69 protein-coding genes and 1 riboswitch (1 of these 70 running past the window's edge) are annotated in these 57143 nt (G+C 34.6%); of the genes, 9 read left to right on the top strand and 60 right to left on the bottom strand.

All coding sequences use genetic code 11. The features are described from left to right. From BLT22_RS05255 to BLT22_RS05195, 13 genes are all read right to left on the bottom strand, one after another. Nucleotides 1-3028, bottom strand: partial view of a phage tail spike protein gene (locus tag BLT22_RS05255; protein WP_176935346.1) — the 5' portion only. It extends 215 nt beyond the left edge of the window; only the first 3028 of its 3243 coding nucleotides appear in the window; it begins with the start codon at nt 3026-3028; the stop codon falls past the left edge of the window. Beyond that, nucleotides 3025-3747, bottom strand: coding sequence for a distal tail protein Dit (locus BLT22_RS05250; RefSeq protein WP_256333879.1), 723 nt, complete (start codon nt 3745-3747; stop codon nt 3025-3027). Before BLT22_RS05250 ends, BLT22_RS05255 begins: the two co-directional genes overlap by 4 nt. Beyond that, nucleotides 3738-8132 (bottom strand): phage tail tape measure protein, encoded by a 4395-nt coding sequence (locus BLT22_RS05245; protein ID WP_091761375.1) that lies wholly within the window; start codon nt 8130-8132, stop codon nt 3738-3740. Before BLT22_RS05245 ends, BLT22_RS05250 begins: the two co-directional genes overlap by 10 nt. A 242-nt stretch (nt 8133-8374) precedes the next feature. Then, nucleotides 8375-8680: a phage tail assembly chaperone G gene (gpG, locus tag BLT22_RS05240; RefSeq protein ID WP_091761373.1), complete on the bottom strand. Its 306-nt coding sequence runs from the start codon at nt 8678-8680 to the stop codon at nt 8375-8377. Between the two features lie 45 nt (nt 8681-8725). After that, nucleotides 8726-9322 carry a major tail protein gene (locus BLT22_RS05235; RefSeq protein ID WP_091761370.1) on the bottom strand — a complete coding sequence of 199 codons (597 nt, stop codon included), beginning with the start codon at nt 9320-9322 and terminating at the stop codon, nt 8726-8728. Between the two features lie 13 nt (nt 9323-9335). After that, on the bottom strand, nt 9336-9728 hold the full coding sequence (locus BLT22_RS05230) for a hypothetical protein (protein ID WP_091761368.1): 393 nt from the start codon (nt 9726-9728) through the stop codon (nt 9336-9338). After that, nucleotides 9725-10129 (bottom strand): HK97 gp10 family phage protein, encoded by a 405-nt coding sequence (locus BLT22_RS05225; protein ID WP_091761366.1) that lies wholly within the window; start codon nt 10127-10129, stop codon nt 9725-9727. Before BLT22_RS05225 ends, BLT22_RS05230 begins: the two co-directional genes overlap by 4 nt. Continuing rightward, nucleotides 10126-10494, bottom strand: a complete 369-nt coding sequence (locus tag BLT22_RS05220) for a hypothetical protein (protein ID WP_091761364.1) — start codon at nt 10492-10494, stop codon at nt 10126-10128. The genes BLT22_RS05225 and BLT22_RS05220 overlap by 4 nt, the downstream gene beginning before the upstream one ends. Continuing rightward, nucleotides 10472-10786 (bottom strand): hypothetical protein, encoded by a 315-nt coding sequence (locus tag BLT22_RS05215; protein WP_091761362.1) that lies wholly within the window; start codon nt 10784-10786, stop codon nt 10472-10474. Before BLT22_RS05215 ends, BLT22_RS05220 begins: the two co-directional genes overlap by 23 nt. 10 nt (nt 10787-10796) lie before the next feature. Next, nucleotides 10797-10976: a hypothetical protein gene (locus tag BLT22_RS05210; protein ID WP_091761359.1), complete on the bottom strand. Its 180-nt coding sequence runs from the start codon at nt 10974-10976 to the stop codon at nt 10797-10799. Nucleotides 10977-10998: 22 nt separating this feature from the next. After that, entirely contained in the window at nt 10999-12150 is a 1152-nt protein-coding gene (locus tag BLT22_RS05205; RefSeq protein ID WP_091761357.1) for a phage major capsid protein, read from the bottom strand. A gap of 21 nt (nt 12151-12171) precedes the next feature. Further along, nucleotides 12172-12906, bottom strand: a complete 735-nt coding sequence (locus tag BLT22_RS05200; protein WP_091761506.1) for a head maturation protease, ClpP-related — start codon at nt 12904-12906, stop codon at nt 12172-12174. Then, the gene (locus BLT22_RS05195; protein WP_176935344.1) at nt 12890-14062 is read right to left on the bottom strand and encodes a phage portal protein; all 1173 of its coding nucleotides are present in this window, start codon (nt 14060-14062) and stop codon (nt 12890-12892) included. Before BLT22_RS05195 ends, BLT22_RS05200 begins: the two co-directional genes overlap by 17 nt. Before the next feature lie 391 nt (nt 14063-14453). Here BLT22_RS05195 and BLT22_RS05185 point away from each other — a divergent pair, with 391 nt between their 5' ends. Next, nucleotides 14454-14729, top strand: a complete 276-nt coding sequence (locus tag BLT22_RS05185; RefSeq protein ID WP_091761353.1) for a hypothetical protein — start codon at nt 14454-14456, stop codon at nt 14727-14729. 35 nt (nt 14730-14764) lie between these two features. On the opposite strand, the gene BLT22_RS05180 is transcribed toward BLT22_RS05185, so the two are convergent. The 6 genes from BLT22_RS05180 to BLT22_RS05155 form a co-directional block, all read right to left on the bottom strand. Then, nucleotides 14765-16444 carry a terminase TerL endonuclease subunit gene (locus BLT22_RS05180; RefSeq protein WP_091761351.1) on the bottom strand — a complete coding sequence of 560 codons (1680 nt, stop codon included), beginning with the start codon at nt 16442-16444 and terminating at the stop codon, nt 14765-14767. Next, the gene (locus tag BLT22_RS05175) at nt 16441-16755 is read right to left on the bottom strand and encodes a P27 family phage terminase small subunit (protein WP_091761349.1); all 315 of its coding nucleotides are present in this window, start codon (nt 16753-16755) and stop codon (nt 16441-16443) included. Before BLT22_RS05175 ends, BLT22_RS05180 begins: the two co-directional genes overlap by 4 nt. Before the next feature lie 280 nt (nt 16756-17035). Next, nucleotides 17036-17368 (bottom strand): HNH endonuclease, encoded by a 333-nt coding sequence (locus BLT22_RS05170; protein WP_091761347.1) that lies wholly within the window; start codon nt 17366-17368, stop codon nt 17036-17038. A 12-nt stretch (nt 17369-17380) separates the two neighbouring features. Continuing rightward, entirely contained in the window at nt 17381-17677 is a 297-nt protein-coding gene (locus tag BLT22_RS05165; RefSeq protein ID WP_091761345.1) for a hypothetical protein, read from the bottom strand. A 140-nt stretch (nt 17678-17817) separates the two neighbouring features. After that, entirely contained in the window at nt 17818-18120 is a 303-nt protein-coding gene (locus BLT22_RS05160; protein ID WP_244945726.1) for a hypothetical protein, read from the bottom strand. A 503-nt stretch (nt 18121-18623) separates the two neighbouring features. Beyond that, nucleotides 18624-20354 carry a DNA primase family protein gene (locus tag BLT22_RS05155; RefSeq protein ID WP_218127243.1) on the bottom strand — a complete coding sequence of 577 codons (1731 nt, stop codon included), beginning with the start codon at nt 20352-20354 and terminating at the stop codon, nt 18624-18626. Nucleotides 20355-20552: 198 nt separating this feature from the next. On the opposite strand from BLT22_RS05155, the gene BLT22_RS05150 reads away from it, so the two are divergent. Then, nucleotides 20553-21311, top strand: coding sequence for a DUF4145 domain-containing protein (locus BLT22_RS05150; RefSeq protein WP_091761337.1), 759 nt, complete (start codon nt 20553-20555; stop codon nt 21309-21311). Between the two features lie 66 nt (nt 21312-21377). Then, nucleotides 21378-21638, top strand: a complete 261-nt coding sequence (locus tag BLT22_RS05145; RefSeq protein ID WP_091761335.1) for a hypothetical protein — start codon at nt 21378-21380, stop codon at nt 21636-21638. 44 nt (nt 21639-21682) lie between these two features. Here BLT22_RS05145 and BLT22_RS05140 read toward each other — a convergent pair whose 3' ends face one another. From BLT22_RS05140 to BLT22_RS05125, 4 genes are read right to left on the bottom strand one after another with little or no spacing between them, the layout of a single operon-like run. After that, complete coding sequence (locus tag BLT22_RS05140) at nt 21683-22186, bottom strand: hypothetical protein (RefSeq protein WP_091761333.1); 504 nt, start codon at nt 22184-22186, stop codon at nt 21683-21685. Then, nucleotides 22179-23879 (bottom strand): hypothetical protein, encoded by a 1701-nt coding sequence (locus BLT22_RS05135; RefSeq protein ID WP_091761331.1) that lies wholly within the window; start codon nt 23877-23879, stop codon nt 22179-22181. The genes BLT22_RS05140 and BLT22_RS05135 overlap by 8 nt, the downstream gene beginning before the upstream one ends. After that, a complete protein-coding gene (locus BLT22_RS05130) occupies nt 23876-24694 on the bottom strand; it encodes an HNH endonuclease signature motif containing protein (protein ID WP_218127242.1) in 819 nt (272 codons plus the stop codon). Before BLT22_RS05130 ends, BLT22_RS05135 begins: the two co-directional genes overlap by 4 nt. Nucleotides 24695-24696: 2 nt before the next feature. After that, nucleotides 24697-24936, bottom strand: coding sequence for a hypothetical protein (locus BLT22_RS05125; protein ID WP_091761329.1), 240 nt, complete (start codon nt 24934-24936; stop codon nt 24697-24699). A gap of 53 nt (nt 24937-24989) precedes the next feature. On the opposite strand from BLT22_RS05125, the gene BLT22_RS05120 reads away from it, so the two are divergent. Then, entirely contained in the window at nt 24990-25406 is a 417-nt protein-coding gene (locus BLT22_RS05120) for a hypothetical protein (RefSeq protein WP_091761327.1), read from the top strand. Nucleotides 25407-25452: 46 nt separating this feature from the next. On the opposite strand, the gene BLT22_RS05115 is transcribed toward BLT22_RS05120, so the two are convergent. The 18 genes from BLT22_RS05115 to BLT22_RS05035 all read right to left on the bottom strand — a co-directional run bounded on the left by BLT22_RS05115 (nt 25453) and on the right by BLT22_RS05035 (nt 33330). Next, complete coding sequence (locus tag BLT22_RS05115; RefSeq protein WP_091761325.1) at nt 25453-25956, bottom strand: DUF669 domain-containing protein; 504 nt, start codon at nt 25954-25956, stop codon at nt 25453-25455. Then, complete coding sequence (locus BLT22_RS05110; protein WP_091761323.1) at nt 25956-26258, bottom strand: hypothetical protein; 303 nt, start codon at nt 26256-26258, stop codon at nt 25956-25958. Before BLT22_RS05110 ends, BLT22_RS05115 begins: the two co-directional genes overlap by 1 nt. Before the next feature lie 68 nt (nt 26259-26326). Further along, a complete protein-coding gene (locus tag BLT22_RS05105; protein WP_091761321.1) occupies nt 26327-28216 on the bottom strand; it encodes an AAA family ATPase in 1890 nt (629 codons plus the stop codon). After that, nucleotides 28203-28496, bottom strand: a complete 294-nt coding sequence (locus tag BLT22_RS05100) for a hypothetical protein (RefSeq protein ID WP_091761319.1) — start codon at nt 28494-28496, stop codon at nt 28203-28205. Before BLT22_RS05100 ends, BLT22_RS05105 begins: the two co-directional genes overlap by 14 nt. Next, nucleotides 28493-28777: a nuclease gene (locus tag BLT22_RS05095; RefSeq protein ID WP_091761318.1), complete on the bottom strand. Its 285-nt coding sequence runs from the start codon at nt 28775-28777 to the stop codon at nt 28493-28495. Before BLT22_RS05095 ends, BLT22_RS05100 begins: the two co-directional genes overlap by 4 nt. Further along, the gene (locus BLT22_RS05090) at nt 28770-29078 is read right to left on the bottom strand and encodes a hypothetical protein (protein WP_236048867.1); all 309 of its coding nucleotides are present in this window, start codon (nt 29076-29078) and stop codon (nt 28770-28772) included. Before BLT22_RS05090 ends, BLT22_RS05095 begins: the two co-directional genes overlap by 8 nt. Beyond that, nucleotides 29071-29397, bottom strand: a complete 327-nt coding sequence (locus BLT22_RS05085) for a hypothetical protein (RefSeq protein WP_091761316.1) — start codon at nt 29395-29397, stop codon at nt 29071-29073. Before BLT22_RS05085 ends, BLT22_RS05090 begins: the two co-directional genes overlap by 8 nt. Beyond that, the gene (locus BLT22_RS05080) at nt 29394-29579 is read right to left on the bottom strand and encodes a hypothetical protein (protein ID WP_091761314.1); all 186 of its coding nucleotides are present in this window, start codon (nt 29577-29579) and stop codon (nt 29394-29396) included. Before BLT22_RS05080 ends, BLT22_RS05085 begins: the two co-directional genes overlap by 4 nt. Beyond that, entirely contained in the window at nt 29572-29877 is a 306-nt protein-coding gene (locus BLT22_RS05075) for a hypothetical protein (RefSeq protein ID WP_091761312.1), read from the bottom strand. The genes BLT22_RS05080 and BLT22_RS05075 overlap by 8 nt, the downstream gene beginning before the upstream one ends. Further along, nucleotides 29878-31125 (bottom strand): SNF2-related protein, encoded by a 1248-nt coding sequence (locus BLT22_RS05070; RefSeq protein WP_176935341.1) that lies wholly within the window; start codon nt 31123-31125, stop codon nt 29878-29880. It lies immediately after the preceding gene. Between the two features lie 5 nt (nt 31126-31130). Beyond that, a complete protein-coding gene (locus tag BLT22_RS05065) occupies nt 31131-31517 on the bottom strand; it encodes a hypothetical protein (RefSeq protein ID WP_091761309.1) in 387 nt (128 codons plus the stop codon). Nucleotides 31518-31599: 82 nt separating this feature from the next. Then, entirely contained in the window at nt 31600-31761 is a 162-nt protein-coding gene (locus BLT22_RS12325; RefSeq protein WP_176935339.1) for a hypothetical protein, read from the bottom strand. 15 nt (nt 31762-31776) lie between these two features. Further along, nucleotides 31777-32085 carry a DUF771 domain-containing protein gene (locus BLT22_RS05060; RefSeq protein WP_091761308.1) on the bottom strand — a complete coding sequence of 103 codons (309 nt, stop codon included), beginning with the start codon at nt 32083-32085 and terminating at the stop codon, nt 31777-31779. Then, the gene (locus tag BLT22_RS05055; protein ID WP_091761306.1) at nt 32082-32303 is read right to left on the bottom strand and encodes a hypothetical protein; all 222 of its coding nucleotides are present in this window, start codon (nt 32301-32303) and stop codon (nt 32082-32084) included. Before BLT22_RS05055 ends, BLT22_RS05060 begins: the two co-directional genes overlap by 4 nt. Further along, nucleotides 32287-32502 carry a hypothetical protein gene (locus BLT22_RS05050; protein ID WP_091761304.1) on the bottom strand — a complete coding sequence of 72 codons (216 nt, stop codon included), beginning with the start codon at nt 32500-32502 and terminating at the stop codon, nt 32287-32289. The genes BLT22_RS05055 and BLT22_RS05050 overlap by 17 nt, the downstream gene beginning before the upstream one ends. Before the next feature lie 134 nt (nt 32503-32636). Further along, entirely contained in the window at nt 32637-32885 is a 249-nt protein-coding gene (locus tag BLT22_RS05045) for a hypothetical protein (protein ID WP_091761301.1), read from the bottom strand. Continuing rightward, nucleotides 32875-33078, bottom strand: coding sequence for a hypothetical protein (locus tag BLT22_RS05040; protein WP_091761299.1), 204 nt, complete (start codon nt 33076-33078; stop codon nt 32875-32877). The genes BLT22_RS05045 and BLT22_RS05040 overlap by 11 nt, the downstream gene beginning before the upstream one ends. A 6-nt stretch (nt 33079-33084) precedes the next feature. Then, nucleotides 33085-33330 (bottom strand): helix-turn-helix transcriptional regulator, encoded by a 246-nt coding sequence (locus BLT22_RS05035; protein ID WP_091761296.1) that lies wholly within the window; start codon nt 33328-33330, stop codon nt 33085-33087. A gap of 149 nt (nt 33331-33479) precedes the next feature. Between BLT22_RS05035 and BLT22_RS05030 the strand changes: the two genes are divergently transcribed. From BLT22_RS05030 to BLT22_RS05010, 5 genes are all read left to right on the top strand, one after another. After that, nucleotides 33480-34133, top strand: coding sequence for a LexA family protein (locus tag BLT22_RS05030; protein WP_218127241.1), 654 nt, complete (start codon nt 33480-33482; stop codon nt 34131-34133). Between the two features lie 77 nt (nt 34134-34210). Further along, complete coding sequence (locus tag BLT22_RS05025) at nt 34211-34639, top strand: hypothetical protein (protein WP_091761292.1); 429 nt, start codon at nt 34211-34213, stop codon at nt 34637-34639. Between the two features lie 13 nt (nt 34640-34652). Beyond that, nucleotides 34653-34853, top strand: a complete 201-nt coding sequence (locus tag BLT22_RS05020; protein ID WP_091761290.1) for a hypothetical protein — start codon at nt 34653-34655, stop codon at nt 34851-34853. 10 nt (nt 34854-34863) lie between these two features. Next, nucleotides 34864-35514 carry a hypothetical protein gene (locus BLT22_RS05015; protein ID WP_091761288.1) on the top strand — a complete coding sequence of 217 codons (651 nt, stop codon included), beginning with the start codon at nt 34864-34866 and terminating at the stop codon, nt 35512-35514. A gap of 115 nt (nt 35515-35629) precedes the next feature. Continuing rightward, nucleotides 35630-36748 (top strand): site-specific integrase, encoded by a 1119-nt coding sequence (locus tag BLT22_RS05010; RefSeq protein WP_091761286.1) that lies wholly within the window; start codon nt 35630-35632, stop codon nt 36746-36748. Between the two features lie 327 nt (nt 36749-37075). On the opposite strand, the gene glnA (BLT22_RS05005) is transcribed toward BLT22_RS05010, so the two are convergent. The 19 genes from glnA (BLT22_RS05005) to BLT22_RS12320 all read right to left on the bottom strand — a co-directional run. Continuing rightward, nucleotides 37076-38425, bottom strand: a complete 1350-nt coding sequence (glnA, locus tag BLT22_RS05005; RefSeq protein WP_236048872.1) for a type I glutamate--ammonia ligase — start codon at nt 38423-38425, stop codon at nt 37076-37078. Between the two features lie 292 nt (nt 38426-38717). Next, the gene (glnA, locus tag BLT22_RS05000) at nt 38718-40058 is read right to left on the bottom strand and encodes a type I glutamate--ammonia ligase (RefSeq protein ID WP_091761282.1); all 1341 of its coding nucleotides are present in this window, start codon (nt 40056-40058) and stop codon (nt 38718-38720) included. A 113-nt stretch (nt 40059-40171) separates the two neighbouring features. Next, nucleotides 40172-41323, bottom strand: coding sequence for an NAD(P)-dependent malic enzyme (locus BLT22_RS04995; protein ID WP_091761280.1), 1152 nt, complete (start codon nt 41321-41323; stop codon nt 40172-40174). Nucleotides 41324-41472: 149 nt separating this feature from the next. Further along, nucleotides 41473-41748 carry a non-specific DNA-binding protein Hbs gene (gene hbs, locus BLT22_RS04990; RefSeq protein WP_072694697.1) on the bottom strand — a complete coding sequence of 92 codons (276 nt, stop codon included), beginning with the start codon at nt 41746-41748 and terminating at the stop codon, nt 41473-41475. A gap of 321 nt (nt 41749-42069) precedes the next feature. Next, nucleotides 42070-43383, bottom strand: a complete 1314-nt coding sequence (gene der, locus BLT22_RS04985; RefSeq protein ID WP_087058488.1) for a ribosome biogenesis GTPase Der — start codon at nt 43381-43383, stop codon at nt 42070-42072. Nucleotides 43384-43520: 137 nt separating this feature from the next. Beyond that, a complete protein-coding gene (gene rpsA, locus BLT22_RS04980; protein WP_091761497.1) occupies nt 43521-44789 on the bottom strand; it encodes a 30S ribosomal protein S1 in 1269 nt (422 codons plus the stop codon). A gap of 211 nt (nt 44790-45000) precedes the next feature. Then, nucleotides 45001-45690, bottom strand: coding sequence for a (d)CMP kinase (gene cmk, locus BLT22_RS04975; protein ID WP_087058490.1), 690 nt, complete (start codon nt 45688-45690; stop codon nt 45001-45003). Between the two features lie 38 nt (nt 45691-45728). Next, nucleotides 45729-46397 carry a LysM peptidoglycan-binding domain-containing protein gene (locus BLT22_RS04970; RefSeq protein ID WP_091761278.1) on the bottom strand — a complete coding sequence of 223 codons (669 nt, stop codon included), beginning with the start codon at nt 46395-46397 and terminating at the stop codon, nt 45729-45731. 36 nt (nt 46398-46433) lie between these two features. Further along, nucleotides 46434-47900, bottom strand: a complete 1467-nt coding sequence (locus tag BLT22_RS04965; protein WP_091761276.1) for a RecQ family ATP-dependent DNA helicase — start codon at nt 47898-47900, stop codon at nt 46434-46436. Next, entirely contained in the window at nt 47881-48954 is a 1074-nt protein-coding gene (locus BLT22_RS04960) for a YpbB family protein (RefSeq protein WP_091761274.1), read from the bottom strand. The genes BLT22_RS04965 and BLT22_RS04960 overlap by 20 nt, the downstream gene beginning before the upstream one ends. Nucleotides 48955-49060: 106 nt before the next feature. Beyond that, nucleotides 49061-49678, bottom strand: coding sequence for an ECF transporter S component (locus tag BLT22_RS04955; protein WP_087058498.1), 618 nt, complete (start codon nt 49676-49678; stop codon nt 49061-49063). A 184-nt stretch (nt 49679-49862) separates the two neighbouring features. After that, nucleotides 49863-49985, bottom strand: a riboswitch (FMN riboswitch). An 81-nt stretch (nt 49986-50066) separates the two neighbouring features. Further along, on the bottom strand, nt 50067-51878 hold the full coding sequence (locus tag BLT22_RS04950; protein WP_091761272.1) for a sensor histidine kinase: 1812 nt from the start codon (nt 51876-51878) through the stop codon (nt 50067-50069). Between the two features lie 9 nt (nt 51879-51887). Further along, on the bottom strand, nt 51888-52646 hold the full coding sequence (locus tag BLT22_RS04945) for a response regulator transcription factor (protein ID WP_283957928.1): 759 nt from the start codon (nt 52644-52646) through the stop codon (nt 51888-51890). 160 nt (nt 52647-52806) lie between these two features. After that, a complete protein-coding gene (locus BLT22_RS04940; protein WP_087058501.1) occupies nt 52807-53529 on the bottom strand; it encodes a pseudouridine synthase in 723 nt (240 codons plus the stop codon). A gap of 66 nt (nt 53530-53595) precedes the next feature. Next, on the bottom strand, nt 53596-54159 hold the full coding sequence (gene scpB / locus BLT22_RS04935; RefSeq protein ID WP_091761270.1) for an SMC-Scp complex subunit ScpB: 564 nt from the start codon (nt 54157-54159) through the stop codon (nt 53596-53598). 18 nt (nt 54160-54177) lie between these two features. Then, the gene (locus tag BLT22_RS04930; protein ID WP_091761268.1) at nt 54178-54927 is read right to left on the bottom strand and encodes a segregation and condensation protein A; all 750 of its coding nucleotides are present in this window, start codon (nt 54925-54927) and stop codon (nt 54178-54180) included. A 31-nt stretch (nt 54928-54958) separates the two neighbouring features. Beyond that, nucleotides 54959-55315, bottom strand: coding sequence for a GNAT family N-acetyltransferase (locus BLT22_RS04925; RefSeq protein WP_087058507.1), 357 nt, complete (start codon nt 55313-55315; stop codon nt 54959-54961). A 22-nt stretch (nt 55316-55337) separates the two neighbouring features. Next, nucleotides 55338-56678, bottom strand: coding sequence for a diaminopimelate decarboxylase (gene lysA / locus BLT22_RS04920; RefSeq protein ID WP_091761266.1), 1341 nt, complete (start codon nt 56676-56678; stop codon nt 55338-55340). Nucleotides 56679-56948: 270 nt separating this feature from the next. Further along, the coding region (locus BLT22_RS12320) for a hypothetical protein (RefSeq protein WP_218127240.1) at nt 56949-57143 on the bottom strand (195 nt) is incomplete at its 5' end.

Genomic DNA, 57143 nt, shown 5'->3' with positions numbered 1-57143 from the left:
CAGCTTCAGCGACTTCTTCCGCAATTAACCCATAATATCTATTTAAGGGATTTACGGAAGATTTCATTTCTGCTTTGTCATACCATGACTTGATTTCTAATGACATAATCGATTTACCTAAATCGAGTTGGTTAGTGACAGTTTTAATGTCATCTTTATATTTACGTGCTGATACCGAAGTTCTTATGTCTCCTGAACTCGATATCGAAACATTCGCTCCTGATGAGGTTGTTGCTTCTCTTATTGCGGTAGAACGAACATAACGACCACCACTTGAATATTTTCCTAACAGAAAATCTCCTAAATCCGTTCGATAAGCATTCAACTCAAGAACATCATAAGCGTTATTGGCATCTACATTTCGTGCGGCGATAGTATTGCCTTCAGTAGAAAGTGTACGATAAAAAGAAACTGCATCTGAGTAAACTGAAAACGCACGACTTCCCCAAGCAGAAAAATGCATGAATCCAGGAACAGACCATTCCATCCCATCCGATACTGGACCTAAACGTTTAATAAAAGCACCGTTATTCAATTGGATACCATCAACGCCAAAAAATATGTCGCCATCCGGTGTAAACACACTCAACCCGGAAAAGTTAGCTTGTATGCCCATAGTTCCGCCGTTTTGTAAAATCAATCCGTTACGAGGGGATAAAGCTCCTTCGTAAAGCCCTTGAGATAACAACATACTTCCTTGTTCAAGAAATACTTGCGCAAGTTCTCCGTTTAACTGTCCTTCGTTATAAATCGAACCAGATTCAATGATGGTTTTAGTGTTTGTTCCGGTTGTAATCAATCCCGCAGAACTGATTTGAACCGAGCTCGTTATATCATTCCAGTATGATTGAATAAACTCAGAGCGATTACCTACAATATTATCAACGTTGATATTGATAATATTCGCTACATTACCATCAATCTTACTAATTTTCGCACTGTCTATTGAAGCATTTTCAATTACTGCCCCAGGGATGAACGTCTGAGTTGCATCAATTACAACTTTATTTGCGCTCAACATAATTCGGTCATTAGCATCAAATAAGATATTGCGTGAGTCGATTAATAATTGGCTGTATACGTCGCCTTTTTGCACACGAGCTAATACATTTTCGTTTGTTACTGATAATTGAGCTTCTAACCCATCTACATCATTGGACAAGACTTGAAATCCATTCGCAATAGTCGTCACTCGTGTTTCCAATCCATTCACAGGATCGCTGACGGTCGATTGCAGACCAGCTATGGTTTGTTCAGTCAAACTTAATTGTCCAGTAGAAGGATCAAATGCTGTATTTCTAAAGCCATCAAGGAATTGTTCAGCTAACGTTAAACGTCCGTCAGATCCAGTAACACTTGTTTCAAAATTTTCAAAGGTTTGAGTCCACTGTGTTTGAACAAAATCAAAATCTCCATCCAAATCATTTATTCGGCTAACTGTAGTCTGCAAAGTGCCTTCTATATCATCAATATCTAAGTTAACACTGATAATTGAACTTTCCATATTGTCGATCAAACTAGCGTTGCCTATTGCCTGTTGCATTGCGTTATAAGCGTTAGACTCTGCTTGTTCGCTCAAAGTCTTAACGTTACCAAATGCTGTATTTAAGTCAGTAAATCCGCTGTTAGCGATCGTTTGTTGTAGTTGGTCATATGAGTAATCAACATCCAATTTCATATCATCGATTTGATCTTTTTGTTCAGAGATTAATTGAGCGTTTTGATCACTTAATCTTGGGTCACTTACTACACGCCAAATAACACCATCCCAAACTTTAGAGATCGTGTACTGTCCGTCTTCCATAAACCATCTATCGCCGACTTTAGTTGCAGTTGGTTCATCTGGTCCAAAGAAAACCATATTCACACCATTAGCTGCAACCATTGAAACGTTACGAGCATCTTGTGCTTCTTTTCTTGCTTCAGATATTTGTTTACCAATTGTATTGATCCGATCAGAAAGACTTGCTCTAACTTTTCCGACTTCAATCTCGTCGTACCGTTCTAAGTTAACATTCCAAACAGTTCTTACTATTTTTGCTGTGGTATTGATATCAAAATCTGCGAAATAGATTTTCACTTCATCAAAAACATTTAGCTTTTCAACTTCTGCATATTCTTTATAGTCAAGAGTTTTAGATAGGTCTAAGTGAGTCAGTCTAATCGATACTTCTGGAACACCTATATCGTTATTTTCAATATAAGAAGTAGCCAACTGATTTAACATTGTTGCGGTTGGTTTTGTATCATCCTCTACCTCTAAAGTAAAATCTACTGGTAAAACCTTATGATGAGGATACTTATCAGCGTGTTCGCTATGAATCACGCTACCTTCGATAATATGCTCTGCGCCTTCCTTGTCTCTCCAGACAGCATAAGGATAAACTGAGGTAAATGTATTCATAATGTTTTCTTCTTGCTCCAGGTCGACTAAATTACGACCGTAGGCAATCATAGCGTTGGCTTGTCTGCCTCGCTTCTTAAACAACGATATATGGTAATTGTCAAACTTGTATTCGCCACCCCAAGTATCAAGAATAGATCCTTCTACACCACCTAATGCTTGTTTCAAGTTTTTAAACTCTTTAATTGATAAGGTAGTACTATTTGTGGTCGTGATATCACTGCTCATTGTAAATGGCTTGAATGTACCTAATCCATTGCTTTGAGCTTGTTGGAGAGCTGTCTGAGCGCTACCTGATAACGTCACATTTGCAGGTAATGCAATATCTAACGCTTGATTAGAAATATGTTCTGCATAAACAGATACATATCCTTGTTTCATAGACTTCACAACTCGTTTAATTTCGAATCGTTGATCTTTTAATTCATGACCAGCATCAGATTTTATCAAGTTACCATTCTTTAATTGGTTAAATAATCTACCAGTAGTTGGATAATCTAACTCAAGATAAAACTCACCATTCCCTACTTCGGTAACTTTCGGATCTTTAGCTTCTGTTAATGGACCAAGTCCTTGATTAAAGAAGTCAGTTGTTGTACTTTCATATAAAATGACATTGCTCAAGGTAGTAACGCCTCCCAGCGAGGAATCATTGAAACGGATTCTGCACCAGTCCATGACAATGTAAATTCTCCAACAGGCATTTTAGGAAGTGGATACGTATAGAGTTTAGTCCACTCTGGAATACGACCATTGATGTTGACCACTGTATCAGCCAAGACATCAATAATTATTCCAGTGTCAACTCCTTGCAGATTAATGATTTCTTCACCAACGGTTAAGGTCATATCCCCACTACCTAATAGCTTAAATAAAGGACGAGCTGGGCGTGATCCGATATTATTCAATGTCTGGCCATTTGTTAATTGTATTTCTGTTAATCCAGATTGATAAAATTTATAAGGCTTTAATCTAAAATTGATAATTGTTTTTGAATACTCTTGTAATGTTTTCTTTATATCATATTGTTCATAATGTAACGCTTGGTAAACGAAATTAGGATTATCAGAAAAGGTCAAGTCGTGCCATCCTACGTTCGTTTTCAACCAATTAGATACTTCATCTGCTGACTGATTTAAATTCGTCACAGAGTCAAAGAAAACGGGAATTTCACGAGCTAGCCCCTTATATCGTTTGTTGTCTGTTGCAATATCTCCATCCACACCTGATATTTCTTCTAATGTTACATCATACTCTGGACTAACTAACGAAAACTCTGGATCAATCATTAATCCAAAGTCTGTAGATTTCTTCCCTTTATATTCAAAATAAGCTAACCCGATGATAAACTCCCCCTTTCTTGGATTTGTGTTAGAAATGCAAGCTGTTGACTGATTTCTCTTGGATCCATGTCTCCGTAACTCTCAAAATTCATTTCTATTTTAGGTTGCTGACGACTAATTACATTCAACATTTGTCTTAGTAAAGTTTCTAAGCCGCTAAAATCATTATTTACATTAATTGATTGATTTTGTTGCGTAGCTTCTCTAACACGATTCAGATTCTGTATTACAGTAGAATCTTTAGGAATCCCCACACCATTTGCATATTGAGGAATACCAGGAAACATTTTCTCCGTTAATGAAGCTTTAAATACTTTTGAACCTGTTGGTAAATCTCCTAACAATACGTTACGTCCAGAAGGAATGAAGGCTTTACCATTAGGTAACGAAACCATTTCTCGGAATTTAGAACCAACTTGATCATTTACAATTGCCGGACCGCCAGGATGATAATTTGTACCTTTTTCATAGCCAAGAAAACCTTTGACTGCATTACCAACCGTTTTGAATACAGTGGTAAAAGTTTTCGTTCCTGACCTGATGCTGCCCCATGTGTTCTTAGTTCTCTGTAATGAATTCCTTGTATTTGGAGCATTCGTATTTACGTTTAAATTTTTAGCTGATCCAGGAGAAAAGTATTTATAATCCGTTAAAGAATTAATCGCGTTTTCTGTTGGAGTAACTGCCTTAGAATTATTAACTTTTAGTTCTTTCTCAAACTCTGGAAGTCTTTTCCAATCATTGTAGTCCTGTTCAGACCTTAATACTTTATTTAATAAGTCAGTGTTATTACCTAATATTTTCTTATCTTTTTCAGGTAACCCTAACCATCTGTTATACTCCGTTTCAGAGTTTAAAACAGTATTTAGTAAGTCAGAATTTTCTCCAAGAAACTTTTTATCTTTTTCAGGCAGACCTAGCCAACGATTATAATTAACTTCAGACTGAGTAACTGCAGATAACAGATCAGCGTTATCTCCAAGAATGGCTTTTTGTTCATCCGGCAACTCTTTAAACCGATTTAATGATTCTTCAGAAGCAAATATTTTAGACAATAGATCGTAGTTATTCCCTAAAATTTCTTTTGTATCAGGATTTACTTCTTTCCAAATGGCCATCTTTTCTTCTGATTCCATAATCGACTGAATGAATCCGTAATTGTCCGCATTTATATCTTTTATTTCCGGTTCGTATTCATCCCACAAACCAAGATAGCCAAGCGCTTCTGTCATTTTTTCTGGTGAGTTAGAGTACATTAAAGCTTTTTGTTCTTCTAACTCCATCTCATTCCATTTGCCGCTGTCTTCGAGGGAACGAATAATCGTTTCAGAAAATTCATCATTGATGATTGCAGATTTCTCTTCCCAAGACATCCCTTCCCACCATCCGTTTTGAATAGCGGCTTCTCCAATAATCTGTTTAGCGTTAGAATCAAGGTCGGCATTTTTCAATTGGAAACGAATGTGATTCCAGTTTTCTGATTCTTTTGAAGCTTCAATAACTTCTTCTCTAACGTTAGTTTTAACTTCCCCTGTTTTAGGATCTAGAACAATACTATTCCATGTTTCAGCTCCAGTTTCTGCTTCGTCAGCAGTCCAAGAAAGAATTTCAGCATTCTTTTCAGCACTTTCTGCTAATTGGTCAGATAGGGATTTTGCAGAATTGATAATTTCATTATTTTTCTTTAGCTGTGCATCTCCCATTTCTCCCATTGAGGCAATAGTCTGTCCATTTGTCAAAGAAATTTCCTTTGCAATTTCAGGGTACTTTTCAGCAATTATAGCTAGTTGTTGATCGATACCTTGAGTAGTTGCTTCATTCGCTTTTTCCCATACTTTTTCTTGTTCTGCAATAGCTTCATCGCTGTAACCCAACTCTTTAAGCGCGGCTAGATAGTCTTCTTTTTGTTCATTATAGTGTTTTTTCTGCTCTTGACGTTGTTCTCCTAAACTGACTGCCCAAGCCTTAGCTTGATCTTTAGTGGCGTTCTCGACGTCACCAGTCATTGCAGTTAGTATATTTTCTTTTTCTTTTTGAGAAATTTTCAAAGTGTTAATGTAAGCTTCTGATGATTCCCTATTTAAACTATTCAGAATTTTTCCTTCAGCAACCGTTAACTCTCTATTGTTGTTAGCTGCGTTTTTACGAATTTCTTCAATACGTTTATTATTTTCTTCTACAATTGCAAGGGATTCTTCTGCTTGCTTTTTGTCTTCTTCTAATAATTCATTTAGAGATTCCTTTACTGTTTCAGGAAGGTTCTTCATTAGTTCGTCTAATTTTGTAATCCGTTCTGTTAGACTAGATTGAATGGTTTCTCCAAGCTCAACAAAATTATTCGACATATCTTTTTTGTTAACATCGAATCCTTCAGCTAGCAAATTAAATTGACCTTGAGATTCGTTCGTTAGCCGTTGCATATTATCTAAGTTCTTATCGACTACCGAACCAACATCTGTGCCCCATTGTTTCGTACGTTCGGCAGAGTTGTAGGCTTCTTCGCCCCAAAGCTTCCAAGCACCATAACCAACAGCTAATAAACCACCAGCTCCTACGATTCCCCAACCGACTGGACCTAATAGTCCTAACGAAGTCGTCATTGCTCCAACGCCCTGAGGTCCTGAAGCAGTTGCTGCGGCTCCACCAAATTTCATGATATCGGTTGATCCAGTTAATAGTTGAGCACTAAACTCTTTGATCGTTTTCTTTTGAGCTAAGACTCCAAGTAATCCAATCGTTTTAGTCGTCAATCCACCAAATCCAGAAGCTACTCGACCCGTAATACTTAATAGCGGTCCAGCTGCTACCGTCATTCCGATCATTTTTAATATGGTTTTTTGCATTTCTGGATCAGCATCAGAAAAGGCTTCGGCTAATTCAGCAATTCTTTCTATAAATGGACGGGCTACTGTAATGCCATCTCTAAACGCTTCAACAAGCGGTCCACCAAATTCTATTCCAAGATCGATAACTTCATTCCGCAACATTTCAAGTTGTGCCTGGGTTGTTTCATAACGTTTTCTAGCTTCTTCAGACAATGCACTATTTTCTTCCCAAGCATTCCCTGATTGGTCTAACGCTTTCCCAAGTAATTCACTGTTACCAGCTAATCGTAGTAAAGTATCAGATTCACGAATTCCTTTGATTCCAAGATCACCTAAAACGCCATTTAAGTTTTCTCCGTCATCGCTAGCACGTTGAAGTCCTTCAACAAACGCTTGTAATGCGCGAGCTGGATCTTTTTCAAATGCTTCAGCAAATTCTCCAGCAGTCATTCCTGCAACGTCAGCAAATCCTTCTAAATCTTTACCGCCTTCAGAAACAGCATTCTGCATTTTCTTCATGGCCATCGTCATTGCAGTACCACCAGCTTCAGCTTCAATTCCTACTGAACTCATAGCAGCTGCTATTCCAACAATATCCGCTTCAGATAAGCCGACTTGTTTACCAATCCCACTCAATCTTAAAGCTAATTCAGTAATTTCAGATTCAGTCGTGGCAAAGTTATTTCCTAAATCTACAACCGTAGATCCTAACCTATCGAAATCTTTTTGCGACATACCCGTAACGTTGGCCAATCGTGCAAATGCAGTAGCGGCTTCATCAGCTGTCATGTTAGTTGATTCGCCCAAATCAATCATCGTTTTGGTAAAACCTTTAACGTTATCCGTTTGAATCCCTAACTGTCCAGCCGCTTCCGCAACGCCTGCAATTTCAGCATGTGTTGATGGTAATTCTTTGGCCAGTCCTCTGAGTCCTTCTTCTAAGTCAGCGTAGCTATAGACGACATTACCGTTAGAATCTACAACTTCATCATTTGTTTTCTTAACTCCAGTAAATGCAGACTCCCAATCCACAGCGGCTTTAACTGCTAATCCGACACCAGCAGCAATCGGCAAACTAACATGTGTGGTCATCTTATCTCCAAAATCAGACATCTGCTTACCACGTTTTGATAGAACACCGCCTAGCCTATTTAAACCACCAGTTAACCCTTCATTCTCAACTTTCCACCTAGCCATTGATCCAGCATTGTCGACTAATTGTTTGTTGTAGTTAATCAATTGTGATTCAGCATTTCTTAATTGAGCAGCAAGTTTTTCAGTTTGAGCAGTTGGTTTACCATCAACAAAAGAATTGTCATATGATTTTTTGATTCGATCAACCGACTTACGTTGTGCATTGATCACACTAGTTAACCCTCTGTGTTTAGCTTCAAACTTACCAAGCGTGTTACCAGCCAAATCAGCGGCTCTCATGCTTGCTTTCATGTCACTAGCCCAATACTTCACTTCACGCTTTGACGACTGCAGACTCTTCCCAAAATCGGTACTATCGAGTCCTAACTCAACAATCATCTTTCCTAATGGAGCAGTTGTTGCCATAATTCTCCTCCTTTCCTAAGTATTAAAAAATCACCCTAAAGACTCGACAAAGTCAAAGAGTGATACTACTTCTTGCTTATTCTGTTTTGTTTCGGTCTCATTGCATAATATCTCAATTAACAGATCATAGTCCGTTTGTAGTACATCATTTACGGAAAAACCACTTAAATTAGTAACAATTTGTCGAATCAACGAATAAATTTGTTTTTTAACTGAAGTAGCTGTAACGGTTTCTCCGTCTGCTATTTTTTTGTTTCTGGATCGATTCCCATAACAATATTGATGATACCGTCAATCTTTTCTTCAAATTGACGTACATCTAATCCTTTGAGTATAGATTCCGTAGTGACATCCTCGTCGTCAAAACATCCAGCTACAAATTCCACTTTCTTTTTAACACCATCGGTTTGACTTTTGATTTCTTCTTTTTCAAATTTTTCCTGTAAATCTAAGCCATCTAATAATTTCTGTAATGGAATAAGTGTTTGAGTATAAGTTTTCTTTTGCCCTTTATCATTTACCAGATCAATTCTGATTTCATCTGACATTACTTCATCCTCCTAATAAAAAAGAGGGAGATAGACTCCCTCACATTATCCAGCTGGCACTTCAGCTTGTACTGCCGGCGCTACTAGTTCACGTAGCGCTGTAATCGTAGTTTCATCAGCACCTACATATTTACCCATTACCTGTCCTAAAGATTCTCCATCGCGATCATCCTCAATAGGAGTAAATACATAATTCTCAGCTTCAGGAGTATAAGTTCCTTCACCGAGAGTATTAAGTGTTGTATTCTCTTTAGAAAACTTCCCTTTAAAGAATCCTAGCAAAGCTACATTCCCATTCAAATCACTTGATTCTAATAATAAAGAACAATAAGGTGGCTCTGTATCATTCCCAACAAAAGTAATTCCGCTATCAGCAAGTTTATATCCAAGCATGATGTCACTATCTTCATTTTCTAAATCTAACAATCCAAGATTAACTGATGGATTATTAGTACCACGTTGAGATACATAATAAGCTACATCTGATCCATATACTTTCACAGGCTCTGCAGATAATCCTGTAATTTCTGCAGATGTTGTAGCACCTTCATCTTGTTTTCCTTGAATAATGATTTGTTTAGTAACATTTCTATCTTTGTCAAAAATATCAATCGTTGCTTTTTTAAATCCAACTAATACCATAATTTATTTCCTCCTAATAGTCTGTATCATATAATTTTGTTAAACCTCTATAACGCCTTGCATCCACATATCTGTTAACATCTGGGAGCCATTCATCTAATCCTTCAGGTAATTGACCATATCCCAGGCTAAGCATGACTGCTTTGACTTGTTGTTGTATAACTTTCAATTCTTTTCGATCCGTACCTTGAACATCTATCTGAAAAGTGTGTTGTACGTTTAATTCCTTATCACTACCTACAACTCCTGGTAGTGGTGGTCCTAAAGGTTCAATAATCATAAACGTTTTTGTGTGGTCTTTATCTTCTACGTAAACATAATAGCCGATACGGTCAGCTGTAATCTTTTCGTTAATTAAAGAATTCTGAAGGAGTTCTTCATAAATAATCGTTAACATATCTTTCATTTAGTTAGATCCTCCAGTCTTCTTCTAACATCCAAAACATATTGTTTACCGGCCACATCAATATATTTACGAATCACACCACTTCCACGTGGAGAATATGTTTTCCCCCACCTTGTATATCCAAATTCATTTAAATGGACTAATCTGTAACGTTGTTTTGGTCCATTCCAACCAACTTTTACCGTTCGTCTACCACCTCGTTTAGAAGCACGTCCTATCACGACTTCATCAGCTGTGGCTCCAGTATCTTTGTAACTTGATACAGCTTGTGCTAATCCTTCTTTAAACTCTTCACCAGCTTCATTCAAAGCTTTGTTGGCCACTCTTGATACTTTACGTTCGCCTAACTCTGATTCCATTTTTCTAAGCAGTTCTTCAACGCCTTTGATTTCAAAACTCATGACGTCGCCCCCAATAAAATCGTGATGAATTTATTGTTCTGAAGATCTGGACGTACATCCGTGACTTCCCAATCATCATCTTGGAATCTTCGATCATGAATCGTTACTTTATGTTTATTTGTTGGCACATAGTCCATCAAAGGATCCCGAATAACAATGGTGACGCCTTTTCCAGTTCCGTTTGCCTTCATGACCTCTAAGTCTTTCATTGAAGGCTTATACACTTCTGCAGTACATTCAAATAGCTTTGCTCCACTCGACTGAGAAGGCTCTGGTCCATTGCTTTGCTTATCATAAAATGTGACAAACGTTCTCAGATCTCCCGATTCTGTTTTCGGTGGCTTATACTGTGGATTGATCGGCATCTACATCACCATCCAAATCTGTCGCATATTCCAAAGATAAATCAAAAATAATGGACTGAAAATGTTCATGAAAAAACTCCAAGCGGTCATTATAGACATACCTGGAGCGATTCAATATCAATTCAGTTGTTCGTTCATCTGTTTCTGCAGTGGATCCAACTAAAGAAAGGACATCCCGCTTTGAAGCTGCTAGGATATCCTTTAAGTCGTCATCTTCCGCAGTATGAAAGATCTTCATTCGTGCTTTAAATTTCTTGAGTAGCTCATCAGTTACTATTACTTCAACGTTCATAGGTTGTCACCTACTTTTCTTCTCCTGGTTTGTCCAAACGTTCGAAATTCAAGTCAATGTCATACTCTTTCTTTACATTTTCCTGAATTTCTTCAGCGCGTTTAATACTCATCTCAAACGGTTCATTAGCAGCAAATACCTTACCTTCTTTAATACCTTTAAATTTTATCGGACTTTTAAATTGAGCCATGTTTTATTCCTCCTATTTTATATTATCCTGCTGGTACAGTTTCAGTAGTTGTCATATCTAATGTCCAAATAGCAGACGCTTTGATATCTTTTGCTTTACCAAATGCAAATTGTTTAGCTACAAATAACTCTAAATCTTCAAGCGCTAAAGTTTGATCAAATTTATTGATTTTCACACCGCCACCGACATAGGCATCATAACGACCAGTTACAAAAGTTAATGTTTCGTTTTGAGTCATTGCTTCAGATTCGACAATATCCAAATTAAACGGCAATGCTGTAACATATACTCCGTTTTGATTTAAATGTGTATACTGTGCACGTACTTTCCAAGAATCCATTGGACTAACAACCATTACTACTTTTCCACCAACAGAAAGTGATTTCCCATTTTCTTTAGTAGAATGATACTCATAAACAGCAGTCAACTCATTAACAGTTGCTTTTGGATCAGCAAATGTCAAAGTTCCTTCTGCTGCTTTTTTAGGATAAGTTGTAACACCACCAGTGATTGTACCGTTATTGATGTCACGATCTAATCCGATTGGTTTATCTTGGCCATCACCAGTTAAAAAAGCTAATTCTAAAGCAACTGAGAAAGCTTCTTGGATTTGTAAACGTACAAATCTTTCAATCCAGGCAGGACCGAAATCACGTAAATCTTTAGGAATAACTACAAAAGCAGTTAGTTTGTTTGATATTTCTTCTTCGTCACTGAAGGCAGCATCTAATTGACCTTTGATTTCTCCAAATATTTTACCCCAAACAGCAATGCCAGTTGTCTCGGATTTCAAGAACTTCAGACGTAAACCGGCATTTTTCAAACCAATTTTTGAAAGTAGAGGGTGTTCAGTTGTCATATCTTCGAAAATCTCATCAATTGTTTCTTGAGGTAGTAACTTTTCTTCTTTATATCCTACTTCAGTAGTCACTTCGTTAAAGAATTTACGTTGTCCTGCGCTTAATTTACCATCTGCAGGTGTTCCAATTGCATACTGCTCTGCCTCTTGACGAGCTGCAATTTTTGCTTCTTCTAATACATCACTTGCTAATCCGTCGATCATAGAAGCATAGGCTTGTCCTTGTTCTTCTTCATTAGCTCCAGATTTAACAGCAGCAATAAATGCTGCCTTTGCTTCGTTGAATGTTTCCATTCCTTTTAATTTCATTGTCATTTAACTTTTTCCTCCTAATTTTTAGGTATTAAAAAAGAACCTTCCAAATGGAGATGTATTCTCCGCTTGTGGTTCTCTTTTTTCAGATTGATTAATTTTCTCAAGTACAAGATCTGCGATTTTCTCAGCATCTAAGTCTACATTGATTGCGGGCTTAGTATTCTGCATTTCTTTAACTTTTTCAATTACATTCTGTGGTATTAATCCAGCACCAGCATCAGCTACCATCAAAGGCCGTTCTTGGTTCTCGAACATGATCTCGTCCACAAATCCCAATTCTTTTGCTTCATTAGCAGTCAACCAAGTTTCTTCATCCATCTTCGCAAGAACTACTTCTTTTGAAAGACCCGTTTTAATCACGTAAGCATTAGACAAAGAGTTATTTGCCTTCTGCAAAATTTCACTAGCTTTATCCATGTCATGATAATCTCCAGCGCTCATCATAGATACATTGTGAATCATAATCTGACCAACCGGACTAATTCTAGTAGGTTTACCAGCCATTGCAATGATACTTGCTGCGCTTCCAGCCATAACAACATCAATATTCACCGGTCCGTTGTGTCCCATCAAAGCAGTATAGATTTCATTACCTGCATCAACCAGACCGCCATATGAATTAATTGAAATTTCAACTTCCTCACCGTCAACAAGTTTATCGACTACGTCGTTAGGTGAAGTAGCTTCGATTTCAAATAGATCATAGATCCATTTGTCATCATTCGAAATGATTGGACCATTAATCTTGATTTTCAGTTTCCTCACCTCCTTTCAATTCTTCTTCCCTGTAAGAATAATTCTTCGTAACGTAATGCTTATCCATCAAAGGATCGTCTACACGTTCTTTTCCAAAGTCTTCTAACACATCATTTGGACTTAACACACCTGATCCTATAATCTTGTCTATATTTGTTGCCATATCAAACATATCTGGAATCAATATACCTGTAACCTGAATCCGTACGCCATTCTTAAATTGAGTATTAGTCAATAATTTAGCGTTTAATTCATCCTGTAGCTTCTTCACTAAAGGAGCGATACATAATCTCTTGAAAGCTTTCATATTCGAATCTAAGTCTGCCATTTCTCCATGCACTAAAGCACTTGGCACTCCAACGGCACGAGAAACATCATCAATCAGTGATTTCTTCATTTTCGTAACATCTTCCAAAGATTGGTTCGATACACCCATTTTGTTTGTATATTCTTCGTACTCAAATCCGTTCATCCTAGGAACAATTGCTACTGAAGAACTTTTAAAAGACTTATAGATCTTATTAATAAAATTTTGCAGCCGTTGTGTGGTTTTTCCTTCGTCATTAGCTGAACCTTTACTCGGAACTGACACACCAGCACGGATTTGGTTATTTCTCATAGCGACTTCAAGCATACGTCCCATTAGTTCACCATAATCCTTGAATAACCCATCAGTAATTTTATTTAATTGATCATTGTTATATTGTAGATAGATTACTTCATCCATCGTAAAAGAACGTTTGAATTCATAATCATTTACGATGACTCCTTTAAATTTATCCTCGTATATGGCATATGTTTCCTTCACAAAATCATCAGCTATCAATAACTGATTATCGTCTGATAAAATAATAAGAATTTCATTATCCATCATTAATTTGTAAAAAAACTTATGCCAAAATTCTCCAGCTGAACGGCTTTTATTTGGTCGTACATTTAAAATATAATCCCAATCAGTTTTAAGCGTTTCTTTATCTTGTCTAAACTTAATCTTAGCCGTTGACATGGTTCTACCAACAAAGTCCAATACAGAATTGATAGCCATATTCTTTAGATAAGCTCGCTCTGACGTATCTTGAATTAAATCAAGATCAAACATCCAATCTATCTCAGAATTCTTAGTGAACGTGTTCTTCAGCATATCCGTTAAGCTCAATACTTATCACCTCCAATCAAGCATTAAAAATAGCCGTTAGCATGTGCTAGCGACTAAATATATTTATATACAATTGACCAGTTACTCACTGGTTGAGAGATTTGGATCACCTCCTTCCGATTTAATGTTACTCAGAGGTTCAAATATAAATTTAGGGATAACATAATACTTTAATGGACTTTCAACCTTTTTGTTTTTAATAGTAGGCTGAATCAGTATTTGATTAATTATGATTATAAAAATCCAAAATAATAATAAATCAAAAATGCTTAATTTATTATTATTTTCTATTATTGGTCTAAGGATTTTATATTGATTCACTTTATTTCCTCGCTTTCTATTGTAAACGTTTTTCACTTTGATATAATCGAAACGAAAGGAGGTGATTAAAATGTACAAACCATATTCGATTAGTTATGATTTAAACGATCCTGGACAAAAGTATGATGAAGTATTCGATATTATCAAAAACTTTGGAGCTTATATTAAACTGCAAAAGTCATTTTGGTTAGTTAGAAGTAATTTATCCCCACAAGAAATGTCAAATAAATTAAATAAAGTTCTAGATAACAATGATTCTTTGTTTATTTGCGAACTAACAAAAAATTATCAAGGGCGTGCTACCAAGAGTGAATGGGAATTTATAAGAGAATCAATTTTTAAATAGATATTTAAAAGGAAGGGACTTGTATCCTTTCCTTTTTAAAACTCAATTTCATCTAAGACATCGAAAGCATCCTCAATATTAATATTTTCAATTTCATCTATACAGTACATTCCAGCTACTAGAGCTTTAAACCCATCTGTTTTTCTTCTTACATGTTCCTTTTTAGAATATTCTTTATTTCCATCAGGTTTCGTTTTAACCAATACATTATTTGTATACCAACGCATCAAAGGGTTATCATCAAAGATCATATGATTATTTGCAAAAGCATTCTCAATCCTTGGAGCAAATAAACTATCAATTGCTCTTGGGTTTCGAATAATCACAACTTCAAAGCCTTCAGCTTCAAACATCGGTTTCAAAAGATCCATTCTAAAATTATCTGCTACGATCTTATTCACCCCATATAAATACCTCATTTCAACAAACCAATCAATAATATGTTTTGGATCCATGCTGGGTTCGTCCAATACGGTTAATAAACCTTTCTTTTCCCATTCTCTAATTGGAGCAAAGCGTTCTTTTCTTTCTTCAGTTGCTTTTCTTGAATATCCATAGTAAATATCAGCAAAATTTTTCCGAACAAAAGAATGAGTTTTAAAAATATAATCTTCCTTTTGTTTAAAGAGCAATCCACATGCTGCAAAATCTCTTAAACTGGCATAGTCCAAACATCCAATCGCTTCTCTCCCTTCAAGTTCAGGAAATGGACGATTAGTGGCCATAATTTCTTCTCGGCTTGCCACAGATCTTTCAAGATCTACTACTGGTAAGTTCATACGTTTAGTCATGAACTCTTCTCGGTTAGCAGGATCTTCTTCCAGGTCATCGTACTCTTCTAATATCGTCTCGAGCAAACCTTCCGCATAATCCGATAAAGGTTTGTGTAGCATCGGGTTTGCTAACTCCCAATTATCAGAATCATTGACCTGGTCTTCAGAATCTAAACTACACATGAATGGAAAAAGAGCATTGGGACGGCTCGTACCGTTCAATACTCTCTTAGCTTTTTCTTTTAAACTATCCAAAAATCCTTCACGAACATATCCGTCGGTTCCAGTATAGAATTCTCTTGGATTAGGCTTTTTACCTAAACCACTGATATGAACCTTAACATCTTTATTACTTTCATATCTATGAACCTCATCAAAGGCAACTGCTCCATCTCTAAGACCATCTTTTGTATCTCCATTTGAAGTTCTAAACTTGATCTTGCTATCCGTTTTTTTAGAAGTAATAACTGTTTTACCATATTCAAAGGCTTTTTGTAATGTCTTATTACGTTTTACCGTATTGTAGATTTCTTCAAAACTCGTTTTTGCCTGATCCTCAGAGTTGGCAACAATAGAGATATGGTATTCACGAATCCCATGCAATTCAGTCTGTAAAAAGTTGAGCACTACTGAAAGTAACCCATTTTTACCACCTCCACGACCAAAGAACCAAAAGTGTTTACGATAGAATGGTCGGTTGTTTTTTTTGAAAAATAAAAAGACAAATGCAATCAAAAATTTCTGAAACGGATTAAGCGGAAAAAACCACTTCTCACCATAAGAGATGCAATCATCAATCATCTTGTCATTAAAGTAAATATCATCCCGAATTAAAATATATTTTTCTAAGTATTCTACTAATTCGATTCGTTCTTTATTAAATTTAATTTCACCAGTTTTATATTGCTGAATATAGAAGTCAACGTATTTTTGATAAATCATGTTAAATCACTTTCACTATAATCATCTTCATTACTTGTAATTGTTTTGGATAGTTCATCCAGACTTAAATCTTTTCCAAGAGCGATTAATGCACGATTTATTTTAACTTTTTCAGCAATTGCAGGGTTCGGTTTAATAAATTTTTGCGATCCATTTTCAATCGGAACCATTGCACCATACTTTGTAATAGCAGAATTCATTTTCTTGTAAAGTCTTACTAGATCAAGATATCTTTCAACTTTTTCAACTTCCATCTGATCATTTATATCTATTTGTTTTAGCAGCTGTTTCTTCAATTCGGATTGCTTCATCTCACCTACACCCCCCCTAGTAAAAAAATTAACGCATATATCTGGACGATTAACCCTATCCACCGGTTTCCAAAATCAGTTTAAACATTGAAAGTTTTCGACGGGGGGTCTTATATAAATTTATTTTAGTAAACTGAAGGACATTCAATCTCGAATCTTTCAAAACTCTCATTAGCATACCGCTTGGCATCTTCATACTTACGAAAAACTTTAACTAGTCTCCTTGAATCTTGTAGAGACATATCTTCTGTTGTTAATATGAATTCATATAGTATATAAACTACCACCATTCATCATTCCATTTCTTTTGTCGTTTAGATTCTTTGAAATTGAATCGCTTATGTCGTTTGTTATGACAGTCTTTGCATAATGTTCTTAAGTTACTAGGCTCCAAAGATAACTCAGGATAATCTTTCAATTCTTTAATGTGATCAATTTCCAAGATGACTGGCTTACCTTCTTTAGTTATGTCACCTTTGATCTTTACATCTCCATCTTCTTTACACCACTGACATTCAAAGTTATCTCTTTCCAATATAATTGGTCGTAAATCTCTCCATTCTTGAGAGTTGTAAAAGATCCGACGTTCTAACTTACTTAACTGATGTTGCATTATAAATCAGCCTTACTTAATCTTCTCATGATACGTACTTAGTAATGCACGCTGCACTTGAAAGATTCCTTCAGGCCCTAACTGAGTCACATTGATGCTAAGTTTCTCTTTCATAAACTCTTTATTATGTTTCGCGTTCAATGTTTCTTTCATAATGTAGTAATTGATTGATGCAACTTCATCAACAGTTAATCCAGTCAATGAGATAATGTTTAAGATTAGTCCTGCTATCTCATCAATGTTTTTGTTCTCTCGAATCTTTTGTAATGGTGAAAGTATTTGTTCGTTATTGATAGAGTCATCAGACATTTGATCATCTCCTTTTAAGTAAACAAAAAAGAGAACAGATATATGATCTGCTCTCTCTTGCGATTTATTACGTTATCAATATAAAACATCTAAAGCAACAAAAACATACACTCAATGACATAACAATTTTCTAACATACATTATTTCATTTGATTCAATTTGAATTTGTAAGCTTCATACTCTTCTAGGAACTCAAGTCTTCTTCTTAACTCAGCATGTTTTTGTCTAATGTACCCTGGTGAATAACTGAGTTCTTCTGATATCGATTCTAAAGATTTTCCTTCAATGTACTTTAATTTCAATATCTTATGTTCTATTCCTTTAAAGGTATCAACTACTAATACTAATGATTCTTTTAATTGTTCTTGTTCAGTTAATTGTTCTTCAAGTTCTTCAATTACTTTTTCTAACTTTGATCCGTCAGAATCCTTTGTAAGCATCACGTCAGTAAGATCACCTTCGACCCACCTAAACAACTCTTTTTTTGATTTATTTATATTCCATTTTAAATAAACGATTTGTTCTTCGAGTTCAATATAGTTCTTGAGCCATTGAAATTTAATTTTTATCACCTCATCTTTGACAAATGGCGTTTATCTTTGACATCTTTGACACCTTTAAAACGTTATCGTATCAGTGATTAGAGTACTAGCTGTCAAAGATGACTGCTCTTTTTACCCTATATTTTCTTTTATATATTATTAGTTGAAAATTGTTGAGACTATAATATAAAAAGAAAGTGAAAACATCTTTGACATCTTTGACACTACGCTATAAACCTTGCTATGACGGTCTATATTGCTGTCAAAGATGTGTCAAAGATAGTCTGTTTTGTCAAAGATACATCTTTGACAGTAGCGTTTTATAGTACATTTCAGTCTGAAATCAGCAAAATTTATGAGCATTTTCTGCTCAAAACACATCACTTTTGAGCAGTTTTTGCTCACTATCCATTTTTAACAAAAAATTGTTTTCTTTTTCCTTCAACTCTTTTAGTTGTTGTTTCTAGTTTGCAACGATGACAGATTTCTCGACTGAATGCAATTTTACCAAGAGGACTGTAGCCATTCTCAGCACACCAGACATGATACTTTTGATAAACATCTGTTGTTACTTCATTCTCAAATTTAATATCTTCTTTGATGAATTCCAAAATAGGATTGTTTGTTTCTTCGTATTTTTGTATTTCTTTTTCGATTTTCTTGGACGTCGAGAAATTTTTATTTTTTAATAATCGTTGTAATCCATGAATAGCTAATTGAAGTATATACTCCATCGATTCTTCACTGATCAATTTATCTTGTATGAACGGATCATAATCTTTATCTCCAGGACTGAATGTTGCATTGAACGGAATCATCATTAATCGTCTTGTTAATCCTGATGATGTATCATTGATTCGCGGCATCTTGTTTGCTGAGAAAATCATCTTCGAATAATTTTGAAAGTCAAAAGGATCTTTTCCTTTTCGTTCCACATTGACGACTTCACCGGTCGTTAACTTTTTAAATTCTGAATTGTCTTTGATAAATTCTCCAGCGATATCATCACCTAAGTTAATCAACTTACCGAATAACTCAGCTGTTTTAAATCGTTGGCCAAGTTCTTTCAAATCAAGTGAGGCAGTATTACTTTGTCCAGCAAAGGCACGAATCATTTTCAAGAAACTAGATTTACCATTCTTACCATCACCAATTAAAACAAAAGCTTTACCAAATTCATTACGTCTTAATAAAATGTAACCAAACATTTCTTCCATTACTTTTCGTAAAGCTTTATCGTTCTGTGCCAATTTATCTAGTGTTTTATCAGTGACATCATAATAAGCCTTTTTAATATAAGGAACAGGAATCTTATTCTTAATGATAATCTTTGGATCAAAGTTCTGTAGTTCCCAGGTATCTAAGTTAAAGATTCCATTCTTCAATGCTACGTAATTGACCGGTGCTAGTTTCTTCTCTTCTGATTCTAGTTGCAGATAAGCAAGAACTTCTTGACGTCTTGATTTCGTCAATTGAGGAAGATGTTTGATCATGACACGTTCGATATCTGCAGGATTGTCAGAATATACCCCATCTTGGTAAACGTGCAATACATCTACTACCCTTATAATATGATGTTCAGATATCAAGAATTTCGCAAATTTATCATGTAAAAAGCCGTTGCTTTTAGTGAAAAAAGATTCTTTCATAAAAGCTTCATCACGTAAGATCGTATTGATCTCTGATTGATCCAATGGATCTTCTAATACAAATTCATTGATGATTTTAATTGTTTTACGGATTTCATCTTTTCTCATATCAACTGACTGCAGCTTAAGGATGTAGTTAAACAATTCCTGATTACGCGATCCACTTTCAATCTCAGTAATATGATTCTTTCTTTTGTCCATTGGATAGAGCCATTTAGGTAATGGTTCATGTTTCTCTGATTTACGCAGCCACTTTCTCGTTTTACCAGCAATGCGTAAAGGATCAGCTGTGTTTTTCGTTCCTAAACGCGTGGTTACTTGAATACCAATTGGAGAATACCATTCGATTTGATTCGCTTTTAAATCATAACCTTTAAAGTAGGCATGTATTCCTTTAGAAGTTTTTAATACGCTACATTGAAGATTCAAGTGATCTGCTATCTTTAGAAATAGTTTTGCTTCTTCCGGAGTATCGATATCAATCATGACAAAATCATCTGCTAATATCCCAACAAAAGAATCATAACGCCGCGCTGAATGATATGTGATTAGCTTATCCGGGTTGTTTTTGAATGATTCAGCAGCACGTTTCTCTGTGCCTTTTAAATATCCTTTATAAATTTTTATTCACCTGCCTTTCCAAGAGTGCTAGAATAATAAATAAAATGAATGGAGTTGATGATATTGAATTATAATAAATACCAAACCCGCTTTTTTCTAAAATCTGAACAAACAACTTTTGTTGAAGAAATTTTAATACAAAATCCTCTAATCTGTCAGCATTGTCGAAATACTGGCCCCCAAGTATTAGTTGAAGCAGTTGGTACTTTAGGTGACAATGACCGTTACAATGTAATTTCCATCACAGCATGTTCACTATGTGGAAGTAATTCTGTGCATTATTGTTATGCTTTACCAAAGGAAATTGATTATACAGGCGAAGGGGATAAGCCTAATAAATTCAACATAGCAGTATCTTATCCTAAAACACTTAGTACTCACGAGTTACCTAATAAACTTACTGAGAGATATCATCGGTTTGTTAAGGTCTATAAACAAGCTCAGTTAGCTGAAGAAGAAGATCTAGATGAACTTGCCGGAATGGGGTACAGAAAAGCAATTGAAATTCTACTAACTGACTACCTTCTTGAACACACCCCTGAAAACGTTGAAAGCGAATGGTTAACTAATCCTAAAACTACTTTGGGCAATAAAATAAATGTATTACCCAGTGAGAGAATAAAGGGTCTTGCCAAAACTATCTCTTTTATTGGCAATGATGAAACTCATTACACTCGAATTCATGACGATCAAGATATAAATTCTTTAAAAGTATTCGCAAAATCATTAATTAGCGAAATTGACCATGAGTTAGTTTTAAGTGAATCTCAAAGTTTTTTAGAAAATGTATTTTCAAAAAAGTCTAAGAACCAAGATAATTAGTAATCCTCTTCTTAGCCTTATTAAATATTAGTACCATTAAATAATAAAAATTGGAGTTGTTCCATTGTGAGTATCGAAAACCTAAAAAGAGCAGAGGCTTTTTTCAAAATATTTAAAGGGTTAATTAGCATTATTTTAGTTCTTTTTACTTGTGTGCAATACTTTTTTAATAATTCTTTTAAACCTGATCAAGTTATACTATTTATCGGTGACATAGAACGAGCAATATTCAATTTCACTATATTAATTGCTTCAGTAGCAGCATTGGAAGTTATCGCCTCAGGTCTAATTAAACTATATGAAAGTTCTAACTTAAATAATCAGTAACTCTTTTTTTGGCTATTTTTATATACCAGAGGTTTCTATTTCATTTAATAGGAACCTCTTTCAATATTCATTTTCTTTGAGTTTTCACTTACTGTAACCCATCTACAATTATTCGGTTCATAATTTCCATTATTGTCAATTCTATCTATTGATAAACCGGTTTTGTATCCGTTGTTTATAGCCCATTCAAAAAAAGTAATAGGATCCATCCATTCATCACAGACGGTTATTCCTCTTCCGCCCCATCTTGGATAGTGAATATCTTTTTTATTTAAACATCTTCTTTTCATTGAATACCAGATATTGAGTAGATTTCTGTTTTTATTTGTTAAATCATGAGTTGTCATACGTTCAGTTACATTTTGTATAGCATAACAACCACAACTTTTAATTTTTCCTTGTACTAAATGACGACTAGCAATAACCTTGTTATTACCACACTCACAATGACAATTCCAAGTTACTCTTCCTTGATTATCTCTACCTGCTTCACTGATAGCAGTAAGTCTTTCAAATTTCTTCCCCGTTAATTCTAATTTTCTAGACATTCGTATCACTTCCCATAAAATCATTCACTCTTTTTTTTGCTAGATTTATATAAAATGATCTGTCTAGCCAGTCAGGAGTTTTTTCTTTAGTAATATCCGTATTCACGATTCTACATACGTCGGGTGTATAGCTGATCTTACTTGGACGACCGTCTTTTACTTTCATAAGTTGCTTACCGTCTTTACTGGCAAATAGTCTAAAAACTTTTTCATGTCTGCGTTTCTTACCATAAATAGCATAAGAATATTTTCCGGAGATACTGATCACTTTTTGAAAATCAATCAAGTCAGTTGCGTCATTGATTGTTTTTTCAACGGGTACTTTATTGATGAAATACTCAACAACTGCATTATTAACAATGGGTAAATCATTATCCAAGGAATTTAATTCTTTGACGTATGCCCCTTTAGATTTATACTCTCCTTTTGAATCCACAACAATATAATTGTTAACGTCTTTCTGAAAAATCTTTCTATAGTAATCAAAGCTCATACTTAATCTTGTGCGCTGCTCCCATTCATATACCAGATCATCAAATGCTTCAAAATCTCGTTTATTAATGATGACTAGAATACCATCTGTATTGGACTGAACTAATTTCATAGATGGAATGTTTTCTGCTTTTTCGATCATATCTAGGAGAAATAATTGACCAAAGATACAAACTAATAATCGATTTCTTGGATCATACATGGCATTGAATTTATCGCCTTCAGCTCCATAAGTGATATTACAGATTCGTTTATACGGCTCACGTTCTTTTTTCTTACCTTCGCTTTTTAATCTTAAACTGGTATTTAAGATATTCTTGAATTTCTCCGGAGTAGATACGCCTCTTGAAAGTAAATCATACTCAATCATGATCGTTGGATATAGCTGATCAACGTCGGCCATGATCAGCAATTCATCTGGACTACATTCATACATAAAATTTTTCTTTGCTCCATGTACTCCACCTCCTGCAAATACATGATGGACACCTGCAATAGTGGTTTCTAATTGTTTGCTGGAGTGTCTATTTTCATTAAAGAACTCAATGACGTGTTTGTACTTTTCAATATCCATTGTTTCTGGGAAGAAAACTGTATCAGCATCTTCTAATTTCTTTTTATTCGCTCCAAGTATCGTTGCTGATAGTTGAGCCTGTGATTTAGATATATGCTTAAGTGGTAAATTGAACTCTTTGATCAGTGCTAGTTGTGCCTGGAACTCATCATATGTTCGACTGAAGACTTCCATTGTTTCATGTACATCATGTCGACAATAAAAGATGACTTCTTCAATCTCTTCATCTGTTAGTTTACGATCGATATCAAAAGGGACTGTAGTCTCTCTAATATCATGACCCATAAATGCTTCCAACTTCTTCAAACTATTGTAGCGACTGACCTGGGTATCAAAGCTGAACAATTGAATTTTATTGAATTCTCTAGAAAACTCCCAACCCTTTCTCTTTTTAACGATGATCCAATCATTGACTTCTTTGGGATTAAAATCACACAAGATGGCTTTTAAGATGTATCGATCATATCCATTACTGTTATATCCAACCCATATATCGTTCTTATGTTGAACATAGTAGGTATAGAGTTCTAACCGATTGTTAACGATAACTTGTTCTTCCTGATTATCAGTGTTGATCAAAACGACTAACCAGTCTTTTGTGAATACTTCAAAGTCATAAAAGATCATTGAACATCATCTCTATTATTTAATTCATACCTTTTAACTGATACCGCGGCTATCGCAGCACCCACTTTAGTTAACTCAGGATCATCAAATCTCAGATTCTGTCTTGTCATAGCCAAGTGTTCAGCTCGTGTGACTAATTTCAAATTATCTAAATCGATATTTAATTTATTCCCATCTAAGAAAGTCAATATTTTGCCATTTGGTACAGGTCCATTTTCTTTCTCCCAAAGTATTTTATGTTTTAATTTCCAACGGTCGTACCATTCACCTTCATCTTGAACTTTGACTCTCCAGTATCCATCACTTGCGATTACTTCAGTACCCACCGGTTTATAATTCTTTGGTTTTTGGCCAACTTTAAATCTAGTTGCTTTAGATTTTTCAATTGCTTCAGTAGTCATATATTCTGATTGTTTCTGTCCTTTATTTTCAGGTATACGCCCTTTATTAAAATGACCTGTTAAACCACTTTTTATATTATGATTTTTCTTCCAAGCACTTAATTGCTTAGGTGTAATTAATAAACCATATTTTTCGTTTATCCTTTTGGCCAATTCCTGATTTCCAATCCCGACAGCATTTTCTTTAATAAATTGAAATTGTTCATCAGTAAATAGTTTTTTATTAGGTGTCCTACGCTTCCTTTTAACGTTACTTTTAATTTTATATCTACTTTTTAGTGACTTCAGTTGACCTTCAGTTATATTCATATTAAATTTTTTATTAAACATTTGAGCCATATCATAGGTATGCCTTCCGGAAGATATTTTTCTAAGATATTCAATATGCGCATCAGTATATTTATTCTTTGGCATGATTAATCACTTCCCTCAAGCATTCTCGGCTTTTTGGCATTTGCATCTATTGAATTGTCGTAGACAGTTTGAGCTTTTAAGATTGTATTTGCATTATTAACTAGATTTGTGGCTATTTTACTCATTGCATCAGATCGTTTTAATTCCTGTTGTAATTCTTCCTCAGTTAAACTATCATCATTAAGTCTTTCCAGCTGCTCGAACAAATGATTATTTAAATCACCTAAAGTGTTTTTTGTCATGGTTTTCACTTCCTAACTGTGATATTGTAAAAAGAAAAAAGGTGGATTACTTAATGAATGGTATTAATTGGAATCTTCTTCTAACTGGAGTAATAGCACTGACAGGTATTCTGTCTCCACTAGCAACTACAAAAATTAATAATTCTCATCAGTTGAAGATGAAAAATCTTGAAATAAAAGAAGAAGAAGTTATTAAATTTAATAACAGAAAAAGTGAAAAAATCGAAGATTTCTTTGGCCCTCTCAGTAAATATGCTACTATGATTAAATACAATTCTACTATTAGATTGGATCAGATAGCTGAATTCGAAAAAACCTATTATTCAATCATTCCATACTTAACTGATAGCACTTATATAAAATGTAAGCTTGTTTATGAATACTTAACGAATGTAAAAACAACTGATAGTTCAACTAAAAAAGTTGCTATCGATGACCTTATAGATTCATTGAGAAAAGAAATGAAATAGTTAATAATAAAAAGGGAGTTTTTACACTCCCTTATTTACTTTTTAATTAGTCTAGTACTTCAACGATCTCATACTTGTCATAGCCTTTATTCGTTTTGCTTTTATCTAGTACATAGTTCCAATCGTCTTCAATTACTTCTTCTGCGATATCTAAAACCAGATCATTATAATCCCCAAATCCATCAAATACGACTTCATCATGATCAGCATCCCAAATTGATCTAAGCAGTTCATTATTGTTGTGTGTTTGGAAACCAAATGCTTTTTCGTTCCAAGGTTGCATTACACCGTTATAAAAAATCAGCTGTCCTTTGAATTCTCCAGCTAAGATCTCAAATTGAATCTTCAACATTGGATCTCCACCAGAACCATCATCTTTTACTTTTGATTGCCCTAGTTCCATATTTTTGATCTTCACTTCATACTTACCTTCTGGAATCTCGGGATAATCTCCACCACCATTTTCTTCAGCTGCTTTAACGTCATCTTTCAACGCATCTAAATCTACTTGTTTATCGAACTTGCTCCAGTCAAATGTTTGTTCACTCATTATTCATCATCCTCCGTAGTTTCTTCTGTATCATCGTCTTCTTCTGTTTCGTTCCAATCGTTTGCTTCTTCTAGTTCTTCCACTTCTTCATGATACAATTCGCTTTCCATGATCCCTGCCGGTGTATTATATTTAAAGTCCATTTTGACCATGTAATACTCTCCAGCTTTGTTGGACTTCAAGTTGATACTGTGTCCAATCAATTCTTCCGGATATTCTTCTCTTGCTTCAGCGACGATCTTGTTCGCTTCATCTTCAGTTGTTGCAAACCACTCTTCTTTGAATTTTAGTTCTCTACGCATTTGTCAGTTTCCTCTCTGTTTTTAAAATGGCAAATCATCATCAGTAATTTCTATCGGTAAGTCATAATTTATCTTCTCCGTCGACGTCGACGGGTTGTTGGTTCTTCTGCTGCTTCGTCTTTCTCTTCTGGCTTTTTTCTTTCCCGTCTCTTACGTTTTGGTTCATCTGAGACTTCTTCTTCAGTTGATCCTTCTTCTCCTGGAGGAGTTTCATCATCTTCTGGATCGGTGTCTACTTCTGCAGGTTCTTCAGTTTTACGAGAACGTCTTTTACGCTTAGGCTCTTCTACTTCTTCGGTTTCTGCCTTACGACTTCTACGTTTACGTTTTGATTTTTCAGCAATTTCTTCTTGTTGTTCTTCAGTATCTTCCGCTTCTTCTTTTGGTTCTTCTGTTGGTTTTGATTTAGCTGCAGGTTTTCTTTTTTTATTATTTGGAACACTAATATCATATAAATCAATAAACGCATCAGCATCCAATTCAATCTCGTCCACTTTAAGTCCTGGTAAACGTCCTCCACCAAAGACATAGTCTTTTGATTTAAATACGACCTTACGCGTGTCTTCTTCTACTACGATTCGACCAACTATATCAACCATACCTGCAACTTTTAACGCTGCCTTTTCTTGGAGGTTAGGTTTGATTGCAGTGATCTTATCTCCACTCTTCTTAGTTACATCTTTAGTTGTATCTTCATGGCTGATGAAAATAATATTCTCATAGTCTAGGTGCACAACTCGTTTGATCGTACTTAAGAACTCTGTACGTACCATATCCCAAGCTTTAAAGCTGTTATCAGCTTCGTGTTCGATTCCTAATTTGTCATACATATAAAGACGGCATGATTCATAGGTATCTTCTAGAAGATCGACTACTATCGTTTTAAAGTCATTATCTTTTTTCTCTAGCTCAGCAAGAGCATCTTTAAATTTGTCCCATGCAAGTGTTGTGTTCGTTACTCGTCCGGTGCTGCTTACTTCATTTGCAATACTGATGAAAGGAGCATCAACTAATCGTACATTTCCATCTGTATTCAGCATAAGTGGATCAGGAAAATCATTGGCAAATGTTGTTTTCCCACTCATAGGTGCACCATACAACCAAAACACTCTCTTCTGAACTTTTTCTACGTTACGTCTTTCATTAACCGGTAATTGCATTAATATCTCTCCATTCTTATCTTGTATAGTTTCTAAAAAATCAGGTGGTGTTAAGGTTGTCCAACGACCACTTTTCTTTGCATCGATGCCAGCACAACTAAAACAGTTGCCACTTACATTCTTTGAATATTCAGTTGTCCTTTCTATTTCTTTGATTGTGTTATGAAAGTAGACAACTTCCATCTCATCATATTCAATCGGTAAAAAGGTAACACTACTTTTTCCGACTTCTTCTACTATCCGTTTGCGAAAGTGATGTTGATCTTCGGTTTTTCCTTTTCGGATATTCGTCTTAGGAACAAAGAGAAAACCCATCTTTTTAACATCAAAACCATCTTGTTCCAGGTAATGTTTATAGATATGCAGTTGTCCACTCTTTTTGTAGTTCTGGATATTATTCGAATATTTAAAATCTATTACTACACACTCACCACTTGGAGATACTGCTATGAGATCCACATAACCAATATAATCAGGTTTATCTATCTGGTATTCATGGATCAATTCAAAATCATCACTAAATGTTTCCTTGAGAAACTGTTTCACTTTTGGGATAAGAATTTCTAGCTTCATGCTTTCTTCGATATGAGAATCATCAATGATCGAAAAAGAATTCGTATATTCTTCTACTGCAGTTTCATAATCTGTTTCAATTCCGGTGTGTAACGCATGTCCAAGAATTAATGGATTTGTTGCTGTGAAGTTTGGAATCTCTGTCAATTTATCAATATATCGCAGCTTGAAATGATAAGGACAATCTTTGAAAAGTGATACTCGACTATAGCTATATTGAGTCATATTGTCTTAACACTTCCCTTATCTGTGCATTAGATCGTTCTATCCCCTGCATGTAACTCATAAAATCAAATACCTGGTCAGGATCAAGTAACAACTCTGCAGCTTGGATTCTTCGCAGTGCTTGTATGACTGTTGTGAAGTATCCTTCCTTTGCCCATTTACCCTTTTCAGTCAGTTTCTCAATAACTACGTTTTTATCATCATAGTGAACAATTCGAACAGTCTTCAAATCAATTAGTATTGGCTTTTCTTTCTTTGGTTTCTTTTGTTCTTCACTCATTCTAAAAACCACTCTCCTTTCCATTCTTCAAAATCTCTAGGTCTTAAAATATAAGCTTCTCCACCTGATTCTTTGATTTTCTTGATATTGAATAGCTGCAGCTTACTTGGTTTACCAATATCTGTTTTCAATTCGATACCATGAAAAGTACCATCGATGCAGGCAAGAATATCTGGTACACCTTCTTTAGTGAATTGAGATCCAGCCCAATACTTTACATGCCAAACGTTTTTTGATTTCAGATAATCAATTACCTTTTTTTGAAACTGTGACTCACGCATTGTTTAACACCTCTAAATAATCTTTTTCACAAACTATCTCACTCATTAGATACTGATCTCCGACCAGCATTGTTTGTAATATGACTACTGATTCCTGTATTGGGTGTCTACTATATCCACTCTCTCCATACTTACCAGTCGAATAAGTTGGATTACGACCAGAAAGCTGTTTAGCCATTGGGCTTCCCAGTTGATAATATTGAAAAAAGCTTTTAGGATGTGATTTAATCAATGTTCCAGAAACAGCATTGATAGCCAAGCTATTCGACATAGAATTGTTATGGCTTGTATTGTTAAACATTATTTTTCACCGTGATTCTGATACTTGCTTTTCGTTTAGTCACTTTTGGATAGTCTTCTAATAGTTCAGCATATTCAACTGGTTCTGCTTTCTGCATCGCTTTTAAATCAACAGATGTGCTTTCAGAAGCTTCTACTCGTGTGATTTTTAGATAGTCGTTGTCAATGGACTTAATACCATACTCTTCCATTGCAGTTTCTAGTTTCCCTTTCATCTCATCATGCTTAGCTTTTGCCTGTTTTAATTGCTGGTCCAATAATGCATAGTTGGCCATCGTCGGCATATATTGATTTTCGAAATTTGTTAGTTCATTACTCATTCACTTTTCCCTCCTACTGGTTTACGACCATAATTTTTAATTATTGCTTTCAATTCTAAGATTTCTTCTTTTAATTTATCTGATAGTTTCTTATTCCCTTGTTCTCTTGCTACACGTTCCTTACGCCTTAATTCTGTAAGAAGTTTATTATTTTTTAGTCTTTGTTTAATAAATTCATTCATCTTTTTTTCCTCCTAATTCATCAATTAAATGTTTAATCTCACCTTCATGATGTGAGATAGCTTTTTTAGCAAATTCAATCATCATTTCTTTTGGAACATACATTGGAGAGCCCATGTATCTAGAGTTGTATACCCCACTTGAAGAATCATCATCGTTGATTGTAAACTCAATATGGGTTTTATCGTTGTAGTGATTAGACATGTCTCCTAGAACATTATTCAGATCTGTTTTAGTTTCAAAATGATCTTTTAATCGTCCTACTTTTTCTAGTTCAGTCAGATCGTCGTATTTGCTCACTTACTTCATCTCCTCTTTTTCAAATAACTCATCAGAATAATTTTTCTTTAATTTTAATTGCTGATAGATTCGGTGTTCAATGCTTCCATCTACTAGTAAGTAATAGTAGAAACACGGTTTATCTTGTCCGATTCTATGAATCCTTTTCTTACTTTGTTCAAACAATTCTGAACTTTGCGGTAAGGTAAAATAAATAATTTTGTTAGCTTTCTGTAGATTTAAACCAGTTGCTCCAGCTTGATATTGGATCAAGGAAATACTGTTATTTGATTCTTCATAAGCACCAAAGTCTCTACCATCACCATTGACAGTACTGATTGGACGTTCAAGTTTTTTACAAATCTCACGTAAAGCTTGGAATTCATTTTTGAAGTTATAAAATATGATCAGTCGATCGTTGGTACTTTCTATCAAGTCTTGAACCTTCTCCAATTTATACTGGTTTCTCCATCCCGCAAATTGTCTTAAATGAATCAATGCACTTGCCGGAGTATCTCCAATAATGACTTCATCAGGAAGCTCTATAATATGATGTGTATGAAATTCTCTGTAATGTTTGGTGTTACGTATCCTCACATTGATATGATTCATTTTTGGAAGATCAAATACTTCTTCCGTCTTCATAAAAACCGCACCATGTTTACTTAGTTTTCTCTTTAATCGTTCTACATTCTTATAGCCGATTACTTTATAACCGCTATTTCGCTCATCCCATTCGCGTTCAACATAAAGTTTCATAAAAGTATCTTTACTGATATTCCATCCCAATAAATTAACTTGAGAGATCAATTCTTCATACTTTCCACCAGTTGGTGTACCAGATAATAAAATAACGTTTTTAGGCTTTAAGTTTAAGATGAATTTTGAACGTTTTGAGCTAGGGTTTTTAATGTGCTGGCTTTCGTCCAACATCAGTGTGAAATTTGATAGAGCACTAAGGAAAGGACGTCTCCATGCTTTGTCGTAATTGATAATCAAAATACTTTCTTCTGGAATACGATCCCACGCTTGATTCTCATATATGATCACATGATAGTCTGGATAAAAATTTTCAAAATGTTCTTTCCAGTCATCGATTTTAGACTTTTGACAAACGACTAAATTGTAAGGAGTATTCAATTCCCAAAGTTTTTCACTACCAACAAACGTCTTTCCTAATCCCATATCAAGGTAGTATGCAACTCGATTATTTGAATACGTATCATTGAGTACAAGATCTTGATGAGGAAATAATTTTATTTCTGGCATTTATATCAAGCTTCCAAACTATCAAGTGTATCTAATAGCGTTTTTAATTCAGCATCATCTTTGGCAAGTTCATCTAATTTCTTACGTTGAAGTGCTTCTTTTGCTTTGCTATCAATTCTAAGTTTCAATTCTTCAATCTTAGACTTTCTAACTTTTAATTCGGTTACTCGTTCAACATCTAACTTTTGCACTATATATGATTTCGCATTTATTTTGATACTATCAGTGTATTTAACAAATTCAGCAACTGCATACCCATATTGAGTTTCTACGACAACTAAGTCTCCTTCTTGCAGTGATTCATCGATCGTTAGATAATCGTATTGTTTATTTCCTCTATTTCTTTTTTCAAAATCGTTATGGAATACTACTTTAGCTTTTAACTCTTTCATTGAAATTTCTCCTTTTGATGTTATAATTTACGTATCTTGTTTTATCTATGAGTCTAACGTTGCCGCGTTGGACTCTTTTTTATCAATGTGTCCCATAGATGACCTTCCTTTGAGCTTCTCTCACTCGCTTAAGTTTGTAAGACAGCCATTCAAGTTCGTTTGTTTCAGATGCATTTCTATTCCGAAGCATTGATAGCTGCATGTGTCTGTTGATCAATCCGCAAACATATTTGATTGTTGTCATTATTCTCACCTCCTTTCATTGATAATATGGATCGTTCATCCATACTCTTGTATGATTTTCTTCTAACCATTTCTGCATCGGCTTTTTATTGATTGAGTATTTTCCGCCGTCAGCATATTTAATTGGTCCGCCATTCTTCAAATCTAGTTCATCTCGATAATGCGTCAGAACCTCATCTAGTTTCGTTCTTTTTAGTCCTGCAATTTCTTGTAAGTCTGTAAAGGTTATCCAAACCCGTTCATCGAGTTTATCTTGCAACTCTTTAAATTCCTCTTTGGTCAAAACAACATATGCTTCAGGTATCGTAATGGTCAGCTGTGTCATCTATCTATCCACCCTTCAGATAAAGTTTCATCTACCATTTCTTTACTGTCATTCCACAAGTATTTAATAATATGAACAAATACAGGTAAAAATATCAGAGCATATTCACTTCCAAATTCAAGTGAACCACGCCTTTCGTATTCATACTTGATTGCCTTAATCGTTAATATAATTCCTGCGACTATCCACCATTTATATTCCTTAATCCAAATAATCATAATATTCCTCTGCTTTCTCAATTCGTAAAGTTTCAGGATAGATTGGATCCATTACTAATTCTCTATGCATCTTTTCAGTTTTTCTAAATTGAAGCCTATAGCATGGGTACTTACGATTAAGGTATTGATGGATCTCTGCTTCAGTTCCTGTTGTGATTACTTTCTTCGACTCTACGCCATATGCAACGTAACGATTCATTTTCTTTTTCCAACTCCTTTATCTGTTTATCCAGTTTGTATAATTGATATAGCGCGCTAATGACGAAAACTATTCCTGCTAAAGCTAGAAAAAATAAAATTAGATATTGTGTTGGTGTCATGCATCTATTCCTCCTATTCTTCTATCTCAAATCCAGCTAGCTGATTGCACAAGCAGCTGAATGCATTGCTGTTTTGAAAAATAAAATAATGTGTATCGATTCTGGCTTTGATTTCAGCGTGCTGAGTCGGTGTAATAAAATCGTGCTTATTGTTAAATTTCAACGTAACCATTTGATCATCTATTGCGTCATATAGTTCCTTTTCTCTGCTAAGCAGATCGCTCACTTGTTCTAAAGATCTTTTCGCTTGATCAGTATCCACTTCGTTGTTCTCCTTTCTTTGGATGTTCAAACACCGTTTTCTTAATCGTGATCTGACCAAGCGGGTTCTCAGTACCTTTAGCAACGATACTGATTGTTTCTGGTAAATCTCCTTCTGCTTCAACGAACTCGATTAGCGCTTCGTTAAATTTCTTCATGATCGTATCTGCGTGAATGATTACTGATTTTTTCATAATCTGTTACGCCTCCTGTTTTGATTCGGGTTTAACCCGAGTGATATCTAAAAAAATATCTCCTATGTCAACTTGCAAAGCGAATGCTAGACTTTCAATGGTTGAATACTTGGCATTTTTTAATCTACCAGGTTTAGATTCGAATTCGCCTATTGTTGTTGCTGATACACCGACTTTTTTTGCCAACTCTTCTTGTGTCATCCCCCTTAAACCTCGAAGTTGTTTGACAGTATATTTTTCTTCTAATACCATCTATATCACCTCTTTTCTTTAACTTGACTACAGTATACATTCGGGCAAAACCCAAGTCAAGCATTTTATTTGGGTTTATCCCAAATTCATTTATGATTTCAGTTGTTTTATTTGGGTTTCTCCTGTATATTAGATGTAGAAACTAATTTGTGAGGTGCGAAATGAACGAAGAATATTTTTTTGCAAATAATTTAAAATACCTTAGAAGAAAATATAATATTGAACAACAAGAACTTGCTGAAGAATTAGGTAGAAAAAGCGGATCTACTGTAAGTGATTGGGAAAGAGGGAAATTTGTTCCTAGAATTGGCACATTAAGCCAAATTGCAGAACGATTTAATATATCTGTAAATGATTTAATGAGAACTGATCTAACTGTTCACACTCCTATCGCACCAAATATGATTGAAGTTAGTGAAATGGTCAAGATTCCTGTATTGGGAACTATTGCATGCGGAGAACCTATTGACGCTATCGAAAATGTGTCAGAGTATCGCCTGATGCCAAAAGATATGAAGCCTTCTGGAGAATTATTTTATCTTGAAGCGCAAGGCGACAGCATGGAGCCTAAAATTTACAATGGTTCTTTCGTTTTATGTAGAAAACAAGAAGACGTAGAGTCTGGGGAAATCGCTGCGGTATTGGTAAATGGTGACGAGCAAACTACTTTAAAAAAAGTTATTAAACAAGGTGATACAATCTTTTTACAAGCATTAAACGAAGCGTATGCGCCATATATTATTACTAAGGAAAATCCCGCTCGCATCGTTGGCAAAGCTTTACGTGTAGAAAACGAACTATAAAAAAAGACGAAATCTGCCACTAACAGATTCCGCCGGAACTCATTTCCAATATAATTTTATCATATTGGAGGATTACTATGAAGAATAAATTAAGCATAATTATGTGCTTAAGCATAGCTGTATTAGCAGGATGCTCTAGATCCGTATCAAGAGACAAATGGGAATCATTAGAGCCAGGCATGACTATTGATGAGATAGAAGAACAAATAGGCTCTCCAAAAGAAGATATAACTGATCAAAGAACAATGTTAGATCTTACAAACGAGGAGATTTCTGCTTATGAGACGGTCTTATCGACATCTATCTCAATCGGATCTGATAATGATCTTACTAAACCAATGGAAGATGCTTTAATGGATTTAAATGTACTTCATAGTTCTATTGAGAATCAAGAAGATGTTAGAATATATCAGTATGAAGTAAATGATTCTGATAGCACTAACGATTTAGAAATATACTTTTACAGAGGCGAAGTATTCTACTACTCTGCCATGTACGATTACTAAAAGGAGTGATTTTATGAAATTGGGTATGCGCAAACCTAGTGTTAAAAAATCAATCAAAGCAAGAACTACAGGAAAAATTAAACGTAAAGCTAAAAAAGCTGTAGTACCTGGATATGGAAAAAAAGGTGCTGGTTGGGCTAAGAATCCAAAAAAAGCAGCTTCCAATAAAGTTTATAAAAAGACTACATTTTCAATATTTGATTTATTTAAATAGGAGGAATTATATGAAAACAAAATTAGCTTTACTTAGTTTGAGTGGACTTTTACTTATAGGTTGTGGTGACGAAACGGTAGATAATACAGGAAAAGAAAGCGAAGCTGCATCTAGTTCAGAAGTAGTTGAAAACAAGAAAGAAGATCCAAAAGATGAAATGTTAGTAACTGGTGGTCCTTTATTAGAACCAGGTCAATATAAAAATGATGAAGAATTTGGACGTATTGAGTTGCTTAAAATTACTAGCCCTGGAAACGAAAATGAAATTGCGCCTGGATTATTTTTAACTTTAAAAGATGTTAAAGTGTTAAATTTTGAAGATATACCTGAAGAGAACCAAGAATATGCTGAAGCGTATTACGGTTTTAAAGACAGCCAAGGGTATCAATTGCAATTCGAATACACTGTTGATAATCAAAATGATTATAGTATAGACAATACGGTTATAGAAAAAATCATTCTTTCAGACGGGGAACAAGTTACTCGCGATATGTATTTAGATGAAACTTTTGAGCTAGAGGCTAATAGTAAAGCTTCGGGTCAAATAGGCGGTATTGAGGTCCCCACACCTGATATTGATTCTGCTACATTTTATATTAATCCTTACGATACAGAAAACTATGAGCAGATTGAAACAACACCAGTAAAAGTAGAATTTTAATAACAAAAACACACCTTCCCCACTCGCCAAAGTAGAAAGGTGTGTTAGTAGAAATAACCTATTGGATAGGCTTATTTGCTTATCCTTATTATAGCATAGATGAGGATGATTGATAATGGTAGTAAAAAAAGATGAAAAAACAAATACTTATTTTGCTAGAGTATCTTACAAAGACTTCGCAACTGGAAAATATAAAAGAAAATCTAAGTATTTTTTTAAACGTAAAAAAGATGCTGAAAATTGGGAAAATAAAATTAAAGGACAAGTAGTATCTGGATTTAATATAGGGCAAAATCCACTCTTTCCTGAGTTTTTTAAACAATGGGTTAAGACTTACAAATCCGTACCGAATGTTGCAGCTAGAACCCATGAAAATTATCTGACTACACAAAGTATTGTCGAACATTACTTTAAAGATATCCGTATTAAACAGATTAATAGGTTAAGTTATCAAGAGTTCTTAAATCATTTATCACATGTTAATGCCAAATCAACGAATCAAAAAATAAACAAACACATTCGTGCTGCAGTTAGAGAAGCAATCCGTTCACACATTGCTATATCAAATTTTACTGAAGATGTTACTGTCTCAGGTAAACAAGGACAACCAGAAGAAGAAAAGTTTCTTTCTGAAAAAGAAATCAAACAATTAATGACTGCAATCAAAACAGGAATCGACGATAGTATGGTAACTCGGTGGATGGCTATTATGCAATTCGCTGGAGGTTTACGATACTCTGAAGTTGCTGGTCTTACCTACTCAGATTTAAAGGATAATACTTTAAGAATAAACAAAGCTTGGGATTTTTCTAAAAAAGAACTTAGATCAACTAAAACAGATGGTTCTTCACGTACAATTAGAATTGAGCCTTCTGTTGCTAACCTTTTTAGATCGTATATTCTTCGAAAAAAAGAACGTGATTTTAAAGAGTCAATAAAGAATGAGCTTCTTTTTGTATCTCCGTATACTAATTATCCACCCACTCATGCAGCAATGAATAAAAGCTTGTCAAATGCATGTAAGCGTGCGGGTGTTGATAAGAGAACGTCTCACGCTCTTAGACATACACATGTTTCTCTCCTACTCTATCGGGGAATGGATATTGTGAGTATTTCTAAACGGATTGGTCATGCTAGTCCTAAGACAACAATGGAAGAATATTCTCATATTATCAATGAGCTGCAACATAAAAGTGATCAAATCTCCGATGAAATGGTTAGAAATATACTCTAAAAACTGCAGTTTAACCTCGCCGAATTATCGCCGAATTATATTATTTATGATGATAAGTAACGGTAAATAGTTTTATAAAACACGGATATATCAAGTTAACGGTAGATAAAATCAAACAGCATATGTTCTCTCAGAACGTAATAATCCCTTTCTAAACGTTGATCTAACGGTGTTTAACTTTAGTCACTGCCTAATTAGTGCCTAATAATTTTAAAAACACTCAATCTGTAAAATGATTGAGTGTTTTTTTGCGTCCTATTAATTATAGAACCTACCGAAAAAGGATGCTATTCAGCATCCTTTCTCCCATCAGAGTATTAGTCTAGATTAATATAAGTGTAGATATTGTTCTTTTTCCCATTGGCTTACAGTCGCTTTATATTGATCCCATTCCAGTGTTTTTGTTGCTACAAAATTCTTGAAGATATGTTCGCCAAGCGCTTCGATGATTGTATCATCTTTTTTCAAGCTCTCTACTGCTTCTAACAAGTTTCCAGGTAATGATTTAATACCTAACGATTCTAGTTCAGCAGCATCCATTTCGTAAATATTATCAGTTGTCGGTTCAGTTGCTTTTAAATCGCGTTTAATACCATCTAATCCAGCTTTTAGCATAACTGCTAATGCCAAGTAAGGATTTGTCATAGGATCAACTGAGCGTACCTCTAGACGTGTTGACATCCCTCTTGATTCTGGCACACGGATCATTGGTGTTCTGTTTCTTCCTGACCATGCAATATAAACAGGTGCTTCATATCCAGGTACTAGACGCTTATATGAGTTAACCGTTGGGTTTGTAATTGCTGTAAACGCTGGAGCGTGATCCATAAGACCAGCTAAGAATTTATAAGCTGTTTCACTTAATTGTAATGGCCCATTTTCGTCAAAGAAAGCATTGCCGTTTTCGTTGAATAAAGACATATTACAGTGCATGCCTGATCCATTGATACCAAAGATCGGTTTAGCCATGAATGTAGCGTGCAACCCATATTTTCTAGCTACTGTTTTAACAATTAGTTTGAACGTTTGAATGTTATCACAAGCTTCTACAGCATTGGCGTATTTCCAGTCAATTTCATGTTGTCCAGGTGCTACTTCGTGATGACTTGCTTCGATTTCAAATCCTAAGTCTTCTAGCTCAAGAACAATATCGCGACGGCAATTTTCTGCTAAGTCGTTAGGTGCAAGGTCAAAGTATCCACCATTATCATTTAAGTTTTCAGTTATTTCGTCATTTTCATTCAATTTGAATAAGAAGAATTCTGGTTCAGGTCCTAGGTTGAAATCAGTAAATCCTAATTCTTCTGCTTCTTTTAAAACACGTTTAAGATTTGTACGAGGATCTCCAGTAAATGGCGTTCCATCAGGATTCACGATATCACAAATCAAGCGAGCCACTTTTCCCTTTTTAGAAGAATCTGTTTCCCATGAGAAAACTAACCAAGTGTTGAAATCAGGTTTTAGATACATATCAGATTCTTGAATACGGACAAATCCTTCAATAGATGATCCGTCAAACATCATTTCTCCATCTAGTACTTTATCCAATTGTGTAATAGGTACTTCAACATTTTTAATGATCCCTAATATATCTGTGAACATCAGTCTTAAAAAACGGACATTTTTTTCTTTCACTTGCTCTTTTATGTATTCTCTAGTGATTGTTGTCAATTTAATTTCCTCCTAGTATTTTCAATGAATGTTTCTCCGTTAATACTTATGAAGAATAGCACTGATGATTTTTTGAATCAACAGTTACTGAATATCTAAAGGTGTTTGGCTTATTTACCTTTTTTAGTTAGGCGTAATTTCTATTTTGGTTATATATATTAACCCGAAATGAGCTATACCAATTATGTTTTTATATAAAAAAAGAGCTATTATATAGAAATAGAAAGGGTTATTCAAAAGTAACCAATTTTTCTATTTCTCTAAACAGCTCTTTGATTTGTTAGTAATTTATTTTTTATTAGTATGTTTCAAAGTATCTATTTTTTTCCCATTCTGAAACGGAAAGAGAATAATCAAACCAGTCTTGTTCTTTGGCTGAGACAAATCTTTCATAAATATGATTCCCTAATGCATCTTTGATCGTTTCATCTTGTTTTAAATATTGGACAGCTTCATAAAGACTTCTTGGGAGTGATTCAATATTATTGGCTGAACGTTCAATTTGATCCATATTATAAATATTCTGATTTACAGGATTTGGAGCAGTCTTCGCTTCACTAATCCCTTTCATTCCTGCTTTAAGTAATACAGAAAGAGCTAAATAGGGATTTGCACTGGGATCGACACTTCGTAGTTCTACCCTTGTAGACATCCCTCTAGAAGCTGGTACACGAACTAGTGGTGTACGGTTTGTTCCAGACCAGGCTACATATACTGGAGCTTCAAATCCAGGAGTCAATCGTTTGTATGAGTTTATGGTCGGGTTACAGATAGCCGTATAGGCTTGGGCATGATCCAATATTCCCGCAATAAACTGATAGGCTGAACGGCTCAATTGCTGCTCATCGTTTGCATCATAAAAAGCATTTCCTTCTTCAGTAAAAAGAGACATATTGAAATGCATTCCAGAACCGTTAATATCAGCAGCCGGCTTAGGCATAAAAGTTGCATGTAACCCGTGCTTACGGGCAACAGTTTTAACAATCAGTTTAAATGTCTGGATATTATCACAAGCTTCTATAGCATCGGCATATTTCCAATCAATCTCATGTTGTCCTGGGGCTACTTCATGATGACTTGCTTCAATCTCAAAACCTAATGCTTCTAACTCTAAAACGATATCCCTACGGCAATTTTCCGCAAGGTCTGTAGGTGCTAAATCAAAATACCCACCATTATCATTTAATGTTTTACTTGGTTTCCCATTTTCATCTAACTTGAATAAAAAGAATTCTGGTTCAGGACCTAAGTTGAACTCTGTAAATCCAGCTGTTCTCATTTCTTCCAGTACACGTCTTAAGTTACTTCTTGGATCACCGGCAAATGGGGAACCATCAGGATTATAAACATCACAGATAAAGCGAGCAATACGTCCATCTACACTATCTAATTCCCATGGAAAAATAAGCCATGTATCTAAATCAGGATGCAGTTTCATATCACTTTGATCGATATCTACAAATCCATCTATTGAAGATCCATCAAAGGCAATTTCATTCTCCATCACTTTTTCTAATTGACTTACCGGCACTTCCACATTTTTGATGATTCCATCAATATCTGTAAACATCAGACGAAGAAAGCGAACCTCTTTTGCTTTAGCTTGATTTAATATTTCCTCTTTCTTTAAGGAGGACATTGTTCAACACACTTCCCTTTCGGTTTCTATATTTTTACCATCTATTAGAATAAAGGTCATATAGAGAAGTGTCAACAAATACGCTTATTCTCTAATCTAATTAAAAGATTTATCTATTCTGCTGCTTCAGCAACGCTTCTAGCAACAATTTTTGCAATGGAAGGATGAAATACATCCGGAATAATATTTTCTGTTGTTAGTTCTTCTCTCGGTATGACGCTAGCAATTCCTTTAGCTGCAGCGATCTGCATATCATCTGTAATATTTTTAGCTCGTACATCCAAAGTACCTCTAAATATTCCAGGAAAAGCAAGTACGTTATTGATCTGATTTGGAAAGTCACTTCTTCCGGTTCCGACTATGAATGCCCCACCTTTTTTAGCTTCTTTAGGATCAATTTCAGGTTCAGGATTAGCCATAGCAAAAATAATTGGACGTTCATTCATCGTATTAATCCATTCTTTTTTCAAAACATTTGGTGCTGAAACTCCTATAAAGATATCTGCAGATTCTACAGCTTTTTCTAAATTGCCTTTTACTAACTTCTGATTTGTCTGTTCAGCTATTTCTTTGTGTCGTTCAGCTAAATTCTCGTCATCTTTAGAAATGATTCCAGCTTGATCAACTAATACAAGATTTTCTGCACCAGCTAGTATTAATTTTTTAGTGATGGCTATTCCAGCCGCTCCTGCTCCATTTACAACAATTTTCACTTCATTTATCTTTTTCTCGGTCAACTCCAAAGCATTATATATAGCTGCAAGAACAACTATGGCTGTTCCATGTTGATCATCATGAAACACAGGAATATCTAGAATCTCTTTTAATCTACTTTCGATTTCAAAGCACCTTGGAGCACTAATGTCCTCAAGATTTATTCCTCCAAATGATGGAGAGATTGCTTTAACATGAGAGATAAACTCGTCTACATCTTGTGTATCCAGAGAAATCGGTACAGCATCAACATCTGCAAATCTTTTAAATAAGGCTGCTTTTCCTTCCATAACTGGTATCGCTGCTTCAGGACCAATATTCCCCAACCCAAGGACAGCTGAGCCATCAGTAATTACTGCCACCATGTTTCTTTTAGATGTATATGTATAAACGTCATCTTTATTGTCAGCAATAGCTGAACTGACTGCCGCTACTCCTGGAGTGTAAGCTATAGCCAGATCTTCCATAGAATCTATTTTGATCTTAGAGCTGATTTCTATCTTGCCACCTAATTTTTTACTCATTGCAAGTGCCCTTTTTTTAATATCCATTTTTATTTTCTCCCATCTTATAAATAAAATAAATCTCGTATTCTCAGTATACGACAATAGAGAGTTGAATTAAATGAAGTATAAAAAATAAAAGAGCCCTGTCCCATTTACGGAACAGCGACTCTAAAAAGTATATACTTTTCGACGTACTATTTCACTGCATCTTTAAGTGCTTTACCCGCTTTGAATGCAGGTACTTTGCTTGCAGGAATTTGGATTTCTTCCCCAGTTTGAGGATTGCGTCCTTTACGTGCAGCGCGATCACGAACTTCAAAGTTACCAAAGCCAATTACTTGAACTTTTTCTCCGTTAGCTAGTGAATCTTTAATTGTTTCGAAAACTGCTTCAACTGCAGCAGTTGCGTCCTTTTTAGAAAGGTCAGTTGCTGTTGATACTTTTTCGATTAATTCTGCTTTATTAGCCATCGTACATTTTCACCTCCTCATAAGAAGATCCATGCAAGTCATTTTTGAATAACTTACGATCTTTCAAAACATCCCTTTTTCATTAAATGAATGCGTTGGGTGAAATAGTCTTCTTACGACATTTCAATTAAAAAGATACCATAGAAACGTTGATACTGCAATGATTTTGTTGAAAAGAATGTTTATTTTTATTTTTAAAAAATAGCGTTTTAGACTTGACTTATAAAGAAATATCTTATTTGCTTTTTTAGCGATTCTTTGTTAATTTTTCTACAATTTAACATAATAGTTAAAAACCCTTCAAAACGCTCCTATAGAGTCTTACGTGCGTCTTCTTGCAATAATATGAATAGGTGTACCTTCAAAATTAAAAGTAGCTCTAAATCTATTTTCTAAAAATCTCTTATAAGAAAAGTGTAACAATTCTGGGTCATTTACGAAAATGATAAATGTAGGAGGGCTTACACTTACTTGAGTCGTATAGAATATTTTAAGTCTTTTTCCCTTATCTGTAGGTGTAGGATTTGTTGCTACTGCATCCATTACTACGTCGTTTAAAATTGAAGATTGAATACGAATATTTTGATTATTATGCACTTGTTCAATAATGTCTGGTAATTTATCTAACCTTTTTTTGGTCGTAGCAGATACAAATATAATTGGAGCATAACTTAGGTACCTAAATTCTTCTCTTACTTCGAGCTCAAAATCTCTCAAAGTATTTGTTTCTTTTTCAACAGTATCCCATTTGTTGACAACAATGATAATGCCTTTGCCTGCTTCATGAGCATATCCAAATACTTTCTTATCTTGTTCTCGGATACCTTCTTCAGCATTGATAACACATAATACAACGTTTGATCTTTCAATTGCTCTTAAAGCTCTTAAAACACTGTATTTTTCAGTATTCTCATACACTTTACCTTTTTTTCTGATCCCAGCTGTATCTATAATTGCAAACTCCCGTCCATCATCAGTAACAAAGCGAGTATCTACAGCTTCACGTGTTGTTCCTTCAATATCTGAAACAATTACACGATCTTCACCAACGATAGCATTTACAATACTAGATTTTCCAACATTTGGTCTACCAATCACACTAAATCGAATTGTATCCTCATCATAATCATCTTCTAAATCAGCTGGAAAATTAGCGATTACTGCATCTAACAAATCTCCTAAACCTAACCCATGGGATCCTGATATCGGATAAGGTTCCCCTAAACCTAGTGAATAAAATTCATAGCTATATGCTCTTGATTCTGGATTATCTGCTTTATTAACAGCAAGCACTACAGGCTTACCAGAACGATATAGCATAGGGGCTACCACTTCATCAGCATCCGTAACTCCTTCGCGGATACTGGTAAGCATAATGATGACATCTGCTTCATCAATAGCAATTTGTGCCTGATTTCTGATTTGCTGATTCAATGGTTCATCTTCCATTGTTATTCCACCTGTATCGATAAGTGAAAATTCTTTTCCTAACCATTCTGCTTCAGCATAAATTCTATCACGTGTTACTCCTGAAACGTCTTCTACAATGGAAATTCTTTCTCCAACAATTCGATTGAAAATAGTCGATTTCCCAACATTAGGTCGGCCGACAATTGCTACTACTGGTTTAGTCATATACGTTCACCTTCTTTCTAAATTTTCAAAAATTTAAAACTAGCTTTTCAAAAACATACACCCAACCTTCCAAAAACGGAATCCCGCATTTAGAAGTTTGGGTGCTCTCATTTTAATTTATTCAAGACAGAATCTCTTTATTCTTCGTCATCATTATTCATAAAACTAGATAATTGATCTCCAATTTGATCTCCTAATGTGAAAGAGCTATCTTCATCTTCATCTCTAAGTGAAGGTTGTTTAATATCAGGTTTAGGTGAAGATTTTTTAGATGATTCCTTTTGTTGAGGCTCCGGAGCATCTTCTAATGCTTTAATACTTAAAGAAATTCTTTCTTCCTCTGGACTGATACTTAAGACTTTTACATCAATTTCTTCGTCTTTGGCAACAACTTCATGAGGTGTTTCTACATGCTTGTGAGCCATTTCAGAGATGTGTACTAACCCTTCAACTCCAGGTTTCACTTCTACAAAAGCACCAAAATCTGTAACGCGTTTAACTTTCCCTTTTACTACAGATCCTACAGGGATTTCTTCTTCAAGATTATCCCAAGGTCCAGGTAAATTATCTTTGATAGAAAGCGAAATACGTTCTTGTTCTTTATCCACACTCAATACTTTAACTTCTACTTCGTCTCCGGTAGAAAGTTTATCTTTAGGGTGCCCAATACGCTCATGAGAAATTTCTGAAATATGAACTAATCCGTCAACACCACCTACATTAACAAAAGCACCAAAGTTAGTTAATCTAACAACCGTTCCTTTGACAGTAGATCCTACTTCTAGAGATTCAAGAGCAGCTTCTCGTTCTTTTGATTGTTCAGCTTCAAGTAATACTTTTCGTGAAAGAATCAATTGACGTTCATTTGGATCGATTTCAAGTATTTTGAAAGTATAAGTGTTACCTTCGAACTGATTAAGGTCACTGATATATTGAACATCCATTTGAGAAGCAGGAACGAATCCTCTCACACCAGCATCAACAGTTAATCCACCTTTGACTACACGAGTAACAGGCGCATCAATTGTTTCACCATTATCATATATTTTTTGTAAATCTTCCCAAACTTTTCTTTGATCAACACGTTTTTTAGAAAGAACAAAGCTACCCTGTTCTTTATCTTTAACATCACGTAATACTACTACATCAATAACGTCTCCAACTTTAACAACTTCAGATGGATGATCAAATCGTTCAGTAGATAATTCACGTGGAGGAATAATACCTTCTTGTCCGCCTCCTAAACCTACAATAACTTGTTTGTCATTGTCGATTACAAGAACCTCACCTTGAACTAAATCTCCTGGAGCGATATCAACTACATCTCTTAATACGTCTGACATAGATTCCGCATCAGAGTCAGAATCTATTGCAGGCTGAACTTGCGCATTTTCGTTTTCAGCCATTACATCTTCAGGATCTGAGTCAGCAGGAGTATTAACCACTACTTGGTTTTCTGCTACTTCTTGAGCTTCCTGTTCTGTTGTTTTGTTTTCTACTTCTTCGTTCACATTTTCTTTGTCTGTCATCTTATATGTGCCTCCCAATGCCAATATTTCTACTCAACTAATTGTACATAAAATCAGAATATTTTTCCACTAAAACATTTTGAGCTAGCTATTTACGCAGTTTCGGATATTTTTCAAAGATAATTTTTTTAATCTGTTCCGCCACTTCATCAATCGATAAGGCTGTTGTATCTATTTCAAACGCATCATCAGCTTTTCTTAATGGAGAGACTTTTCGAGTCGAATCTTTATAATCTCTTTCACTGATTTCTTGTTTTAATTTTGTTAAATCTGATTTGATTCCTTTTTGCCTGTTTTCCTTATATCTTCGCTCAGCTCTTTCATCAACGCTTGCCACTAAAAATATTTTCACGCTGGCGTCTGGTAGAACAACAGTACCGATATCTCGACCATCCATTATTACATTTTGTTTCATCGCTATTTTCCGTTGTCGATCTACTAATACTTCCCGTACTAACGGATGTGCTGCTACAATGGATACAGCATTTGTAACATCATTTTGTCTAATATCATCTGTCACTTCTTTATTATTACAAAAAACTGACTGTCCTTCTTCAGTTCTCTCAAATTCAATTGAAACTCTTTCCAATGCATTTACAATTTTTTTCTCGTCTGTCAGATCAATGTGTTCCTTAATTGCTACGTAAGTAATTGTCCGATACATAGCTCCGCTATCCACATAAATTAAATTTAATTGATCCGCAATTCTTTTTGCTACAGTACTTTTTCCAGATGATGCTGGACCATCTATTGCAATGATGAGTTGTTTATCTTCCAATTTTTTCACACTTTCATAAATTAATCATGATCTATTACTTATTGTACGTTTAACTTTTGTCCTACATACACTGACTCATCACTTAAACCATTTAATTTCATCAACTCTTCTGTTGTCATACCATGATTTAGTGCAATACGGTACATATTGTCACCAGCTTTTACTACGTAAGTCTCAGTAGCAGCTTCTGGTTGCTGACTTGTTTCTTCTGAAGGTGACTCAGTATTTGTAGACTCATTAGCATTATTCGAACTGCTAGCAGCTTCGGGTGACTGATCAGCCTCTTCTGTTTGTTTCTTTTCCGGTTGTTCCTCAACTTTAGGCTCTTCTGGAGTTTTTTCAGGCTCTTCTGGAGTTTTTTCAGGCTCTTCTGGAGCTTTTTCTGGTTCTTCATCTTTAGGTTCGTCTTTTTCTGGTTCGTCTTTTGTATCCTCACTAGTATCCGCATTATCATTTTTTTCTGCGACAGTTGTTGATTGAGGTTCATTATAATTAGCTTCATGATTACTATACCAAACGTATGTACCTAACGTTACAACGATAACTAAAACTAAAAAGATAACCGTTACAGTCAATATGGGAGAGATGCTTTTTTCACGTTCTCTTTTAGCTTTTCGAGACATGGTTTGTTCTTCGTTATAGTCAACCTCTTCATCGAAACGTTTTGACCACAGTTCTTCCATTGACTCGCGATCTTTCTTACTCATCGTACTTCCTCCTTAAATTATATCATTATTATTGTATCATATTTTTCTGTTTTTAATAGATTCATCATCAATTTTGTACAATTCTTTTAACCGATTTCTCCAATTCATGTCCACATTTTTATTTACTATTGAAATACTCTCATCTTCAAAAAAAATCTGCTCTAATTTTGAGTTACATGAGCTACAACAGTTAGATGTCGTAGTATCTAGGATTTCATCGAAATACCCTAGTATAAAAGATCTTTTACAACCTTTATGCCAAATATACTGTATCATAAATTCTAACTGATCACTTTTTAAATTTTCTCTAATTTCTATTTGCCTACTCGCAACATTAAGTGGAACTTTAGATGTTTGATAGTATTGAGCAATTTGTACTTTTGGATCTTCTTGGTTAAATTTTAAATTATGACTATTTTTATATACATAACTAAGTAATGTCTTATCTGGTAAGGCATCTTCTTGTAGTCTTTTTTGAATATATTGATCTCCGTATTCAAAAAGTAAAATTGCTATACCGTCTTTGCCATCTCTACTACACCTACCAATTTCCTGAAGGTACATTTCTGGATTTGAAGGTACATGATAATGAATAACAAATCGGATATCTGATTTATCAATCCCCATTCCAAATGCACTGGTAGCACAAACAATCTGTATTGAATTCTCAATAAATTGCTGTTGTATTTTAATTTTATCGTCTGTTAAAATATCTGAATGATAACTTTCTACTAGTAGTCCAAGTTCACTTCTTAACTCTTGAGCATATTCATCTGCCATTTTTTTACTGGAAAAATAAATAATACCAGGTTTTTGTAATTTTTTTACATATTCTTTTAATTTTTCTTTTTTATTACCTTCACATATTTCTACTTTTAGCTTTATAGCATCTCTATTGACAGAATAGATTACTTCTTTTGTATGCTCTGCATCCATTTTCAAAGAATTTTTGATTTCCTCTCTTACTCTATTAGTTGCAGTAGCAGTCAAAGCGATTGTTACAGGGTTATTCAATTTTTCTTTAACTTCACCTATTTTTAAATAATCTGGTCGAAAGTCCATTCCCCACTGAGATATACAGTGTGCTTCATCTACTACCAAAAGAGCTAACGGAACCTCTACTAATTTATTAATTATAAAATCATACTGAATCATTTCTGGAGAAACATAAAGAAATTTAAGGTTATTTAAATTATTAAAAATTCTTTTCTTTTCTTTGTATGAAGATAGACTATTTAACGCTGCCACCTGTCGTTCACCAGCTTTTTTAAGCCTTTCAACTTGGTCTTGCATCAAAGAGAGTAAAGGAGAGATAACTAAAACCAACCCCTCTTTTAGATAACCAGGTAGTTGATAACATACAGATTTCCCACTTCCTGTTGGCAGCATAACTAGCGTGTCAAAATCATGAAGTACAGCATCTATCGCTTCTAATTGACCCGGTTTAAATGCCTTGAACCCGAATTTTTCTTCCAAAGTTTGTTTAATTATTGATAGATTCATTTCTAATCCTCTCGATCTCTACTAAACGATACCACAAGAATTGTAAATTTTTATTTTCTTGCTTTGCTTTTTGAAAATTAAAATACGGATCTTTTTTAAAGGCATAATGAAGTTGTTGATAAATTTCATCTGGAATAAATGGTTTGATGTTAAAAGTCTGTTTGACCAACGTAATCTCTAATATATGTTCATGAATCGTGCTTAACTTTAAGTTTCGCTTAAGCGCAATATCTACTAACTTAATTCTATTTTTAATATAAACTGCTGTTACGTAAGTACTTTTTGACAATCCATAATAGTGGTTCTCATTAATCTGATGTAAAAATGATTTCAAAAGTGTACATTCTGATTTGTCTATTAAATAAATCAATTGTTCCACAATTTGATCTAGTAAAATATATAACTCAACCGTATCCAAAGAAAGAATTTCTGCAAGTTGGCGGTTTGTATTCCCTACTAGTTCATGTCCAGTTAGTTTCCAAACAAGCATCATTGCTTCTTCTTCAGTCAACTTTTCTAATATTATCTCTAATTCACTAGACCAGTCTTTTGCTAAATTAAGTAAGGGTTTATCTAAACTAGTCAGCCATTCTTTAACAGCTACTTGTTGAACAGGATCTTTGATAGTGGGACTATACTGTTTGTTCTTATAAGTTGCTTCAGAAAAAATTTGAGATACTAACTGAAACTGATAAAAAAAAGACTTTCGAATCGTTGCATTTTCTAATGAAACAATTTTATCTGGATAATCTCTATTTAGGAAATACTCTTTAAGTACTTCTGATCCCTTTTTTGACAATTTATAGCCTTTATTTTCACTGCTTTCAATCCATTTCATTTCAACGAGTTTTTTTAACTGTTGATCTAGTGTACTTTTTTTTAATGTTTTAAATAAGCCAAATGCAGAATATAATTTTTCTTTTTCTACTTTAAATAACATCGATGGCGTTCTTCTACCATGGAAAATATGAATTAACTGTGCTGAATTCAAAGAAGAATCTCGATTAAATAAAGATAATATAAAATATGTGATATATTCAACATTTGAAACCATCCACAACTTCCTTTCATTCCACTAGAATACAGGTTAATCACCTTTTTTTCAATATAAAAAGGATGATCACAGCGATCATCCTTTTGTACATTAATAAGTCTATAAGTTAGATAATTTTATCGTTATTTAAAACCGCAGTTCTAGATTGATTTTTATACAATTTCTTTCTAGATTTTGTTAACCACGGATATAGTTTTTGAAAAGCTGCGAAAAAGATTACAGAAACTATTGTTCCTTTTATTAAATTGAATGGGATGATCGCTAGAAGTAAATAGTCAGATAAAGGACCTACTTCGAACCCCATTACAGCCATATAAGCGGGAACTAAGAAAACCCAGTTCAATAATGACATCACTATCGTTAACGTAATCGTTCCAAGTATGGATGCAACAACTTTTTTCTTCAATTTCAATCCATATCTAGTAATAATCAAATAAATTGGAAGTGTAAAAGAAAGTGAAGCAATGAATTGAGCTGTATCTCCAATCGGTAGTCCTGCTTCTCCACCTTTTTGAACAAAAGACAATAAAGAACGGATAAAGGCAATAACGATGCCACCTACCGGACCATACACATACATACCGAAAAGAATCGGTAAATCGCTAAAATCTATTTTCAAAAATGATGATGCAGGTAGTATAGGAAATGCAAACATAGAAATAATCCATGCTAAAGATGCTAATATCGCAATTCCTACCGTTTTATGGGTTTTGATGCTTGACATTGAAAATCCTCCTAGAAGGATTCATCACTCTGGGAATGAACTTATTGATTCTTTGTCTATTTACCATTCTTTTTCAAGAAATAGAATTGTACTTGTTTTGTACTCTAGAAATACAAAAGCTCTGTCCAATTCCACCTCAGGAAATTGAACAGAGCTAAATAGACATGTTTAATCAGTCAAAAAGCTCCATCTTCTTTATACCAGACTATACTGTCGGTACTGGAATTACACCAGTTCAGCAAAACCGAAGTTTCGCTCGTGGACTTTACCACCGGTCGGGATTTACACCCTGCCCCTGAAGATGAATCATATTTTTTTATACTATACAAGTAGTACAATACCATTATACAAAACGATTATTAAATGTCAAGGTCTGTGCATAATATATTTAATCAAGGGTTTCTTCTTGATCAATTGGTAAGTGAATTATAAAAGTTGAACCACTGCCTAAATTAGATTCGACACTTAGTCGTCCTCCATGTGCTTCTATGATGCTTTGAACGACTGATAGCCCTATTCCAGTACCAGAAATATTATCTGAATAGTTTTTGCGAGATTTATCTGCCTTAAAGAAACGATCGAAAATATAAGGAATATCTTCTTTTGGAATTCCTGTACCAGTATCTCTCACTTGCATAATAATTTCTTCTAAATTATTATCTTCAAAAAGTCTAAGAGTAACTTTTTTTGTTTCTTTGTCAGTCATTCCAGTATGTCTAATGGCATTATTGATTAAATTAACAAAAACTTGATCCATTTTATCCTTGTCAATTGGAAATACTATATCTTCATATGGAAGATCTAATTCAAGGTTAACATTTACTTCTGAAGCCATTTTTCCAAATCGAGCTTTTAAAGTATTTAAGTACCGATTTAAATTAATTGGATCTTTTTCAATCTCAATAAATCCAGCTTCCATTCTTGAAAGATCTAGCATTTCATTAACCATTCTATTCATTCGTTGAGCCTCATCACTGATGATTTGGGCCATTTCTTTTTTCTCATCAATTGTTTCTGCAATATCATCTATGATGGCTTCACTATATCCTTGAACCATAACAAGTGGTGTACGCAATTCATGAGATATATTACTAATGAAATCAACTCTCATCTTGTCTAATCTATGTTCATGGGTCAAATCTTTCGTAGAGACTAATATGCCTCGAATATCAAGTGTATCCTCTTCAATTAATGGCATAATGGTTACCTCATAATAGAATTCAACCATCTCAATATGAAATTGAGAATATTTCTTAGTATCAACAGCTTCTTTTAAACTGTTTTCAATATCCACATAATTCTCTTTTGTAGAAAAATTCCCTCTTTCTACTTGATACTGTGTTAAAAATAAATCACCAGCGGGATTTGACAAAATCAATGTCTGATCAGAGTCATAATAGAGAATGCCTGTGTCTATACTCGTCATAATATGCGACAGCAATTCCTTTTCTTGTCTCACTACCGTTCGATTCGTTTCTAACGAATGTCCCATTTTATTCATCGCCATTGCAAGTTCAGATAAATCATCACGACCAGATACTGGTAACTGATGACTAAAATCATCTCGTGCATAATCGAAAGCAATATTGGTCATTGCATTAATAGGTTCTGAGACATTTCGACGAAGATATAAATAATAAATATAACTTAAAAAAATATTAAACAATATAAGTACAACTATTGCGATGGAAACCATTCTTTCTATTCTTGAAATAAAAGATAGGTCTACATAAGCATATACCGCATAGTTCTCTCCACTATAATTAATATGATCAATATGAAAAATATAGGGAGTTTTACTTTCATAATCAGGAGCCAGGTCTGATCTAATATGAATTTCTTCACTCGCTTGCAGATCTGCTCTGAGATCGGGGTTATCCAAGATTTTCTGATAAACATTCTCAGAAAACTGTAAATCCCACTCACCTTGATCATCCAGATACTGATCTTCGGTGCGAAGTGCAAAATTAATTTTTGAATGAATTACGTTTGCTTCCTTCAGGTAATTGAAAATAAATGTGGGATCACTTTCTGATAATTCTCCAACGTTAAGAATAAATGATTCATAATCATTTAGATAGTTTTCTTTGATTTGTTCTGAATAAAAATGGTTATAGAACAGAGACGTGGCAACTAGGGATAAAAGAATCAGTCCAGAAGTAGTCAGCCAAATTCTAATCGCAACGATATTTAGCTTCATACTCTAGACCTACTCCTCTTCTTCATGAGGGTAAGAATTCAATTTATAGCCAAGCCCCCATACAGTCTCTATCATTTTTGCTGCCGTTTTAGATTCTTTTTTCAACTTCTCTCGTAGTCTTTTTACATGCGTATCTACCGTACGTAAGTCCCCAAAGAACTCATACTTCCATACTTCTCTAAGCAACTGTTCTCTACCAAAAATTTGGTCAGGAGAAGACATCAAATAGTGAAGTAAGTCGTATTCTTTTGGCGTTAAATTAACTGTTTTACCGTCAGCTGTAACTCTTCTAGAGTCATTATCGATCTCTAAATGAGGCAGGGTAAGCGTATCAGATACACTGGCAGCTTTACCCGAATTACCTCCGCTAGTCTGGCTTCTTTTTAAAATTGCAGACACTCTTAAAACAATCTCACGAGGACTGAACGGTTTGACAATATAATCATCGGCTCCTACTTCAAAACCTTGTATCCGATTTAATTCTTCACCCTTAGCAGTTAACATCATAATAGGTGTTTCTTTTTCTTTACGCAATTCTTCTGCTACTTCTATTCCATCCATTTCAGGCATCATAAGATCTAGAAGAATTAAATCATAATCATTTTCTAACGCTAATTTCAAAGCTTTTTTACCGTTCTCAGCTTCGTCAATTTCATAATGTGCTTTTTCAAGATACATTTTAAGCAATCTTCGTATTCGATTTTCATCATCTACTACTAATAGCTTTTTTGGTTGCTCTACATTTTCCTGCATTATTTCATCCGTCACGATTCGACACTCCTTAGAACGTGATACTATTAAGTGAATTCAAGTTATAGATATTTTTATTCTCTGCTGGTACTTAACATCAATTATAACTAAGATGAAAAGATTGTGCCACTAATTCAATTCAACAAATTTAATGCCTTCAATATACTAGGGGATGATTCTATTCATCTTCTACTAATTGTTGTAGTTTATTAATTTCAAATTGTTTAAGTTCTCTCCAGACACCAGACTGCATACCTTCGACTGACAGAAATCCATATTGAGTTCTTGTCAATTTTTCAATGGGATGATTAATAGCTTTCATCATTTTTTTCACTTGATGATTCTTACCTTCATGAATAGTCAGTTCTACTGTTGAGTAATCTTTCTTGCGATCATAATTAGTAATTCTTGCTTTTGCTGGAGCAGATTTAACTTTATCAAAGACTACTCCTTTTTCAAGTTGTCTTATATCTTCTCTTGTAACTCGACCTTTAACTTTAGCTAAATATGTTTTTTCTACTGCGTACTTAGGGTGCATAAGTTTATTGGCAAGCTCACCATCATTTGTTAAAAGCAAAACACCTGTAGTATCATAGTCTAACCTACCTACTGGATAGATTCTTTCTTCTACTTCATGTAACAAGTCGACTACTGTTTCTCTATTTTTTGGATCACTTGCTGTGGAAACAACTCCTCTTGGCTTATTCAACAAAAAGTAAACCAACTTTTCTTTTTGTATAGGTACACTATCGACTTCTATCGTATCGGATCTTTTAACCTGAAACCCTAATTCAGTAATCACATCTCCATTGACTTTCACGCGACCTGCTTCTATCATACTTTCTGATTTTCTTCTTGAAGCAATTCCTGCATGAGCCATGACTTTTTGTAATCGTTCCATCTGACCCCTCCTTTAATCTATTTTATGTATCATTTTATCATTAATGCTTTTGAAATTTATTATTTTTTAATCTAATGTTTGTTGGAAATTTTCAAAAAAAAGGGAGGTTTCCTCAACTTCGTCCTCTATTGAAAGTTCTGGTAACTCTGATAGTCCATTTAATCCAAAATAATCTAAAAAATAATCCGTTGTACCGTATAAAACTGGTCTTCCAGGGGCTTCTAAGCGTCCAACTTCTTTAATAAGATCTCTTAACTTTAATTTTTGCAAAGCAGTTGCTAATTGCACACCCCTTATTTCTTCTATTTCCATCCTAGTTACAGGTTGCTTATATGCAATAATTGCCAGTGTTTCTAATAAAGCCTTACTTAACTTTTGCATTAAAGGTGACTGAGCATATCCACTGACGATGGTTGAATACATTTCTTTGGTTACTAATTTATATTTATTTGCAGTTTCAATAATCGTAAGTGCACTAGAATTTCTACTATTATACTCATTCAATAATTTATCAAGCGAAACTAGTACATGATCAGTCGTAGCATTAGTCAATTTAGCCATTTCTTTCAGAGACAAACCATCATCACCTGCAACAAATAATAATGACTCATATATAGCTAATTCGTTCATTCAACCCCGCCTTTTACCTTAAAAATCATTATTTAAAAAAGCCAATTTAATATCTGAGAATGTTTTATCTTGTTTGAAATCAACTTTATTTTCTTTAATCAATTCTAATAACGCTAAAAATGTTACTACAACTTCTTTACTCGAATAACATTCAAAAAGATGACGAAACGTAATGGACGAGCTTGGACTATCCTTAATTTTAAATTCTATCCATTTCATTTTATCTGTAACCGATATTTCTTCTGTTTCTATTGTAGTTTCTTCTGGTTCTTTCAATTCATTTCTTCTAATCAATGCCTGAAATGCCTCTATCAAGTCTATTAAATCAACGTCTCCTTTTTTTAAAGGAATGTTTTCCTGATATTCAGTAACATCCGTAGGCTCTTTTGTAAAAAAATCTGCTCTTTCAGATTGTTTATATTCCAGTTTAGTCGCAGCATTTTTAAATTTCCGATACTCTAGCAACATCTCCATTAATTCTTCTCTGGGATCCTCTTCCTCTACAATGAACTCTTCTTCGTTCCAAGCATCATTTCTAGGAACTAGCATCTGGCTTTTAATAGACATCAAGGTTGCAGCCATTACTAAATAATCTCCAGCGACATCAAGCTGTAAGATTTGCATTGCATGAAGATACTCCATATATTGAGTTGTGATTTTTGCTATAGGAATATCATAAATATCGATCTCATATTTGTTGATCAAATGAAGTAGAAGATCTAACGGTCCTTCAAAAATTTCTAAGTTCACTTTCCAATGCTCTGTCATAGTATTTACCTCGTATAATCTAATCTTTCTATCAACTTTCAGTATGCCACTTAGCAATTAAGGGACCAGTTTCTATTGTTCCAACTAATTGTTTAGGAGCATACTTAGCTGCTAAGGCGTCTAAAAGACGATGAGCAAGGCCTTCTTCTCTAAATGATGGATTTATTGAGATATGTCTAACTAAAATAAACTCTTCTTCAATTTCAATTCCCAGAACTCCAACGAAATCGTTAGTTTCTTGGCTTTTCCACAAAAACAACTGGCGATTGTCTTCTTGGGCATACCAAGTCAATTCTTTCATTAATCGATTTGTTTCTTTCAAATCTGGTACATAAGATAATAGACCCATTGTAATTTTCTGATAGTCAGCTTTGTATTCTACAAGCATCCATTTCCCTCCATATTTTAACTCAAATTGAATCAGCGATAGGATTTTCTAACCTCATAAAGTCGTCATACGATTCTCTTTTAATCGCTAAAAAATCTTGTCTATTTTCAACGAAGACAACAGCCGGACGGGGCAATCTATTATAATTGCTCGCCATAGAATATCCATACGCTCCAGTACTCAATACTGCAAGATAATCTCCTTGCTCGACTTCTGGTAAAGACAAGTCCCAAATCAGCATGTCTCCACTTTCACATGCTTTTCCTGCTATAGAAACGGTTGTATCATACTGAGCATACACTTTGTTAGCTAAAATACCAGTATATTTAGCTCCATAAAGTGCCGGTCTAATATTATCAGCCATACCTCCATCTATTGAAACATACCGTCTGACTCCAGGTATATTTTTTTCTGTTCCAATAGTATAAATGGTTGTACCGGCTTCTCCAACGATACTTCGCCCCGGCTCAACCCATATTTCAGGTAATTCAATCTCTAATTCTATTGCATATTTTTCAACACTTTTAACAATGCTAGATACATAATCTTTAATGGCCAGAGGCTCATCTTCTTTAGTATATCTTATACCAAAACCACCACCAACATTTAAAACTTTTAAATCAAAACCAGTTTCTTTATTCCATTGTTTAGCGTGTTTCATTAATCTTTCTATTACAGCTTGATATCCATCAGTCTCAAATATCTGAGAACCTATATGGGCATGAAGTCCAATTACATTGATGTATGAACATTCTAGAGCTAATTTTACAGCTTTTTCTGCTTGTCCAGAAGTAAGATCAAATCCAAATTTAGAATCTTCTTGACCTGTAGTAATGTACTCATGTGTATGAGCTTCAATGCCTGGGGTAATTCTAATTAATATATTAATATTTTTCTGATGTAAGCTTGTTAATTGGTTGATCATATCTAATTCAGTAAAATTGTCAACAACTATACAGCCAATATTATAATTTAATGCTTCTACTAGTTCTTGGTGAGACTTGTTATTGCCATGAAAATGGATTTTTTCAGCTGGAAAACCAGCTTTGATTGCCAAATGCAATTCTCCTCCTGAAACTACATCTAGCGAGACTCCTTCTTTTACGAGAATCTGATATAATGCTAGAGACGAAAAAGCTTTACTAGCATAAGCAACCTGAGTCGGTTTTTTATATATGGAAAAAGCTTTTTTAAACTCAGATAAGCGAGATTTAATCAAATCAATATCGTAAACATATAAAGGTGTTGAGTATTTTTCTGCTAAAAAAACAGTGTCTACTCCTCCAATTTCAAGATGATTTTTTTCATTTATTTTCATCGACCCTTGAAAGTCTGGAATATTTTGATTATCAGATGAATTCATTTATAAATACCTACATTTCTTTAGTCATAATTTTACATGCATATTTATATTAGCTATTTTGATCATTTTATCTAGATATCAATGAATTTATTACTCATGACAATAATACAGATATCTATTATAAAAATCAAATCGCCCTCTTCTTTGTGTGTGTCAAGTTGTTGTAGGAAATCTCTAGAATCACTTTTTCCTGTTATTGTTTTTCGCTGTTTACTGAGGGATATGGGCTCTTTGAGCCTTTCTCCCTCAGTAAACAGCCTTAAACTCTCTTTATTTTAGTGCTTTAGCCAACTGTCCCAGAGCGTGAGAAGACGCACAGTACTTTCCAATACCGCCTTCAATCACACCGATTGATTTTTTAGTTTTATATTTCTTTAGTAATGTACGGATTATCCCTTTGAATTCAGGGATAATTTCCTGTTTAAAAGCAGGAATCGTTTCAGTTAGCGCTTGTAAAAACAAACC

Source organism: Marinilactibacillus psychrotolerans, from assembly GCF_900101525.1.
GTDB classification, from domain to species: Bacteria; Bacillota; Bacilli; order Lactobacillales; family Carnobacteriaceae_A; genus Marinilactibacillus; species Marinilactibacillus psychrotolerans.
This window is presented reverse-complemented; position numbering and strand designations above follow the sequence as displayed.

What these genes read in the sequence shown, in the direction of transcription:
- BLT22_RS05245 (WP_091761375.1), bottom strand. Translation starts at nt 8,132, where the DNA reads ATGGCAACAACTGCTCCATTAGGAAAGATGATTGTTGAGTTAGGACTC.
- gpG (WP_091761373.1), bottom strand. Translation starts at nt 8,680, where the DNA reads ATGTCAGATGAAATCAGAATTGATCTGGTAAATGATAAAGGGCAAAAG.
- BLT22_RS05235 (WP_091761370.1), bottom strand. Translation starts at nt 9,322, where the DNA reads ATGGTATTAGTTGGATTTAAAAAAGCAACGATTGATATTTTTGACAAA.
- BLT22_RS05230 (WP_091761368.1), bottom strand. Translation starts at nt 9,728, where the DNA reads ATGAAAGATATGTTAACGATTATTTATGAAGAACTCCTTCAGAATTCT.
- BLT22_RS05225 (WP_091761366.1), bottom strand. Translation starts at nt 10,129, where the DNA reads ATGAGTTTTGAAATCAAAGGCGTTGAAGAACTGCTTAGAAAAATGGAA.
- BLT22_RS05220 (WP_091761364.1), bottom strand. Translation starts at nt 10,494, where the DNA reads ATGCCGATCAATCCACAGTATAAGCCACCGAAAACAGAATCGGGAGAT.
- BLT22_RS05215 (WP_091761362.1), bottom strand. Translation starts at nt 10,786, where the DNA reads ATGAACGTTGAAGTAATAGTAACTGATGAGCTACTCAAGAAATTTAAA.
- BLT22_RS05210 (WP_091761359.1), bottom strand. Translation starts at nt 10,976, where the DNA reads ATGGCTCAATTTAAAAGTCCGATAAAATTTAAAGGTATTAAAGAAGGT.
- BLT22_RS05205 (WP_091761357.1), bottom strand. Translation starts at nt 12,150, where the DNA reads ATGACAATGAAATTAAAAGGAATGGAAACATTCAACGAAGCAAAGGCA.
- BLT22_RS05185 (WP_091761353.1), top strand. Translation starts at nt 14,454, where the DNA reads ATGTACAAACCATATTCGATTAGTTATGATTTAAACGATCCTGGACAA.
- BLT22_RS05180 (WP_091761351.1), bottom strand. Translation starts at nt 16,444, where the DNA reads ATGATTTATCAAAAATACGTTGACTTCTATATTCAGCAATATAAAACT.
- BLT22_RS05175 (WP_091761349.1), bottom strand. Translation starts at nt 16,755, where the DNA reads ATGAAGCAATCCGAATTGAAGAAACAGCTGCTAAAACAAATAGATATA.
- BLT22_RS05170 (WP_091761347.1), bottom strand. Translation starts at nt 17,368, where the DNA reads ATGCAACATCAGTTAAGTAAGTTAGAACGTCGGATCTTTTACAACTCT.
- BLT22_RS05165 (WP_091761345.1), bottom strand. Translation starts at nt 17,677, where the DNA reads ATGTCTGATGACTCTATCAATAACGAACAAATACTTTCACCATTACAA.
- BLT22_RS05155 (WP_218127243.1), bottom strand. Translation starts at nt 20,354, where the DNA reads ATGATTGATATCGATACTCCGGAAGAAGCAAAACTATTTCTAAAGATA.
- BLT22_RS05140 (WP_091761333.1), bottom strand. Translation starts at nt 22,186, where the DNA reads ATGTCTAGAAAATTAGAATTAACGGGGAAGAAATTTGAAAGACTTACT.
- BLT22_RS05135 (WP_091761331.1), bottom strand. Translation starts at nt 23,879, where the DNA reads ATGATCTTTTATGACTTTGAAGTATTCACAAAAGACTGGTTAGTCGTT.
- BLT22_RS05130 (WP_218127242.1), bottom strand. Translation starts at nt 24,694, where the DNA reads ATGCCAAAGAATAAATATACTGATGCGCATATTGAATATCTTAGAAAA.
- BLT22_RS05125 (WP_091761329.1), bottom strand. Translation starts at nt 24,936, where the DNA reads ATGACAAAAAACACTTTAGGTGATTTAAATAATCATTTGTTCGAGCAG.
- BLT22_RS05120 (WP_091761327.1), top strand. Translation starts at nt 24,990, where the DNA reads ATGAATGGTATTAATTGGAATCTTCTTCTAACTGGAGTAATAGCACTG.
- BLT22_RS05115 (WP_091761325.1), bottom strand. Translation starts at nt 25,956, where the DNA reads ATGAGTGAACAAACATTTGACTGGAGCAAGTTCGATAAACAAGTAGAT.
- BLT22_RS05110 (WP_091761323.1), bottom strand. Translation starts at nt 26,258, where the DNA reads ATGCGTAGAGAACTAAAATTCAAAGAAGAGTGGTTTGCAACAACTGAA.
- BLT22_RS05105 (WP_091761321.1), bottom strand. Translation starts at nt 28,216, where the DNA reads ATGACTCAATATAGCTATAGTCGAGTATCACTTTTCAAAGATTGTCCT.
- BLT22_RS05100 (WP_091761319.1), bottom strand. Translation starts at nt 28,496, where the DNA reads ATGAGTGAAGAACAAAAGAAACCAAAGAAAGAAAAGCCAATACTAATT.
- BLT22_RS05095 (WP_091761318.1), bottom strand. Translation starts at nt 28,777, where the DNA reads ATGCGTGAGTCACAGTTTCAAAAAAAGGTAATTGATTATCTGAAATCA.
- BLT22_RS05090 (WP_236048867.1), bottom strand. Translation starts at nt 29,078, where the DNA reads ATGTTTAACAATACAAGCCATAACAATTCTATGTCGAATAGCTTGGCT.
- BLT22_RS05085 (WP_091761316.1), bottom strand. Translation starts at nt 29,397, where the DNA reads ATGAGTAATGAACTAACAAATTTCGAAAATCAATATATGCCGACGATG.
- BLT22_RS05080 (WP_091761314.1), bottom strand. Translation starts at nt 29,579, where the DNA reads ATGAATGAATTTATTAAACAAAGACTAAAAAATAATAAACTTCTTACA.
- BLT22_RS05070 (WP_176935341.1), bottom strand. Translation starts at nt 31,125, where the DNA reads ATGCCAGAAATAAAATTATTTCCTCATCAAGATCTTGTACTCAATGAT.
- BLT22_RS05065 (WP_091761309.1), bottom strand. Translation starts at nt 31,517, where the DNA reads ATGAAAGAGTTAAAAGCTAAAGTAGTATTCCATAACGATTTTGAAAAA.
- BLT22_RS12325 (WP_176935339.1), bottom strand. Translation starts at nt 31,761, where the DNA reads ATGACAACAATCAAATATGTTTGCGGATTGATCAACAGACACATGCAG.
- BLT22_RS05060 (WP_091761308.1), bottom strand. Translation starts at nt 32,085, where the DNA reads ATGACACAGCTGACCATTACGATACCTGAAGCATATGTTGTTTTGACC.
- BLT22_RS05055 (WP_091761306.1), bottom strand. Translation starts at nt 32,303, where the DNA reads ATGATTATTTGGATTAAGGAATATAAATGGTGGATAGTCGCAGGAATT.
- BLT22_RS05050 (WP_091761304.1), bottom strand. Translation starts at nt 32,502, where the DNA reads ATGAATCGTTACGTTGCATATGGCGTAGAGTCGAAGAAAGTAATCACA.
- BLT22_RS05040 (WP_091761299.1), bottom strand. Translation starts at nt 33,078, where the DNA reads ATGAAAAAATCAGTAATCATTCACGCAGATACGATCATGAAGAAATTT.
- BLT22_RS05035 (WP_091761296.1), bottom strand. Translation starts at nt 33,330, where the DNA reads ATGGTATTAGAAGAAAAATATACTGTCAAACAACTTCGAGGTTTAAGG.
- BLT22_RS05025 (WP_091761292.1), top strand. Translation starts at nt 34,211, where the DNA reads ATGAAGAATAAATTAAGCATAATTATGTGCTTAAGCATAGCTGTATTA.
- BLT22_RS05020 (WP_091761290.1), top strand. Translation starts at nt 34,653, where the DNA reads ATGAAATTGGGTATGCGCAAACCTAGTGTTAAAAAATCAATCAAAGCA.
- BLT22_RS05015 (WP_091761288.1), top strand. Translation starts at nt 34,864, where the DNA reads ATGAAAACAAAATTAGCTTTACTTAGTTTGAGTGGACTTTTACTTATA.
- BLT22_RS05010 (WP_091761286.1), top strand. Translation starts at nt 35,630, where the DNA reads ATGGTAGTAAAAAAAGATGAAAAAACAAATACTTATTTTGCTAGAGTA.
- glnA (WP_091761282.1), bottom strand. Translation starts at nt 40,058, where the DNA reads ATGTCCTCCTTAAAGAAAGAGGAAATATTAAATCAAGCTAAAGCAAAA.
- BLT22_RS04995 (WP_091761280.1), bottom strand. Translation starts at nt 41,323, where the DNA reads ATGGATATTAAAAAAAGGGCACTTGCAATGAGTAAAAAATTAGGTGGC.
- hbs (WP_072694697.1), bottom strand. Translation starts at nt 41,748, where the DNA reads ATGGCTAATAAAGCAGAATTAATCGAAAAAGTATCAACAGCAACTGAC.
- der (WP_087058488.1), bottom strand. Translation starts at nt 43,383, where the DNA reads ATGACTAAACCAGTAGTAGCAATTGTCGGCCGACCTAATGTTGGGAAA.
- rpsA (WP_091761497.1), bottom strand. Translation starts at nt 44,789, where the DNA reads ATGGCTGAAAACGAAAATGCGCAAGTTCAGCCTGCAATAGATTCTGAC.
- BLT22_RS04970 (WP_091761278.1), bottom strand. Translation starts at nt 46,397, where the DNA reads ATGAGTAAGAAAGATCGCGAGTCAATGGAAGAACTGTGGTCAAAACGT.
- BLT22_RS04965 (WP_091761276.1), bottom strand. Translation starts at nt 47,900, where the DNA reads ATGAATCTATCAATAATTAAACAAACTTTGGAAGAAAAATTCGGGTTC.
- BLT22_RS04960 (WP_091761274.1), bottom strand. Translation starts at nt 48,954, where the DNA reads ATGGTTTCAAATGTTGAATATATCACATATTTTATATTATCTTTATTT.
- BLT22_RS04955 (WP_087058498.1), bottom strand. Translation starts at nt 49,678, where the DNA reads ATGTCAAGCATCAAAACCCATAAAACGGTAGGAATTGCGATATTAGCA.
- BLT22_RS04950 (WP_091761272.1), bottom strand. Translation starts at nt 51,878, where the DNA reads ATGAAGCTAAATATCGTTGCGATTAGAATTTGGCTGACTACTTCTGGA.
- BLT22_RS04940 (WP_087058501.1), bottom strand. Translation starts at nt 53,529, where the DNA reads ATGGAACGATTACAAAAAGTCATGGCTCATGCAGGAATTGCTTCAAGA.
- scpB (WP_091761270.1), bottom strand. Translation starts at nt 54,159, where the DNA reads ATGAACGAATTAGCTATATATGAGTCATTATTATTTGTTGCAGGTGAT.
- BLT22_RS04930 (WP_091761268.1), bottom strand. Translation starts at nt 54,927, where the DNA reads ATGACAGAGCATTGGAAAGTGAACTTAGAAATTTTTGAAGGACCGTTA.
- BLT22_RS04925 (WP_087058507.1), bottom strand. Translation starts at nt 55,315, where the DNA reads ATGCTTGTAGAATACAAAGCTGACTATCAGAAAATTACAATGGGTCTA.
- lysA (WP_091761266.1), bottom strand. Translation starts at nt 56,678, where the DNA reads ATGAATTCATCTGATAATCAAAATATTCCAGACTTTCAAGGGTCGATG.